Here is a 57,671-nt window from a genome sequence, read left to right as displayed (position 1 = left end):
CTTCGGCGACCACGCCGACGTCATCAGGCGCAGATTCTCGTATTTCATCAGCAAGCGAATCGCGGTGTCCCACCAGGGATCAGCGCCGTGGATCATGCACAGCCGCAACTCCGGAAACCGGTAGCACACCCGGTCCAGATAGATCGGATTCTGTACCTCACCGGGAATCGGCGGGCCCGGCAGACCGGTATTCATGCACAGCGGCAGGCCCAGCTCGGCGCATTTGTAGTAGAGCGGGTAGTACACCGCGTCGGTAGGCGGATACCGGCCGTCGCCCCAGAAGCTCGGACCCACCGTCGTGTACACCACCGGAAGGTCGTTCACCAGCGCGTCGAGTTCGCGCAGGGACGACACCGGATGCAACAGGTCGACCCCGTTGAGCGCCAACGAGAATCGGTCCGGCCGGGCCTCGACGAATTTCAATGCGGTATTCGACGGCTTGGCCATCGAATACATCAGCACCGCCTTCTCGACGCCGTTCTCGTCCATCTCGCCGAGCAATTCGGCGAGATCGACCTGCTCGTACAGCGAGGCCGGGCCCTTGAAGTAGTCGTCGCGGACCTTCAGCATCCACGACGGCTGCTCGCGTTCACCGAAATGAACGTTCGCCAGGCAGTCGATTACTTTGCGCACGGTCATGCCCCCACCTCCTCCGAGCCGACCTCTTCGGCGACGCTCGGCGCCACCCGTTTCGCGGCCCACCGGTAGTCGGGCTTCCCGTTTCCGAGCCGTCGGATCTCCGCCACGAAAATGAATTCCTTCGGCACCTTGAACCCGGCCAGTTCGGCCTTGCACGCCCGCCGTAGCACCGCGTCGGTAACGGTCTCGCCCGGCCTGCGGCACACCAGCGCCACCACCTCCTGACCCCACCGCGGGCTCGGCCGGCCGATCACCAGCGCGTCGACGATCTCGGGATGTGCCCGCAGCACCTGTTCGACCTCTTCGACGAACACCTTCTCGCCACCGGTGTTCACGACCAGTGCGTCGCGGCCGAGCAGCCGGAGGGTGCCGTCGCCGTCGACGGTCGCCCGGTCGCCGGGTATCGCCATCCGCTTGCCGTCGATCACCGGGAAGGTGCGTTCGGTCGCCTCCCGGTCGTGGAAATACCCGAGCGGGACGCGGCCCGCCCGGGCCGCCCACCCGACCTCCGTATCACCGGGTTCGAGGAATCGGGTGCGGTCGTGCGACACGGCCGTGGCGCCCGGACCCGGAGCGAACGTCTCGACCTCGGCGCCCTGGCGGCTCCGCCCGAAGGCCATGCCACCGGTCTCGGACGCACCGTAACCCTCCACGACCATCACGTGCGGAAGCAGTTCGAGCAGTTGTCGCTTGTACACCGGGTTGGTCGCCGCACCACCGCTTCCGATGGCGAGCAACGAGGGCAACTCGTAACGGCCCGTGTGCAATTCGCGCACCAGCGGCCCGGCGTAGGCGTCGCCGACGATCGTCATGAGCGCGGCGTTCTCGCGCTGGGCGATCTCCAGCGCGTGCCGCGGATCGAAGGGTTTCCGGTCGTCGTACAGCACGATCGTCTGCCCGGCCAGCAGCCCCGCGAACGCGGTCCAGATGCCCGCGGCATGCGACAGCGGCGACACCGCGAACCAGACCTGCCCGGTCATTCGAACGAGTTCGCGCAGGGGCTGCGCGGAGTCGTGGTCGGCGCCGTTCATCGACGACACGTACATATCGCTCTGCCGCCACAGCACGCCTTTCGGCCGTCCGGTGGTTCCGCCGGTGCACATCATCACCAGATCGTCCGGCGAGGTCGGGATCGCCCGCTCGGCATCGCCGCGGCGCACCGCCTCGTCGAACGAGATCGTGCCCGCCGGCTCGGCCGCGACACTGCCGTCCTCGATCGAGATCAGCAGTTCGGCGTCCTGTGGTGCCGCCGCCGCGACGATCGGGCCGAAGGACCGATGGAAGACGATGCCGCGCGGCTTCACATACGCCAGCAGATCCCGGATCTCCCCGGGCGTGTACTGGGTGTTGATATTGACCGGGACAGTGCGCGCCCCGAGGCAGCCGAGCATGACATCGGGGTACAGGTCGTTGCGCATGAGCAGCGCGACGCGGTCCTGACCGCACTCCCACCGCCGCAACCGACGCCGGGGCGTCCGCTCACCGAAACCGCTGTCCGCCAAGAAGTTCGCGAATCGCCGCGCCCGCGCCGCCGATTCCCCGAAGGTACTCCGCCGGTCGCCGCAGACGGTCATCGTCCGGTCCGGGACGGCCTGCGCGACCGCGTCGAAGACCGCGCCGATACTCCACTCGCTCAACGCGATCCTCCGCTCCCGGCGCTCACCGTGCTCTCGCCCGCCTCACGCGACCGCGGCGACGGGCAGGCCCAGGAATTCGCGGGCGTTGTCGCGCATGATCTTTCGTACGTCGGCCGCGTCGAAGGACGTCAGTTCCTCGGTGAAGGCCACCGGCTCCTCCAGGCCCTCGCCGTGCGGCCAGTCCGAACCGAACAGGATGCGGTCGGTGCCGAGCGTCTGCGCCAGTCGCGGCAGATCGTCCTCGTAGTACGGCGCCACCCACACGTGCTCGCGCAGGGTGTCGACCGGATCATGGGGGAACGCCTTCGGAGACTGATTGGCCAGCTTCTTCATTCGCTTGCTCAGCCGGTGCACGAAGTCCGAGCCGTTCTCGATACTCGCCACGCGCAGCGCCGGATGACGATCGAAGACGCCGTGGATGATCAGCGAGGCCATCGTGTCGTGGATCGCGCGATCGTCCACCAGGATCTTGTCCAGCGCGTCCCCGGGACCGAACGGCTCGAAGGTGTCCTTGCCGCCCCACATGGCGGCGATCCTCAGATATCCGCTGTCGCCCAGGTGGAATGCGACCGGGACATTCGCCTCGGCCAGCCGCGCCCACACCGGATCGTGCGCTCGATCACCGAGGGAGCGCGGCTTACCGACGCCGGGCACCGGCGCCGGCCGGATGTGCACCACGCGCGCGCCGCGTTCCAGCACGAAGTCGACCTCCGCGACGGCCGCCGCGGGGTCGGCCAGCGAGATCATCGGCGCCGCAACGATCTTGCCGTCCGGCCGGTCGAAGCCCCAGTCCTCGTCCAGCCACAGATTGAAGGCGTGCAGCGATGCCATCGTGGCCTCGATATCGCCGCGCAGGGCCTCTTCCACTCCGCAACCGAAAGTCGGGAACAGGAAGATCGTCTCGATCCCCTGCTTGTCGACCACCGCCGCCCGGGCGTCCCGCTCACGGTATTCCGGCCGCAGTTCCAGGCTCTCGACCCGCATCAGCGTGGCCGGGTCCACGCCCTCGGGAACCTGACCGCGGAAGATCAGATCCAGGCAACCCGGCACGATGATCGGGTCGAAGGTCGGATTGGGGATGAACCGATTCACCCGGTTGCCGATGATGGCCGTGTGGTACTTGCCGTCTCGGACGATCTGCACGCCACGCCGCCGAAACCTCTTGTCCAGGTGGCGGGTGAACGCGTCCAGCGGCTCGTAGTAATGGTTGTCGACGTCGATCGCCTTGTAGTCGAGCGCGGTCATCAGCGTCCTTTCGTCTCGCCGGATGGTCGTTCCGACATATCCGGCGGTCGGCCTGTGCGTCTGTGTCGTCGGCAGACCTGCCGAAGGTCGAATAGATATGTCTACTGTATACCTATCTATAGTGCGGCGCACAGGGATTCCCGGCGCCTCCCGGCACGATCGGGTCAGGGCATGATCACCGTGCGGGTCACGGGCTCCGCCGCGGCCTGCCGGGCATAGATACCCCTCTGCACCGATCCCAGCAGGGCGTTTCGTGTCTCCTCGGGACTGATGAGTTCGTCGAAACCCATGTGCTCCGCGGAGAAGTACGACGCCTGCAGTTCCATCTCCCGCAGCTGAGCCGCGAGATCCTCCTCGGCCTGCGACGCGTTGCTCAACGCGGCCGCCCCCATCGCGCCCATGGTCGCCCCCGGATACGCGAAAGTCGACTGCTGGCCGTCGAATCCGATCAGCGACATCACCATGGAGCCGAACCCGTAGGCTTTGCGCAGGGTCAGGTGCACCTTCAGCGTCGTCGCCGCGGTCTGTGCGACGAACATCCTTGCGCCGCTGCGCAATACACCCTCGCGCTCGGACTCGCTGCCCGGCAGCATGCCGGGGTTGTCGGCCAGGAAGACGATCGGCAGATGGAAGGCGTCGGCGACCGAGATGAAGTGGGCGGCCTTGTCGGCGGCATCGGAGTCGATCGAACCCGCCAGCACCTGGGGCTGATTGGCGACCACCGCGACCGGATGACCGCCGAGATGCGCGAGCGCGCAGATGATGGCCCGGCCGAAACCGGGCTGCACCTCGAACCAATCGGTGCCGTCGAACACCACGTCCAGCACCGCGCGCATGTCATAGCCGTGCTGGTTGTCCCGGGAGATGATGTCCAGCAGTTCCGGGGTGGCCCGCGGTCCGGTGGTGTCGTCGGGCAGGTATACCGGCGGATAGGACCACGCGCTCGGCGGAAAATACGACAGATAGCGCCGGATCTCGTCCAGCACGGCGTCATCGGTGTCGGCCACGTTGTGGATGACGCCGCTCGGCAGCGCGACAGCGGGCCCGCCGAGATCCTCCTTCGACACGTCTTCGCCCGTGGACACCTTCACCACCGGCGGCCCCGCGGTGAAGATCGCGCCTTGGCGGCTCATGATCGCGAAATCGGACACCGGCGCGACGAGGGCCCCGTGCCCCGCGGACGCCCCGAGCACACCGGTCACCATCGGAACCCGGCCGGAGCATTTCGCCTGCGCCAGCAGATCGGTCGGGGTGCGCCCGTAATGGCTGCCGCTGGCCCGGAACCCCGCGCCCTCCAACAGCATCACCAGCGGCACCTTGTTGCGCACCGCCAGTTCGGCCACTCGATACCGCTTCGAATTGCTGCCCGGCGCAATGGTTCCGGCCAGACTCGTGAAATCCTCCGCACCCACCATCACCGGGAAGCCGTTGACGAGACCCGAGCCGGTCACGATCGCGTCGGCCGCCACCTCACCGCCGACGAGCGTGCCGAACTCCTGGAACGTCCCCGGGTCGAGCAGCCGTTCGATGCGCGCTCGCGCGTCCAGCTTGCCCTTGCCGCGGTGCTTGGCGACCCGCTCGGGGCCGCCCATCGCGCGCACGCGGTCCCGGCGCTGCTCGAGGTCCGCGAGCGTTTCCTTCCAGGTCTGGGCATTCGTCATCGGTTGTCCTGTCGGCATCGGTTCGCTCGCGGGCTCGCTCATACCAGCGAGTAGCGGATCGGAAGATGTTTGAGCCCGCCGACGAAGGTGGTCGCGCTGAGTTCGGGCTCGCCGTTCAGCTCGATCGACCGCAGGCGCGGCAGCAGTTCGGTGAGGAAGGTGCTGGTCTCCATTCGCGCCAGTCCGGCGCCGAGGCAGAAGTGCACGCCGAATCCGAACGCGACATGTTTGTTGGGCTCGCGCTCGATGTCGAAGCGGAACGGGTCGTCGAAGACGTCCTCGTCGCGGTTCGCCGAAACATACGACAGCAGCACCGATTCCCCCGCCGCGATCGGGACATCACGCACCGACGTGTCCTCGGCGGCCGTGCGCATGAACGCCTTGACAGGCGTGACCCAGCGGAAGATCTCCTCGGTCGCCCGGGGCATCAGGTCCAGGTCCGCGCGCAAGCGCGCGAGCTGATCGGGATGGTCGATCAGCGCGTGCAGCCCCCCGGAGATGCTGCTGCTGGTGGTGTCGTGCCCGGCCGTGGCGATGATGGCGTAGTAGGACATGGTGTCGATATCCGACAGCGGCTCGCCGTCGATCCGGGCGTTGGCGATCGTGGATCCCAGGTCGCCCGTGGGGTTTTCGCGCCAGGATGCCGTCAGATGCTGGAAGTACTGGAACATTTCGAGCAGCGAGTTCATCGTGTCGTCGGACGGCGCGCTGCGCTTGAGTTCGTCGTCGTCGCTGCCGACGAGTTCCTGGGTGAGTTTCAGCATCCGGGGAAAGTCGGCCTCCGGGACGCCGAGCAGCGACATGATCACGTACAGCGGGAAGTTCACCGCGACCTCCTGCACGAAATCGCACTCCCCGCCCGCATCCCGCATCCGGTCGACGTAGCGCACGGCGAGCTGCGCGATCCGTTCCCCCATCGTCTTCATGGCCTTCGGGCTGAACCAGTCCGCGGCGATGGCCCGCATGACACGGTGCTGCGGGTCGTCCATGTGGACCAGGGTCCGAATTCCCACCGCGGCCTGCATCTCGTCCGAGACGGTGGTCATCAGCACCGGCCGCGGCCAGTTCGTGAACACCCGGTTGGCCCGCTCGACGGCCATGACGTCGGCGTGTTTGGTGATCGCCCAGAACGGCGTGTAGGAGGGCACGTCGACCAGCGATACGGGAGCATGCGCCCGCAACCTCGTCAACGCGTCGTGCAACCTCGCCTCATCCGCGTACGCGGCCGGCTCCGCAAGGACCTTCGCGGCTTCATCGATGGTCGGCATACTCATCGGCTGCTCTTTCGTCTCATAACACTCGACCCGGCGCGCGCAGCGCCCCGAAGCCGTTGTAGCGGTCACTAGAGTGTTTTATAGTTGACGTTACTGTCAAGCATTCTATAACCACCCTCGGCGACCGAACGGCGGTATTCATGACATCCGGGCAGCGCACAGTGGTCGTGATCGGCGCCGGGTCGGGGATCGGCGCGGCGACCGCGGCGCACTTCCACGGCCAGGGCGATTACGTCCTCGCAGTCGACCTGCGCCACAACGACACTCCAGCCTCGCGGCACGAGCGGTGCGACCTGCGCGACGGCCGCGACATCGCGGCACTGCTGGACCGGATCGGGCCCGGCTGGGATCTACTGGTGCACGTCGCCGGCGTGCCGGGCACCGCGCCCGCGGCGGACGTGCTGACGGTGAACTACCTCGGCATGCGGCTGACCGTCGAGGGCATGCTGCCACTGCTGCGCCGCGGCGGCGCGATCGTCACCGTCGCCTCGGTGGCGGCACTCGGCTGGCAACAGCGCGTGGACGATCTGGCGGGCCTGCTCGCGGCGACCGACGCGGAGGCGGTCGCGCGGTGGCAGAGCGGCCAGGATCCCGCGTATCCGGTCTACAGCACCTCGAAGCAGGCCGCGATCATCTTCGCGAAGCGATTGGCGCCGATGGCATGGCAGAAGTTCGGCGTCCGGGTGAATACGGTGAGCCCCGGGCCCACCGAGACCCCGATCCTCGCCGACTTCGAGGCGTCGATGGGCAAGGACGTCCTGGACACGGTGAAGGCCACCGTGGGCAGGCACGCCACGGTGGACGACATCGTGCCCGTGATCGCGTTTCTCGCCTCGCCGGCGGCGCGCTGGGTCAACGGCCAGGACATCCATGTCGACGGCGGATTCGTCGCGCCACTCGCGGCCGGAACGCCGCTACAGCTGTAGCGGCACCCGCCGCCCCCGCGGAGCACGGCACGCCCCGAGCGCGATAGTCATCTATACTGTATAGATTACAGTATATTGCACCGCCGAAACCGCGCGCTGTGACGACGTAGAGGTGAGCTGTGGAAATCCCTGTTCAAGACGAATCGGCAACGGCCGGGAGCACCCTCGATCTCCGTGACCCCTACCCGTTCTTCGCCGCGAAACGACGGGAGGGCGGCGTCTTCCACGGGACGGTGTTCGACTACTCCAGGACCCCGGAATCGCTGCGCCCGCCGGACTCCTACGCCGCCGTATCGTATGCGGCGGTCAGCGCGGCGCTGCGCAACAGCAGGGTATTCAGTTCTCGGCTGTACGACTCCACCATCGGCGTGTTCATGGGCCCGACAATTCTCGCGATGGACGGCAAAAGCCATCGGGCGCACCGGAATCTGGTGGCCACGGCGTTCAAGCCACAGTCGCTGCAGCGCTGGGAACCGGAGATCGTCGAGCCGATCTGCAATGCGCTCATCGACGAGTTCGCGGAGCGTGGAAGTGCCGACCTGGTCAAGGAATTCACCTTCGAATTCCCGACCCGGGTCATCGCGCGCCTGCTCGGCCTGCCCGAAGTCGACCTGCCCTTCTTCCGCGCGGCGGCCGTGGCGATCATCAGCTACGCCAACAAGGTTCCGCAGGCGCTGGAGGCGTCGAAGGAGCTGAAGGAGTATTTCCTCGGCCACATCGAACAGCGCCGGTCGAATCCGACCGACGACATCATCAGCGATCTGGCGACCGCGGAGATCGACGGGGAGAAACTGACCGACAAGGCCATCTACTCGTTCCTGCGGCTGCTGCTTCCCGCCGGGCTGGAGACCACCTATCGCTCCTCGGGAAATCTGCTGTACCAGCTGCTGCGGCATCCCGAACAGTTCGCGGCGGTGCAGCGCGAACACCAGTTGATCCCGCAGGCCGTCGAGGAGGGACTGCGCTACGAGACCCCGCTCACGCTGGTGCAACGGCACGTGACCGAGGACGCGGAATTGGAAGGCGTCGCCATCCCCGCGGGCTCGGTGCTCGACCTGTGCCTGGGTTCGGCGAACCGCGACGAGACCCGCTGGGAGCGGCCGGAGGAGTTCGACATCTTCCGAAAGCATGTGCCGCACATCAGCTTCACCGCCGGCGCGCACACCTGCCTCGGCCTGCACCTGGCCCGGATGGAGACCCGGGTCGCGGTGGAATGCCTCCTGCGCCGGCTGACCGGATTCACCCTCCTGGACGAGGGCGATCCGCACATCTTCGGCCAGCCGTTCCGTTCCCCCAACGTCTTGCCGGTGACTTTCGATGTCATCGCCTGAGCCGCACCGGAACACGAAAGGACCTGAAGTCGTGACTGCCGAACCCGTACTGCTCACCGAACAGGTGGACGGTGTACTGACCCTGACGCTGAACCGCCCGCACCGCAAGAACGCGGTCACCCGTGAGCTGTGGGCGGCGCTGCGGGATACGTTCCACCAGGTCGCGCACGGCCGCGAGGTGCGTGCCCTGATACTGACCGGCGCCGGTGGCGCATTCTGTTCCGGCGCCGACATTTCCGACGCCGCGGGGGTCGACGAGTTCCCCGACCCGAGCCGGGAGATGCTGGCCATCAACGAGGCCGTACAGCTGCTGCACGACCTGCCGGTGCCCACCGTCGCCAAGGTGCGCGGGGTGGCGGCGGGCGCGGGCTGGAATCTCGCGCTGGGCTGCGACCTGGTGGTGGCCACGCCGGACGCGCGGTTCTGCCAGATATTCACCCGGCGCGCGCTGTCGCTGGATTGCGGCGGATCCTGGCTGCTGCCCAAACTCGTCGGATTGCAGCAGGCCAAACGCCTCGCTCTGCTGGCCGACATGATCGGCGCCGACGAGGCGCACTCCCTCGGGCTGGTGACCTGGGTGCAGTCCGAGGAGGCCATCGACAAGTTCGTCGGCGACCTGGCGACGCGGCTGGCCGCCGGGCCACCGCGGGCGCTCGCCCAGACCAAGGGGCTGCTGAACGACGGCACGGATCGCACGATGCGCGAGGCGCTCGCCAACGAGGCTCGCGCCCAAGCGCTCAACCTGTCCGGCGCCGATGTCATCGAGGCATTCGCGGCATTCGCCGAGAAACGCGAACCGGTCTTCACCGGGGCGTGGGGCGCGGGAGGATGACCGTGGCGAAACGAGGCGCCGCCGTGAAGCGGCAGCGACGCGAACGCGGCTCGCTGAATCCGGAGGACATCATCGATGGCGCGTTCGAACTCGCGGAACAGGTTTCGATCGACGGCCTGAGCATGCCCCTGCTGGGCCGCCACCTCAATGTCGGCGTCACCAGCATCTACTGGTACTTCCGCAAGAAGGACGACCTGCTCAACGCGATGACCGATCGCGCACTGCGGCTGTACATCTACGCGATCCCCTTCCCGTTCGTCGAGTCCGCGGACTGGCGCGAGACGCTGACCAACCACGCCCGCATCATGCGGCAGACCTTCCTGACGAATCCGATCCTCTGCGACCTGATCCTGGTGCGGTCGGCGCTGAGCCAGCATGCCGGGCGGGTCGGAGCCGAGCAGGTGGAGCGGACGGTCGCCAGTCTGGTGCAGGCGGGCCTGTCGGTCGAAGAGGCCTTCGACACCTACTCGGCGATCAATCTCCATATTCGCGGATCGGTTGTGCTGCAACGGCTCTACGACAAGAACATCGAACTGGACGCGGAGGCGCGGGCCTACTACGACAGCATTCTGATCGACCCGGAGACGACGCCGCTGCTCGCCCGGGCCATGGCCAAGGGGCTGCGTTCGGGCGCACCGGACGAGCGGAACTTCGAGCACGGCCTGCGCTGCATCCTCGACAACGCCGACCGGCTGATCGAATCGCACGCGGCGGCTCGCGCGAATTCCGCTGCGCCGCAGGATCCGGACGGCGCAGCGGCGGCCTGGTAGGTCCGCGCTACGGCGCGTCCGGCTCCGGTACGTGAAAGTGCTCGTCGCGCAACCGGAATGCTTCCTTGGTGCCGTGTTCCGCGCGTGTCTTCACGAAATTGAATTCGCCCGGCGCGAATTGCAGGTTCGTCCCGTAGGCGTGGAACAGGTAGCCGGCCACCTCCTCGCCCTGGTACGCCTGGCTCTGTTCGACGAGCCGGAAGGCCTCCTTGGCGATGACGACACCGTCGGCGGGCATCTTCGCGGCCTTCTCCGCCCAGTACCGCGCGCGGGCGGTCACCGACGCGCCGTCGCAGGTCTCGGTGAATACGCCCAGCTGCTCGACCGCGCCCGCCTCGATGATGTCGCCGGTCAGCAGCAGCCGCCGCGCGAGCACCGGACCGAGCCGGTGGAAGAACATGTGCAGGCTGCCGAGCGCGGGACCGAGAAATCGCGTGGCGGGCATCCCGATCCGGGTGTTCCGGGCGATCACGGAGATGTCGGTCATCAGGGCCATCTCGAAACCGCCGCCGAGCGCGTAGCCGCTGATCTCGCCCACCGTGACTTTCGGGAAGCCCAGCAGATTGTGATAGAAGCCGAAGGACTTGCGGTCGACGGTCAGCCGGCGGCGCTGACTGGGGCGGCTCTTGGCGGGCCGCTCCCCGTACCAGCCGTACGCGTTGTTCATATCGGCGCCGGTGCTGAACACACCCTCCGCCCCGCGCAGCAGCACGACGGTGATGTCGTCGTCTTCGGCGGCCTGATCGAGAAAGCGGGCCAGGCCGTCGCGCATGGCCGCGTCGTAGGAGTTGCGCTGCCGGGGGTTGTTCAGTGTGACGGTGGCGATTCTGCGGTCCGGGTCCACGTCGTAAAGAACCCGGCCGTCCTCGGTACTCGAACTGGTCATCTGGGTGTCTTCCTTTCGGGAGACTAACGGTATTCTATACTGTATATATATCAGTATGGTCCGCTCCGCAGCATCTACGCCGTTCGATTCCATCAAGTACCGCGTCGACGGGCATACGGCCACGATCACCCTCGACCGCCCGGACGCGCTCAACGCGCTCAGCCCGCACATGATCACCGAGTTGCGCACCGCCTACGACGAGGCCGAGAACGACGACGACGTCTGGACGATCGTCGTCACCGGCACCGGTCGCGCGTTCTGCACCGGCGCGGACGTCAAGGCCATCCCCGGCGACGGCAAGGTGATCAACGAGCGGCCGTATCTGTCCACCTACGAGCAGTGGGAGGCGCCCCAGGAGGGCACGCCGCCGTTCCGCTCCATGACCAAGCCGATCCTCGCGGCGATCAACGGATTGTGTTGCGGCGCCGGGCTGGACTGGGTGACCACCGGCGATATCGTCATCGCCTCCGAGCGCGCGACCTTCTTCGACCCGCACGTCAGCATCGGGCTCGTGGCCGGCCGCGAGGTGGTGCGCCTGGCCCGGGTGCTGCCGCGGACCGTCGCGCTGCGCATGGCGCTGCTGGGCAAGCACGAGCGAATGACCGCGCAGCGCGCCTACGACCTCGGCATGGTCACCGAGGTGGTCGAACACGATCGGCTGCTGGAGCGCGCGCACGAACTCGCCGACATCGTCAATTCGAATGCGCCCCTGGCGGTTCGGGGCACCCGGCTCGCCATCGTCAAGGGCCTCGACGTGCCGCTGCACGAGGCCGAGTTGCTCGCGGAGGCATTCCGCGAACGGGTGACCCGGACCGAGGACGCGCTGGAGGGCCCGCGGGCCTTCGTCGAGAAGAGGAAGCCGCAATGGCATTGCCGATGAGTTACTCCCACCATGCGCTCAGCCGCCGGATTGCCGATACCCTGGCGCTGCAACCGGATTCGCCCGCGATCGAATACGACGACCGGTGGCACACGTGGCGGGAGCTGACCGACGTGGCGCTGCGCGTCCGCTCGTTCACCACCGCGCATCCGGTCGGCCGGCGACAGGTCGGAGTCCTGCTGCGCAACCGGCCCGAGCATGTGGCGGCGTTTCTCGGGGTCCTGCTGGGCAACGGCACCGTCGTGGTGATCAATCCCGCCCGCGGCGACGAACGCACCCGGGCCGATATCGCCGACCTGCGGCTGCCGCTGATCATCGGCGCCCCCGAGGATCTGTCGACGCTGGACGCCCTGCCGCCCGGCACCGCCGCGGTGTCGATCTCCGGTCTCGACGGCGAGTTGCGGCTGAGCGCCTCCGCCGGGCGCCGCGCGCACACCGGCACGACCCGGTCCGGGGTCGCGGTGCGGATGCTGACCAGCGGCACCACCGGGCCGCCAAAACGCATCGACATCACCTACGACATGCTGGCCCGCAGCGTGATCGGCCCGGATCCGGACGCGGTGCCGGCACCGGCGCAACCACGACGCGGCGTCGCGATCGTCAACGCGCCGCTGGTGCACATCGGTGGCGTGTTCCGGGTCCTGCAATGCGTCGCCGAGGCACGCCCCTTCGTGCTGCTCCCGCGATTCGAACTCGAGCGCTGGGCGCGGGCCGTGCGCACCCACCGGCCCAAGGCCGTCTCGCTGGTGCCCGCGGCCTTGCGCATGGTGCTGCATTCCGACCTGACCGCGGCGGACCTGGCCGGTATCCGGGTCGTCACCTCGGGTACCGCGCCGCTGTCGGCCGCCGACGCCGACGCGTTCCGCGAGAAATTCGGCATTCCCGTCCTCACCTCGTATGCCGCAACGGAATTCGGCGGCGGCGTCGCGGGCTGGACACTGGCCGACCATCAAAAATACTGGGATGCCAAGCGCGGCAGCGTCGGCCGCGCGACCGGCGGGGCGCGACTGCGGGTGGTCGACGAGGACGGTACCGTCCTGGGGCCGGACCGGCCCGGCCTGCTCGAGGTCGTGCCGGGTCAGCTCGGACCGTCCGCCGACTGGATCCGGACCACCGATATGGCCCGCATCGATGCCGACGGATTCCTGTGGATTCTGGGCCGGGCGGACCAGGCGATCATCCGGGGCGGGTTCAAGATCATGCCGGACGACGTGCGCGCCGCGCTGGAAAGCCATCCCGCGGTGTCGGGCGCGGTGGTCGTCGCACGGCCCGACGAGCGCCTCGGCGAAACCCCGGTGGCGATGGTGGAACTGCGCCACGCGCGGTCGGCCCGGCCCGGCGCTCTGATCGAGTACCTCCGAACCCGGTTGGCGCCCTATGAGATTCCCGCCGAGATCGCGATCGTGGCCGCGATCCCGCGGACACCGTCGGGCAAGGCGGATCTGACCGCGGTCCGGAGCCACTTCGACGCTCCCGCCGGAGCGGTCCGACACGGCGCCGAGCACCGCGCCCGCTGATGGCCCCGCACGTGGTCGACGACTCGGGCGGGCTGATAGCGACACCCGGCGATCCGCACGACGAGGACCCGCGGCGGCTCCGATCGCGGGCCCGATTGCTCGACGCCGCGACGGATTTGCTGAAAACCGGTGGCGCGGAGGCGGTCACGGTCGAGGCGGTCACGCGCGTGTCGAAGGTCGCGCGAGCCACCCTGTACCGCCACTTCGGCAGCGTCCGCCGGCTGCGGGCCGCCGCGCTGGAGCGACTGCTGCCTCCGCGGGCCGAGCCACTCGCCGAGGGATCGTTCCGCGATCGGCTCATCGATCTGGTCTACCGGCAGGCGGCATTCATCGACACCGCTCCCCTATATGCGGCAATGCTCGCCTGGTTCGCGAACGGCGACGCCGCCGACTCGGAGGCCGGCGCGCTGCGCGGACGTCTGGTCGAGCTGTATCGCCGCCCCCTGGACCAACTTCTCGCCGGAGCCGACGACGGCGCCGCGCGCCGTGACCTCGACAGTTCCGTGGCCCCGGCACAGCTGTTCGGCCCCATCCTCTTCACGCGGCTCATCGGTCCCGGCCGCACCACCCGCGCGGATTGCGTCCGCATCGTCGACGATTTCCTTGCCGCCCGAGCCGCCGCATCGCCCCGCTATGATGGCCCGTCGCCGTAACCCGCGAGCCGACGGGCGCACCACACCCGCACCGCGCCGGACGCGCGTCCGGTGCCGCAGACGAGGAGGCCTGCCATGCCGAGCATGTCCACCGGAGCCGACGCCCTCACCGACGAGGACTTTCGCGAAATCCTGGTGCAGACACGGACTTTCGTCCGCTCCGTCGTTATGCCGCAGGAGCAGCGGATCGCCGCGGAGAACCGCATGCCGGACGAGATCACCGCGCAGGCCAAGTCGATGGGTCTCTACGGCTACGCCATCCCCGCCGAGTGGGGCGGTCTCGGCCTGGATCTCGCGCAGGATGTGGAACTGGCGATGGAACTGGGCTACACCACTCTCGCGCTGCGCTCCATGTTCGGCACCAACAACGGGATCGCGGGCCAGGTGCTGGTGGGCTTCGGCACGACCGAGCAGAAGTCCCGGTGGCTCGACCGCATCGCCTCGGGCGAGGTGGTGGCCTCGTTCGCGCTGACCGAATCCGGGGCGGGATCCAACCCCGCGTCGCTGCGGACCTCGGCCGCCCGATCCGGCGAGGACTGGATCGTCAACGGCGAGAAGCGATTCATCACCAATGCCCCGCTGGCCGATCTGTTCGTCGTCTTCGCCCGCACCCGGCCCGCCGACGCGGACGGACCCGGGATCTCGGTCTTCCTCGTCCCGGCGGATACCCCGGGCGTCGAGGTCGGGCCCAAGGATCTCAAGATGGGGCAGGAGGGCGCCTGGACCGCGGAGGTGCGCTTCCAGGACGTGCGAGTCGGGCCGGACGCGCTGGTCGGCGGTAACGAGGACATCGGTTACCGCGCGGCGATGACCTCGCTGGCCCGCGGTCGCATCCATATCGCCGCGCTGGCGGTGGGCACCGCCCAGCGGGCCCTCGACGAGTCCGTCGCCTACGCCGCCACGGCCACCCAGGGCGGCACTCCCATCGGAGAGTTCCAGCTGGTGCAGGCCATGCTCGCGGATATGCAGACCGGTGTCATGGCGGGACGCGCCCTGGTCCGCGACGCGGCACGGGCCTGGGTCGCCGGGGAGGACCGGCGCATCGCGCCCTCGGCGGCGAAGCTGTTCTGCACCGAAATGGCGGGCACAGTCGCCGATCTGGCGGTGCAGGTGCACGGCGGCACCGGCTACATGCGCGGCGTCGCCGTCGAACGCATTTACCGCGACGTCCGTTTGCTGCGTCTCTACGAGGGCACCAGCGAGATCCAGCGCCTGATCATCGGTGGCGGTCTGGTCAAGAGCGCGACGCGCCGCTGAGTCCGGTGCGCTCGGCCCGCAGGTATCAGGTCGCGGCGATCGCCTGCTCGCGGGCCCAGCGGTAGTCGGCCTTGCCCACCGGACTGCGCACGATTTCCGGCACGAAGACGACCGCCCGCGGAAGCTTGTACCGCGCAATCAATTCCGCGGCGTGCGCGATCAGCTCCGCCGCGCTCACCGCCGCGGACACCGCGACGATCGCCACGACCTCGCTGCCCCACCGCTCACTCGGGCGGCCCGCCACCACGACGTCGGCGACGGCCGGATGGGACGAGATCGCCAGCTCGACCTCCTCGGCGAAGATCTTCTCGCCGCCCGAGTTGATCGTGACCGCGTCGCGGCCCAGCAGTTCGATGGCGCCGTCGGCCAGATGTCGTGCCCGGTCCCCCGGCAACACGAAACGCGCGCCGCCGACCACCGGGAATGTGGCGGCGGTCTTGGCGGCGTCGCCCTTGTACCCGAGCGGGGTGAAGCGGCCCTGCGCGAGCCACCCGATCCCCTTGTGGCCCGGTTCGAGTACCGCGCTGAAATCCTCGGCCACCACGCAGGTATCCGCACCGGCCGCGAACGTACCGGTCGATACGAATCCCGCGGCCGACACGTGATGCAGCTGCGCGCCGGTCTCCGACGCACCGACGGCATCGAGTACGACCAGCCCGGGCACCGCATCGATCCAGCGCTGCTTCAGCCGCGGGTTCAGCACGGCCCCGCCGCTGGCCAGCACCGCCAGCGACGACATATCCGCCACGCCCGCCTCGACCGCCGCGAGTAGCGGCCGGGCCACCGCGTCGCCGACCACGATCACGATGGACACGCGCTCCCGCTCGATGGTGCGCGCGACCGACTCGGCGTCGAGACGGTCGACCACCGGTGCGAGCACGATCGTCTGCCCCGTGGTCATCGCCGTGAGCACTGCCCACTGTGCCGCGCCGTGCATCAGCGGCGGCAGGATGAGCAGTCCGACACCGGGATTCGACATCGCTCGCGCCGCGATCTCGTCGTAGGAGCTCACCACCGCGCCGGTGTTGTTGTCGCGGCCGCCGCAAGCGGCCATGAAGATGTCGTGCTGACGCCACAGCACGCCCTTCGGCATGCCGGTGGTGCCGCCGGTGTACAAGACATAGAGATCGTCGGGGGAAGCCTGCGGGAGCGTGGCATCCTGCGGGGCGGACGCGATGGCTGTCTCGTAATCGACTGCGCCGTCGAGTAATTCATTGCCGGAATCGTCGGCGATCTGGATGAGCACCCGCAGGTTCGGCAGCTCCGGCAGCACCTCGGCGAGCGTGGGCGCGAAGGCGGAGTGATAGATGAGCGCCGTCGCACCGGAATCCGCCAGCAGATACCGCAATTCGTCCTCGACGTACCGATAGTTGACGTTGAACGGCGCCACGCGGGCGCGGAAGGAACCGACCAGCCCCTCGATGTACTCGGGACCGTTGTAGGCGTAGATGCCCAGCAGATCCTGCCCGACCTCATGCCCCGCGAGCACCTCGCGCTCGGTGTGGCAACCCAGTCCACGGGAACGCAGGTAGGCGGCCAAGCGCTTCGATCGCTCGGCGATCTGCGCATAGGTGAATCGCCGGTCACCCTGCACGACCAACTCCCGGTCGGGCAGGGCGGACGCGGCGGCGTCGATCGCGGATACGAGGGTGAATGGCGACGTCGACGATTCGGATTCGGCCACGGAACGAGACAACGGTGCCTCCTCGGTCTCGGGGGTGGACAACCCTAGTCAGAATATCCCGACTGTAAGCATTACGGGAAAGATTACGAGAATAGCCGGAGAATCGTCTCGCTATCGCCGGGCACCCCGGGTCGGTACCGATCCCCCGACCCGCCGGCGCGTCCGGCGGCGGGTGAAGCGCAGGACGACATCGATGACCCCGCGCAGCGGCCGGGTGAACGGCGGCGCGGCCAGAGCGGTGACGACGAACGGCAGGTCCGCCCCCGCGATGGTGCGATAGTGGGTGAAGGTGTCGAAACCGGCCTTGCCGCGATAGGCGCCCATACCGCTCTGCCCGATGCCGCCGAACGGCGCGTTCTCCGGAAACATGGTGAGCGCGAAGTCGTTTCGGGAGACGCCGCCGCTGCGGGTATGTCGCACGAAGGTACGGAAATCCGGTCCGTCGGGCCCGTACCAATAGGCGACGAGCGGCGCGGGCCGCTCGTTCAGATGGTCGACGACATCGGCGATCGACGAGTAGGGCCGCAACACGAGCACCGGACCGAAGATCTCCTCGGTCGCGATCGGCATCTCGTCGGTGACGTCGCGGACGATGGTCGGCGCGATCTTGCGCGAAACACGTTCGGGCAGCGCTTCGCCGGGCGGCGCGATCGCGTCGACACGGGCGCCCCGGGCGCGGGCGTCATCGATGAGGCCGAGAACTCGCTCGTAGTTGGCCGCGTCGACGCACGCCGTGTAGTCGGGGTCGGCGGTGATCGTCGCGAACATGTCCCGGAACGCCGCTCGCAGCGCGTCGGCGAAGGCGTCGATGCGGGCTTCGGGGACGAAGACGTAGTCCGGGCTCACGCAGACCTGCCCGCCGTTGACCATTCGCGCGCGGGCGATGCGGGCGGCGGCCTGGGAAATATCGGCGTCCGGCGCCACGACGACCGGATTCTTCCCGCCGAGCTCCAAGGTCACCGGGACGAGATGGGTGGCCGCGGCGCGCTGCACCAACCGGCCGACCCGGGTCGATCCGGTGAAAAACAGGTGATCGAAAGGCAATTCGGCGAATCCGGCGGCCACCTCGGGCCCACCGGTAACCACCGCCAGCTCGGCCTGGTCGAAGTAGCCGGGCGCCAGCGCACGGGTCAGTTCCGCGGTGTGCGCGGTGACCTCCGACATCTTGATCATGACCCGATTACCCGCCGCGAACGCCGCCGCGGCCGGCACCACAACCAGCTGGAGCGGGAAATTCCACGGCCCGATAATGCCGACCACGCCCAGCGGCGTCGGTTGCACCTGAGCACGAATCCCGTAGAGGCGAGCCATCGGCTTCGGATTGCTCGGGCGCATCCATTTACCGATGTGCGAGCGGGTGTGCTCGATGGTCGAGAGCATGCCCATGATCTCCGCGAACAGGATTCCGGTGCGCGAACGCGTCCCGAAGTCGCGGACCATGGCGTCGACATACGCGTCGAGGTTGTCGAGGACCATGGCGAGCAACCGGTCGATCCGGTGCCGGCGGACCGCGATCGTGGGCGGCCCCTCGCGAAGGTAGGCGCGGCGCTGCACCGCCAGGATTTCGGCCGGTGTCGCGAAATCCGCTACAGCGTCTCGCTTTTCGGCGTCGCCGATCGGCTGCTCGGTGATTCCGGTATTCATCGTGGCGCCTTTCGCCTCGGGGCTCCGCCTACAAGTGGACGACGACGTCGAACAGTGAATGATCCAGTAAGCCAAACTGTAGCATCGAGAACAGGGCCGGAGACGTGGGTTTTCGAAGAAGCCCAGGCGTTTTGCCGGTAGCCTTGCACGGAAGACGCAGCGACCATACAGTTCCTTCCGAACCAATACTGTTGCGCTTACGATAAAGACAACGACAACGCTCGACAATAGGAGGGCACGTGACCGGACGACCCGAGGAGGTCGCGAACGTGGCGCTGTTCCTGGCGGCCTGTACAACGGGCACGACCCTGGAAGTGACGGGCGGGCGGTTCCTGTGAGCGGCTGGACACCGCACACCGTCGTCACCGAAGAACTCGTCGATCCCGGTCCCGTCGAGGCCCTGCGGACACTGCTCGACACCGGTGCGGAAGCCGCCCGGACGGGCGATCTCCTACCGCCGCTGTGGCATTGGGTGGCGCTGCCCCGCTGGCCGGTGTCGTCGTCGCTCGGGCCCGACGGCCATCCCGCGCGCGGCGCGTTCCTGCCCCCGGTGGACCTGCCGCGCCGAATGTTCGCGGGCGGCGAAGTGTGGTTGTCCGGCGATATCACCGTCGGCTCGACGGTGCGCCGCGAGGCGCGGGTGGTGTCGGTGACACCGAAGTCCGGGCGCAGCGGGCGGCTCGTGGTCGTGGTGGTCGAGATCGCGCTGTTCGCCGGAGGCCCCGAGCCCGCGCTGGTGGAACGGCAGAATCTGATCTATCGCGAGGCGGCGGTGCCCGATCCGGCCACCGCCGCGGCGCCGGTCGCGATCGAACCCGTCGGGGCGCCGCTGCGGCGGCTGCGGGAATGGGACTGGGAGTTGCGCACCGATCCGACGGTCCTCATGCGCTTCAGCGCCGCCACGGCGAATCCGCATCGCATCCATTACGACTGGCCCTACGCCACCGCCGTGGAGGGCTATCCGGGGCTCGTGGTGCACGGCCCGCTGATGGCGCTGGCACTCGCCGAAACGGTGCGGCGCGAAGCTCCGGACCCGGCGCCCGTGCGACTGCGCCACCGCAACCTCGCACCGCTGTTCTGCCCCGGCCCCGCTCGTCTCCGACGGCAGGACGACGCGGACGGCCACCTCACGGTCGCCGTTGTCGGCGAATCCGGCACCCATGCCACCCTGACCGCCGAATTCCCTTCTCCCGGAGACCGATTCCATGCGTGAGGCAGTGATCTGCGAACCCGTCCGCACACCGATAGGACGCTACGGTGGCGTATTCCGGTCGCTGACCGCGGTCGACCTGGGCGTCACCGCGCTGCGCGGTCTGCTCGAGCGCACCGGCATCGACCCCGCGCTGGTCGAGGACGTCATCCTCGGCCACTGCTACCCGAACAGCGAGGCTCCGGCGCTCGGTCGGGTGATCGCGCTGGACGCCGGATTGCCGACCACCGTGGGCGGCATGCAGATCGACCGCCGCTGCGGTTCCGGCCTCCAGGCCGTGATCCAGGCTGTCCTCCAAATACGCAGCGGCGCAAACGACGTGGTGATCGCGGGCGGCGTGGAGAGCATGAGCAATGTCGCGTTCTACTCGCTCGACATGCGCTGGGGCGGCGCCCGAGAGGGTGTGCGCGTCCACGACGGCCTCACCCGCGGCCGCGAGACGGCGGGCGGGCGGCGGCATCCGGTGCCCGGCGGCATGCTGGAGACCGCCGAGAACCTGCGCCGGATCTACGACATTCCGCGCGAGGAGCAGGATCGGCTCGCCGTACGGTCGCACCAGCGGGCCGTCGAGGCCGCGCGCGGCGGCGCGAGTGCCGAGCAGATCATCCCGGTCACCGTCTCCGCACACGGTCGGGAGACGGTGATCGACACCGATGAACATCCGCGCGCCGACACCACGCTCGAGACCCTGGGGCGGCTGAAACCTGTTCGCGCACGGGAGGATCCGGAATCCACCGTGACGGCGGGCAATTCCAGCGGGCAGAACGACGCCGCATCGATGTGCCTGGTCACCACGCCCGACAAGGCCGAGCAACTCGGACTGACGCCCTTGGTCCGCCTCGAGTCGTGGGCGGTGGCGGGCGTGCGCCCCGACATCATGGGCATCGGCCCGGTACCGGCCACCGAAGCGGCACTGCGCGCGGCCGGGCTCGGCCTCGCCGATATCGATCTGATCGAACTGAACGAGGCGTTCGCGGCGCAGGCATTGGCCGTGCTGCGCGAGTGGAAGTTCGGCGAGCGGGATCTCGAACGCACCAACGTGCACGGCTCCGGCATCTCGCTGGGCCACCCCGTCGGCGCGACGGGAGGACGCATGCTCGCCACCCTCGCCCGCGAAATGCACCGCCGCGACCTGCGTTACGGGCTGGAGACCATGTGCATCGGCGGCGGCCAGGGCCTCGCCGCCATCTTCGAGCGAGCGGACGCACGATGACCGGCGTTGCGTTCGCCGCCCCACAGGAACGGACATCCGCGTGAAACTGGCACAGACCCACGGCCTGACCGAGACTCAAACCGAAATACTCTCCGCCGTACGCGCTTTCGTGGAGAAACAGATCATTCCCCACGCCCAGGACCTCGAACGCACCGACACCTATCCGCAGGCCATCGTCGACCGGATGGCCGAGATGGGCCTGTTCGGCCTCACCATTCCCGAGGAATACGGCGGTCTCGGCGAATCGTTGCTGACCTACGCGCTGTGCGTGGAGGAACTCGCCCGCGGCTGGATGAGCGTTTCGGGCGTGCTCAATACCCATTTCATCGTGGCGTATCTGCTCACTCGGCACGGCACCGACGCCCAGCGACAGAAGTTCCTCCCGCGCATGGCCACGGGTGAGGTGCGCGGCGCGTTCTCGATGTCCGAACCCGAACTCGGCTCCGACGTCGCGGCCATCCGCACCAAGGCCGTCCGCGACACCCTCGGCGACTACACCATCGACGGCCGAAAGATGTGGCTCACCAACGGATCCACGGCGAACCTGGTCGCGGTCCTCGTCCGCACCGACGAGGGCCACGAACGCCCCCACGACAACCTCACCGCCTTCCTGATCGAGAAACCCACCGGGTTCGGCAGCGTCGCACCGGGTCTGACGATTCCCGGCAAGATCCACAAGATGGGCTACAAGGGCATCGACACCACCGAACTCCTGCTCGACGGCTATGCCGCCGCCGCGGACACGGTGCTCGGCGGCAGCCCCGGCAGCGGATTCCGGCAGATGATGGACGGCATCGAGGTCGGCCGCGTCAACGTCGCGGCTCGGGCGTGCGGAATCGCGTTGCGCGCCTTCGAACTCGGCGCCCGCTATGCCCAGCAACGCTCGGCGTTCGGCAAACCCATCGCCGAGCACCAGGCCATCGCGTTCTCGCTCGCCGAGATGGCCACCAAGGTCGAGGCGGCGCACCTCATGATGGTCAACGCGGCCCGCCTCAAGGACTCCGGCGAGCGCAACGACATCGCGGCCGGGATGGCCAAATACCTTGCCAGCGAATACTGCAACGAGGTCACCCAGGCCGCGTTCCGCATCCACGGCGGCTACGGCTACTCCACCGAGTACGAGATCGAGCGCCTCATGCGCGAGGCGCCGTTTCTCCTCATCGGCGAGGGCACCAGTGAAATACAGAAGCGCATCATCGGAAAGGGCGTCATGCGGGACTACCGCCTCTGACGCGGCCTCGTTGGCGGCCGTCAGACGAAATCGGAGCCGCCGTCGACATTGATGTTCGCGCCCGTCATGTAGGAATTGCGGCGGGAGGCGAGGAAGGCGACGACCGGGCCGATCTCCTCCGGGCGGCCCGCGCGCGGCAGTTGCGCCGGGTGCCCGTAGTGCCCGGCGATCGCCGCCACCAACTCGTACGGGTCGTCGCTCGCGACGCCGACCGAACGCGCCCACGCGACCAGCGACGGTGTCACGAAGGTACCCGGCGAGACCACATTGACGAGGATCTCCTCCTCGGCCAGCAGCAGCGACAGGTTCTTCGACGCGCTCGTCACCATGGCCTTCGCGGCGGTGTAGGCGACCAGCGGAACGCTCTGACGCTGCGTCGAATGCGCGGAGAAGTTGACGATCCTGGCCCATTCGGCCGTGCGGAGCAGCGGCAGGGCCGCGCGCACGCAGCGCACCATGGACAGCACCCCGTCGTCGACCGCCTCGCGCCACTGGTCGTCGCGCAGAATGTCGAAGCGCCCCTGCACATTCGGGCCCACCGTATTCACCAGCACATTGAGTTCGCCGCCCCAGCGCTCCCCCAGTTCGGCGAATACGGCATCGACCTGATCGACGTCCCGCACGTCCGCGCGCAGCCCCGCGGCGTCCGGGCTGCCGTGCCGGGACAGCTCCGCCACCGCGCGATCCAGGTCCGCGCGCGACCGGCCGACCACGGCCACCCGGGCCCCTTCCTCCGCCAGGCAGCGAGCGGTGGCCAGGCCCATCCCCCGGCTCCCGCCGACCACCACCGCGGCCGCCCCCGTCAACCCCAAATCCATCGCGCCACCGCCTCCCGATGTTCTACAGAGATCATTACTGTATCAGTTCCAGTATCTACCGTCGGAGTAGTGCGGCGACGCGCCGATAGAATGCCTCGCGGTATGATTTACGGTTATAGGTACTATCGAGGTTGCTGCCGATTTCCGCACCGGGAAGCGGTTGCGCTCGAATGAACTTCACGGAGGTGGTCGCACACATGGCGAAGCGGGCAGCCGCGGAGAAACGACCGCGGCGCGAACGCGGTTCTCTCAACCCGGAGGACATCCTCGACGGCGCGTTCGAACTGGCCGAGCAGGTGTCGCTGGACAACCTGAGCATGCCCATGCTGGGCAAGCATCTCGATGTCGGCGTCACGAGCATCTACTGGTACTTCCGCAAGAAGGACGACCTGCTCAACGCGATGACCGATCGTGCGCTGCACCAGTACGCCACCTTCGTCACGCCGTTCGTCGAGGCCGCCGACTGGCAGGAGTCGCTGCGCACACACGCCCGCACGATGCGGGAGACGTTCCTGGGCAACCCGATCCTCTGCGACCTGATCCTGATTCGCTCGGCACTGAGCCCGGAAGCCGCACAACTGGGCGCCCGGATGACCGAGCAGGTGATCGCCAGCCTGGTCGAGGCCGGCCTGTCGCTGGAGGAGGCCGTCGACACGTATTCGGCGGTCGAGTTGCACGTGCACGGAACGGTTGTGCTGCAACGCCTCTACGACAAGAACAACGAGTCGGAAGCCGGCGCGAGCGCCTACTACGAGCACCTCACCATCTCGGCCGACACGACACCGCTACTGGCCGAGGCGCAGTCGAAGGGCCTGCGCAGCGGCGCGCCGGACGACCACAATTTCGAGTACGGGCTCGATTGCATTCTCGAACGCGCACACCGTTTGATCGAATCCGGGCCGGGCACGAAGGCGAAGGCCTCCGCCAGGAAGACCCCGGCGAAGGCGGCCGCGAAGAAGACGGCCGCGAAGAAGGCACCGGCGGCGTCCTCGCGGCGTCCCGCCAAGGCCGCCGCATCGAAATAGTCGTCACTCCGTGCGGCGCCGGCCGTACCGCGTGCCCGCCAACGCGCTCGGCGGCGCGGCGACCGCAGTGACCACACCCGTGCAGAGCACGGTGTCGTCGAGCATCAGCCGCGCCGTGGAGTCGATTCCGCGATCGCCGACCGAACGCTGTATGTCGAATCGCAATTCGGTGAGCAGCGGCGTCGGCCGGCGATAGGTCACCGTCAGCGACCGGGTCTTGCCCGCCAGGCCCGCCGCGCAGTTCTGCTGCTGCGTGACGCAATCGAAGAACACCCCCAGAAAGCCGCCGTGCACCAGCCCGGGCGGTCCTTCGTACGGCAGGGGGAAAGTCACACGGCCACTTGCCGTCTCGGCATCCACGCGATCGAATCGGTACTCCGGGAAGCACGGATTGAACGATCCGATGTGGTAGGCGTGATCCAGATAGATCCGCTGAGTCTCGGCGGCCGCCGCGCCGACCCGGGGCGAATCGTCCGCCGGCGCCGCGGCCGCCAGTGCGGCCTCCCACTCGGGCAGCCGCGCGAGCAGGTCGTCCACCGCCGCGTGCGGCCGTTCCAACGACAGCAGTAGCCCCGTGAGCCGCCGGATGGCCGCCGCCGCTGCCACGGTCTGGGCGAGCGGCTGCGCGCCGAATCCGGATCCCCCCTCCGGACCCGGCCGGCTGGACTGCCCGTTCTGCGGCATGCGTCCTCTTTCTTCGACGTCCCATGCTTGCTACATTGTGCAATGCACAACGGTATCACATACGGTATGTAAAACAGTATGCTTGTTGGATGCGGAGTGGGACAGTGAGCGAGCCAGCGAATACCGGATCCGACGCCGAGGGTTCGGTGACGATCGACCGTGACGGCGCGGTCCTGCACCTCGTCATCGATCGCACCCGGCAGCGGAATTCGCTGACCCGGCCGATGGTCGAGACCCTCGTGCACACACTGACGGAGGCAGCGGCCGACGACTCGTTGCGCGCGATCCATCTTCGCGGCGCCGGCGCCGACTTCTGTTCGGGCGTGGACTGGGTGACCGGGAACGCCGCGGACGGGCCGCGACCGCGCACCGGCGACCTGGTCCGGCGCATCCCCCACGCGGCGCACCGCGCGATCGAACTCCTGCACACCATTCACCTCCCCGTGGTCTGCAGCGTGCGCGGGTGGGCGACCGGCATGGGCTGCAACCTCGCACTCGCCGCGGACTTCACCGTGGCCGCCGACGACGCGGTGTTCTGGGAACCGTTCCTGACCCGTGGTTTCAGCCCCGACTCGGGCTCGACCTGGCTGCTGCCGCGCCTGATCGGCCTCGCCCGCGCGAGGCGCATGCTGCTGCTCGGCGACAAGGTGAGCGCCGCCGAGGCCGCCGGGTGGGGGTTGATCGACCGTTGCGTACCGGCGGGCGATCTCGAGACCGCCGCCGGCGAGTTGCTGGCGCGCCTGGCCGCGGGCCCCACCGTCGCGATCGGCCTGGCCAAGCAGGCGCTCGCCTACGGTCAGCACGCCACCCTCACCCAGTCGCTGAACCATGAGCTTTTCGACCTCGAATTATCGTGCAGAACAAGCGATTTCAAGGAGGGTCTGGCCGCGTTCCGGCAACGGCGCGCACCGGAGTTCCAGGGCCGATAACCGACGAGGGAGCACCATGTCGCCCGCCACCGCATTCGACACCATCCGGCTCGATATCGACTCGAACGACCGCGTCGCCACCATCACCTTGAACCGGCCCGAACGTCTCAACGCCTTCGACCGCACCATGTGCCAGGAGATGACCCGGGCCTGGCGCCTGATCCGAGCGGACGACTCGGTCAACGCGGTAGTGCTGCGAGCCGCCGGGACCAGGGCATTCAGCGCCGGGCTGGATATCAAGAAGCCCTACGGCCAGCCGTCGAGCGTGTGGCATCACGAGGATCCCGGCGAAGCGCTCAGCCCGAAATGGCAGAAGATGTGGAAGCCGGTGATCTGCGCGGTGCAGGGAATGTGCACCGCGGGCGGCTTCTACTTCGTCAACGAGGCCGATGTGGTGATCTGCTCGACGAACGCGACATTCTTCGACTCGCACGTCTCGGCCGGTCTGGTGTCGGCACTGGAGCCGATCGGGCTGCGGCGGCGCATCGGTCTGGGCGAAACACTGCGAATCGCGTTGATGGGCAACGACGAACGCGTCTGCGCGGAGACCGCGCTACGCATCGGACTGGTCTCCGAGGTGCTCTCCCCCGACCGGCTGTGGCCCCGCGCCCACGAGATCGCGGCCACCATCGCCGCCAAGCCCGCGGCCGCCACGCAGGGCACCGTGAAGGCGATCTGGGAGTCGCTGGACAAGCCCTACCGCGCCGCTCTCGACCAGGGGCTCATCTACACACGGCTCGGAAATCCCTTGGGCACGGCCGAATTGGCGGACCGATCCGACAACGGCGACCGGCCCGGACCGAGGATTCGCTGATGACCGACCACGACACCACGGAGGCGATCGCATCCATCGAGTCCTCGACCCTCGCGGCGGTGCTGCGGGAACGCACGTGGGCACGGCCGACCCATCCGCTGGTCGTCTGCGGTGTGGATCGGCTGAGTTATGGTGAGGCACAGACCCTTTCGTCCCGGATGGCGCGCGGGCTGGCCGCGCTGGGCGCGGGCAAGGGAACCCATGTCGGGCTGCTGCAGCCCACCGGAACGGCGTTCGCCGTCGCGGCACTCGCCGTCGCGCGGATCGGCGCCGTCGTCGTCCCCCTCCCCACCTTCGCCACGCCGCGCGAACTCCGAGAGATGTTGGTGCACAGTGATGTTCGCATTCTGCTTACCACCACGCACGACTACGTCCAGCGACTGACCGAGGTCCTCGACGGCGCCGAACTCGACTCGATGGATCGGTTGTTCTGTGCGGCGGTCCCGCAGTTGCGGCATGTCGCGATCAGTGACGGCCCCGCGACCGTGCTGTGTATGCGCGGCGGCACCGACATTCGGCGGCTCGCCCACACGGTCGACGAGGCACTGATCGAAGCGATGGAACACGATGTCGACGGCTCCGATCCGCTGGCCGTCGTGTACACCCCGGGTGCCACGAGCGCGCCGAAGGGCGTGGTGCACACCCACGCCGCGCTGCTCGGTCATCAGCGCGACCTCAACGAGATCCGCGGTCTCACCGAGCACCACGTCCTGTTCTGCGACTCGCCGTTCTTCTCGATCTGCGGATTCGCATCAGGTCTACTCGCCACCATCGTCGCCGGGTCGACGCTGCTGTGCTCGGACGCCACCGATCCCGCCGTGCCGATCAATATGCCGGAATCCGATAAGTGGACCTTGCGCTCGATGCGGCACGGCCTGCTGGAGCTGGCCGAGACCGGCGGCATCGCCCTGATCAGCGAGGACGAATCCGGTCAGCGCCGCCGGAGATCGTGCGGCAAGCCCGCCCCCGGCTTCGAGACCAGGATCGTCGACCCGGCCACCGGTGTGCCCGTCGGCGCCGGGGACATCGGCGAACTCTGTTTTCGCGGACCGTATCTCATGCAGGGGTACCACAAGCGCGGCCGCGAGGAGTGCTTCGACCCGGACGGCTGGTTCCGCGTCGGCGATATGGCGCGCATCGACAGCGACGGATTCGTGCACCTCATCGGCCGCCGCGACGCGACCAACGGGACCAGCGCCGAGGCGCCTGGGATGACCGGCGAGAAGGCCACCGCGCTGACGATCGACCACCTGGTGCGGGACCGTGCGGCCGACGCGGCCGACACCCCCGTGGTGATCGATCCGCGGCACCGGCTCGGTTACGGCGAACTCGCGGTGGCGACCGAGGAATCGGCCGCCGCGTTGATCGACGCCGGAGTCGGCAAGGGCACCCGGGTGGCCCTGCTCATGCCCAACGGCACCGAGTGGGTGCGAATCGCGCTGGCGATCGGCCGAATCGGGGCCGTTCTCGTGCCGCTCAGCACGCTGTTGCGGCCGCCCGAGCTCCGTACCCAACTGCGCGTCGCCGCCGTGGAGTTCCTGATCACCGTCGAGGAGTTCCGGGGGCGGCGCTATCTCGACGATCTCGGTCCGACCGCCGGGCGCGACCCGCTGTGGGATCCGCGGCTCCCCGCGCTCCGGCACGTCCGAACCGCCGAGCAGATCGCCTCCGCCGGTGCGAGCCCGCGGGCCGCGGCGATCGTCGCGGCCCTGTCCGACACGGTCACCGCCGCGGATCCGCTCGTCATCATGTTCACCTCCGGCAGCCGCGGACTTCCCAAGGCCGTCGTGCATTCGCACGGCAGCGCGTGCGGCGCCGTCAATTCGGGGTTGGCGAGCCGGTGTATCGGCGTCGGCACCCGCCTCTACCTGCCCATGCCGTTCTTCTGGGTCGGCGGCTTCGGCGGCGGCGTCCTCTCGGCCCTGCTGGCGGGGGCCACCCTGGTCACCGAGTCGATCCCGCGCCCGGAGACGACGCTGGAGCTGTTGCGACGCGAGGGTGTCACGCTGTTCCGGGGCTGGCCAGATCAAGCGGAAAGCCTTGCCCGCCAAGCCGAAACGCTCGGTACCGCGGTGCCGACGCTGCGGCCTGGGAGCTTGGAGGCGCTGCTGCCGGCCCATCTGCGCGCCCGGCCCGGGGCCCGCGCCAATCTGTTCGGGATGACGGAATCGTTCGGCCCCTACTGCGGGTATCCCGCCGATACGGATATGCCGCGTTCGGCCTGGGGCAGTTGCGGGCGGCCGTTTCCGGGAATGGAGGTCCGCGTTACCGATCCGGAGAACGGACGTCCGGTACGCTCCGGCATCGTGGGAGTCATCCAGATCCGGGGCCCGCATATCCTGCGGGGGATGTGCCGGCGCAGCCGGGAGGACGTCTACACCGCGGACGGCTACTACGAGACCGGCGACCTCGGGTGTCTGGACGACGACGGATTCCTGTTCTACCACGGCAGGTCCGACGACATGTTCAAGGTCAGCGGCGCCACCGTCTACCCCAGCGAGGTGGAGGCCGCCCTGCGGGGTCTCGACGGCGTCACCCAGGCCTTCGTCACCAATGTTCCGGGGCCACAAGGTGATCGGGTCGCCGCGGCGGTGGTGTGCGACACCGCCGACACCTCTCCCGACCGGCTCCGCGCCGCTGCCCGGGCGGTGCTCAGCTCCTTCAAGGTGCCCACGGTGTGGTTGCTGCTCGATTCCGATGCCGATATCCCGCGCGGGGCGACCGGCAAGGTCGATATCGCCGGTTTGCGCGAGCTGTTGTCGGCGCGATGACGCCGCCGTAGTCGAAAGGATCGTGGTGTGACCACTGCCCCCTCGCCCACACAGCCCCTGGCCGGTGTGCGCATCGTGGAGATATCCAGTTTCGTCGCCGCGCCGCTGGCCGGGATGACGCTGGCGCAGCTGGGCGCGGATGTCGTTCGCGTCGATCCGATCGGCGGAGCGGCCGACTGTCACCGGTGGCCGCTCACCGACGCGGGCGAAAGCATCTACTGGGCCGGTCTGAACAAGGGAAAGCGTTCTGTCACAGCAGATCTGCGCTCACCGGACGGGCGGCAGCTCGTCGCCCGCCTGATCACAGAAAGCGGACCCGCCGGAGGCATTCTGCTCACCAACACGGCCGGACGGGAGGAGCTCGACTGGGATGCGCTGACCGCCCGGCGGCCCGACCTCATCCGGTTGGAAATACTGGGCCGCGCCGACGGCACGGCGGCCGTCGACTACACCGTCAACGCGGCCACCGGGTTCCCGCTCGTCACCGGGCCCGCCGACCACGACGGTCCGGTCAACCACGTGCTTCCGGCGTGGGATCTGCTCTGCGGTATCTATGCGGCACTGGCGATCACCGCGGCCGTGCGGCACCGGGACGCGACCGGGGAGGGCAGCCGGATCGCCCTGCCGCTGGACGATGTCGCGCTGGCCACGGCGGGCAACCTCGGCTTCCTCGCCGAGGCCGCGCTGACCGGACGTGAGCGCCCGCGCCTCGGCAACGCTATCTACGGTCAATACGGGCAGCACTTCACCAGCGCCGACAACGTGTCGTTCATGGTGGTCGCACTGACCCCCAGGCACTTTCGCGATCTCACCGAACTCACCGGCACCGCGGCGCCGGTCGCCGCGCTGGCGACGGCGCTGGGGGTGGACTTCACCGACGAAGGCACCCGCTACCGCTATCGCGACGTGCTGACCGGCCTGTTCGCACCCTGGTTCCAGGACCGCACCGGCACGGAGGTCGCCACCGCCCTCGCCGGTACCTCGGTGCTGTGGGAGCGCTACCGTAGCTTCGCCGATCTCGTCACCGAGCCGCGCGTGACCGAGAATCCGCTGTTCACCCCGCTGCGCCAGCCCGGGATCGGCGACTACCTCGCGCCCGGTGCGCCCATGTCGGTGAACGGTGTCCATGTCCCGGCCCGGCCCGCGCCACGGCTCGGCGAACACACAGAATCGGTACTGCGAGAATGACTTCGGCTGTCCGCTGGACAATTCGACAGGGCCGCGCGGCAGCAGTCCGGAAGGTGAAGTGGTTGTAGGGCGTGTGCGTGGGTCAGGGGATCAATACGGTCTTGCCGGAAAGCTGCCCGGCGAAGGCCCGGTCGTGGACGGCGGCCAGATCGGTCAACGAACAGCGTTCGGCCACATCGACTGTCAGGTCCCCAGCGTCGACCCGGCTGACCAGCTCGGCGAGCTGTGCGGCATCGCGGCGGACGAGGACCTGCCGCACTCGCACTCCGCGCCCGGCATGGTCCGGGCCGGGAGTGGCGGTGCTGACGAAGATTCCACCGTCGGCGACCAGTTCCGCCAGTTGTGCGGTGTCCTCGGGACTGTTGCGTACGAGTTGCAACACGACGTCGAAGCGCTGTCCGTCGGTCGCGTGCGGGACAGGCGTGGTGGTGTAGTCGACGATCCGTTCCGCGCCATAGGAACGAATGCGCTCGCGACTGCGCGGGCTCGAGGTGGCGGTCACGACGGCACCGGCCCGCACGGCGAGCTGGACGGCGTATCCGCCCACCCCGCCACCCGCACCGTTGATCAGGATATGTTGCCCCGCTTGCAGTTCGGCGTACTCGAACAGCGCTTGCCAGGCCGTCGACCCGACGAGAGGCAGTGCCGAGGCGTCGGCCGCCGGGACAGTGCGCGGAGCGGCCGCCAGTGCTTCGGCGGGCGCGGCGACGTACTCCGCGGCCGCGCCGGGTACATCGGGCGGAAGCAATGCGATTACGGCGTCGCCGACGTTCCAGCCCCGCACACCCGCGCCGACCTCGATGACCACGCCCGCTACGTCGCAGTTCGGAATGTGCGGGAACGCGACCGGGATCATCTCCCGCAGAATGCCCGCGCGGATCGCGACGTCCAGCATGTTGAACGAGGTGCCGGACACCTTCAGCACGACCTGGCCCGGACCCGCGACCGGCCGCCGCACCTGTTCGCAGACCAGGACTTCACTGCCACCGTAGGAGTGGTATCGCACTGCCTTCATCTCTTCTCTCCCTCTCTCAAAGGTTGCGCCCATCAAGAAAGTAAGGTGACCTGATCATAATTGTCAAGCAGCCTGATAAGCTGACCTGACGAAAGTGAGGTGGGAGTGGACCAGGCAGAACCTCGGCAGTGGGAACGACCGCTGCCCGCGCTACTGGATCAGGTGAAGGCCCTGACGTTGACCGAGCTGCATCGCAGGCTGGCCGAGGAAGGCTTTCCCGGCATACAGCCACGCCACGGCGTCGTCTTCCGGTTCATCGACGACACCGGAGCCCGACTGACCGACCTGGCCGACCGATCGGGCATCACCAAACAATCCGTCGGAGAAGCCGTCGCCGAACTCGAGCAGCTCGGCTTCGTCGAACGCGCGGCCGACGCCATCGATCGGCGCGTCAAGATCATTCGCCTCACCCCGCAGGGCCGCAAAGCCCAGGCGGCCGCCGCCCGAATTCTCGCCGACATCGACACCCGGCGCGCGCGAGTCGTCGGATCCCACAACCTCGCCGCACTCCGCCGGACCTTGGAACGAATCATCACGGCAGAACACGCGTGACCTCGACTACGGTGTCGGCGCGCTGAACTCCCGCAGGCAGGCGAGGAAGAGTTCGTCCATGCGAGGGCTCAGTTCGGCCAGCGTCCCGGCGCCTGCGTAGGCGCCGGGTCCGAAGACGCGATCGAGGGATTCGGTGTCGGTGCCGAGCGACAGACATAGGCAGCCGATGCCCTCGCCACGGAGTTCCTCGAGTGCCTTGCGGGTGTCAGCTTCGGCGTAATGGCCTGCGTAGCCGTCCTCGTAGGGCAATCCGTCGGATAATAAGAGCAGCAATCGATTTCGTGTTCCCGCTCGAGTTTCGAGAATTCGGCCCGCGCCGCGAATCCCGGCGCCGAGGCGGGTGTAGCCGGTGGGTTGGAGCTGGTTGATTCGTGCTCGTTCCACGGCGCCGAAGCGCTGTCCGAATGTCTTGATCGACGGGAGATGGACCGCGCGGCGGCCGTGTGACCGGAAGCCGTATACGGCGACGCGGTCGCCGAGTTCTTCGAGGGTGGCGGCCAGCGTGGCGGCCGCGCGGCGCTGATGGTCGTGCACGGTGAGGCCGTCGGTATCGGTCTCGGTGGCGGATCCCGAGGCATCGAGCAGGATGAGAACACCGAGATCGCGTGCCAGCCTGCGATGTTCGCGGTAGACGTGTTCGGGTGGCGAGTAGCCCGAGCGCAGGTCGACGAACAGGTCGACGAGCGCCTCGAGGTCGAGTTCGTCGCCGTCGGGACGGCCGCGAAGGGTCTCGAGGCCCAGACCGACCCGGGCCAGGCGCCGGCGCAGCACGTCGTCGGGCGCGACCGCGGCGGCGGCGATGTCGACCTCGTCCGTCAAGGGGAAGTCGATCACTCGGCACCATTCGGGCCGGTATCTCTGTTGGTGGACATCCCATTCCGGGTAGAGGGCGCCACCCGAGGTGAGAATGGCGTCCGGCTTGCCGTCATCATCGAACCGAATGCGCGTGGACAGCGGCCGCGCGTGTATTCCGGCCGTAGCCGTTCGGCGCACAGCACGGATTTTCATATCGGCGGCTGGTCCGTCTCCACCCTGGCCGGCGGCACCGAATCCATTGCGGAAGAGATCCAGCAGTGTGCGTGAACTGAGAAACGGATTCCCGAAGAACTTCCCGGCATTGCTTCCGCCGGACTGATCATCGGCCTCCGGAATGTCGAGCGGAACAAGACTCGAGTGCGGCGCATTCTCCGTGGTCCGTGTATCCGCAGCGGCGAGCAGGCGGGCGGGTTCGATGACACCGAACCATGGCGGTGGATCCGCGACCGGTCCACGCCGTCGCGCCACCGCCAGTGAGTGCTCGGCGGTCGTGGTGCTGGCTTCCCCCTCGACGGGCAGATCGGCGGCAGCACGGAGAGGGGCCGCGAGTGCGGTGAGAACCCGGCGGCCTTCGACTGCGAGATAGCGGCGTGCCAGGGAAGGACGCCGTCGCAGCGCCTTCACCAGAGGCGGATCCAGGCTTCCCGCACCGAGCAGCGCGGCCTGCACCAGCAGCTCGCGCCGCTGCTCGGCCGCGGGCCGCCCGGCCGTGACGAAAATGGTCCGGCCGGTGGTGTGCGGGGCCGTCCCGGCCGGTGCGTACGCGACCTCGACCGAACGCCCGGCGACGTGAGCGGCAAGCAACCGGAACCGGCCCAGCCCTGTCGCGTCGGCGGAGATCATGCTCAGGGCAGCACGGCGTCGGCGAGTTCGCCGAGCGCGCGGACCACCTCATGATCGTCGGACAGCACTTGCACGACGGCCGACCGCACGGCCGCGCGCAGGCTCAATCCTTCCGCTACCAGGCTGCCCGCGAGGATCAGCATCCGGGTGGACGCCACCTCGCGCAGCGGCGATCCGTCCAGATCGCGAATCGTGTTGCCCAACACCACAAGTGCGTGTGCGGTGCCGCTGTCGATCCCGGCTTCGTGCGCGACCACCTCGGTCTCGATTTCCGCGGGCGGAAAACCGAGTTCGATGGCGATGAACCGCTGGCGCGTCGACTCCTTGAGATTCTTCAACACGCTCTGATAGCCGGGATTGTAGGAGATCACCAGCTGAAAACCCGGCGCCGCCGGCACCGTCGTCCCCAGTCGATCGATCGGCAGCGCACGACGGTGATCGGCCAGCGGATGAATGACCACGGTGGTGTCCTGGCGCGCCTCCACCACCTCGTCCAGATAGAAGATGGCGCCCTCGCGCACGGCCCGCGTCAAAGGCCCGTCCACCCAAGCCGTTTCGCCGCCCCGCAGCAGGAAACGGCCTACCAGATCCGCGGAGGTCAGGTCCTCGTGCCCGGCCACCGTAATCAGCCGCCGATCGTTCTCGGCGGCCATAGCCTCCACGAACCGGGTCTTTCCGCACCCGGTGGGACCCTTCAGCAACAACGGCAGACCGCGGCCGGCCGCCGCCCGGAAGATCTCGACCTCGTCGCCGACCGGCCGGTAGAACGGTGTCTCCCGGAAGCTTTGCGGCGCGGCGCTGTTCGTCAGAGTCATCGGTCTCCCGTTCGATCAATCATGGCGGCCGCAGCGGTCGGATTCCTGGTCGATGTGGGCGGGTCGGCCGCCGGGCTGCCCGATCTGCCACGTGTCGGCGGTCCCGGGCGTGAAAGGACCTGGGGCGCCCTGGGATTCGTAGTATCCGCGCGGATCCCACGTCTTCGCGGTCGGGTACGGCCACGGGCAAGCGATCGTGGACGCCGCGCCGGTCGCGCGCACCGCCCAGAACGACGTGCTGAAGCCGAACATCGCGACACTGAGCGCAACCGCCATCACCAAAAACGTTGCGAGCCTGGGATGGCGGGCGTGGAAGCCGAACCGCCGGGCGATCTTCTCCGCCTGTGTTCGCCCCGTATCGTCGCGATAGAGCAGCACTGACGCCGGGATCATCACGATTGTGATCAGCACACTCGCCATCAACATCGGGAACTGACTGTTCTTGCCCGCATCGATCGTGCCGAAGTCGATGATATGCGAGTAGGTCAGAAACTGGGTGCGGACCAGGAAGATCTCCTGGGCGGCGTCCCAGAGGAGACCGACGACGAAAGTCAGCACCGCCAGGCAGATCAACGGGCGCCGCCACACGAGCGCGTCCGGCTCGCGGCGGCGTTGCACGGCTCGCAGGATCGGCATCGCCACAAAGTACGGAAGCAGGATGTAGGGCGCGTAGACGAACGACGTCAGCGGCTCGATGATCGGCGATATGTTCAGCCACGGCCACTCTCGGGGAAAGTGCCACAGTCGCGGGTTGTAGACGAGGCCGATCGCCCAATTGTTGTACGGGTCGAGCCAGAACAGCGTGCTGGACGCGATGACCATCAATATCACCGGATGCCCCGGATAGCGCCGCCAGCCCCAGACCGAGGCGATGACGGTCGCGATGAATAGGGCGATCGCCGCGACCTGCCCGACGGTGATCCAGTCGATCCCGGAAAGCAGCGGTTCGACGGGCAATGGCGTATTCGCTCCGTCGGGATTGCGGTTGTCCGGTGCCGCCGGCCCGTGCTTTTCGGAGGTCACGAGGATGGCCCCGGCCGCGACAACCGCGACAACCCAGCAGGTGAGGGCCCGCCATGACGGTGTGGATGTTGATTCGGACGACTTCATGGCACTCCGTGCGGATCCCCCGCGACCTCAGGGCGCAGGAGGCGACTCTCGCCTCGAAGTAGAGCGTAACCCATATAGTTCAGAAAATGAATATTTGGGAAGATGGAGTAGAGTCTGACTCCGTGACCGACACCATTGGCGCTGCTGAGGACAGCGATATCGTCGATTTCCTCGGTGCCGTGACCGACGTGCGGCGGATGATCGCGAACCTGACGCTGCCGGTCGCGCGGCGACGCGGAATCTCCGAACGCGCCTTGGGCATCGTCTTTCTCGTCCACGCCGGTCTCGACCGCCCGGGACTGCTGGTCGATTTCCTCAGCGTGCTGCCGAGCACGATCACATCGGACATCGAGAAGCTCGTCGCGGCGGGCCTGCTGCGGCGGACGTTGTCGCCCACCGACCGCCGGGTCACGAGGCTCGAAGTGACCCGGAAAGGCGTTGCGATGCAAGAGGAATCGCTACGTCGGCTGCACGAGTTCTTCCGCGCCAAGGCCGCCGGGGTGTCGCTCGACGAACTTCATGCCTGTATCGCCACACTGCGCAAGCTCAGCGGCGAACCGCAACCGTCCGTTCCTAATCCGCTGCGTGCGGGCGAGGCGACCGACCGCAGTCGATGATCAGCTCGGCGGCCCGCTCGCCGATCATCATCGCCGCGGCATTCGTGTTACCGCCGACGATATTCGGCATGATCGACGCGTCGGCCACGCGAAGTCCCGCGATGCCGTGCACCCGCAGTCGGGGATCGACCACCGCACGCTCGTCGGTGCCCATCCGGCAGGTTCCGACCGGGTGGTACACACCCGACGCATTGCGCCGCACGAACTCCGCCAAGTCCACACCGGTTGCCCCTGCTCCCGGGAGCACCTCGCGCCCCACCTCCGAGGCGACCGCGCCATGCCCGATAGTCTCGCGCACCAGCTCCACCCCGGCGACCAGGGTCGCCGAATCCTGCGGTTCGGCAAGGTAATTCGGGTCGATGAGAGGGGCGGCGAACGGATCGGTCGACGCCAGCCGCACCGTCCCCCGGCTCTGCGGGTAGAGCATCGTAGGGAGCAGGGTCAGCGACGGCGACGGGTCGGCGGCCAGATGCAGTCCCGGCTCGTCCTGGTTTTCCGGATAGCTCATGGGCAGGATGAACATCTGCAGGTCGGGCACGTCCGTCCGAGTCCGGACTCCGCTGTGCACGAAGCCGACGGCCTCGAACAGCGTGTTCGACAGATATGTCGATCGCGGGCGCACGCATTCCCGTGCCATCGCCCCGGCAAAGCTCAACGGGGATGCGCGCCGACCGCTGGGCGCGAGATAGGACATCGGGACGAACAGATGATCGTGCAGGTTGTCGCCCACCGGAAGGTCGGCGATGACATCGATCCCGTGCTCACGCAGATGCGCGGCATGGCCGATGCCGGACAGCATCAGCAGACGCGGCGTGCCCAGCGATCCGGCACAGACTATGACCTCACGGCCGGCCCGCGCGGGCTCGATCCGACGATTCCCGCCCGCTACCAACTCGACTCCGACCGCGCGGCCGTTCTCCACGACGACCCGGGTCGCTGTCACACCGGTCACTATCCGGAGAGTGGGCGGGGCATCCCACAGATACCCGCGATCGGTGCCCACCCGCCGGCCCGCACCGATGCTCTGCTGTAGTGCGGCGACGCCTGCCTGCTGTGCCCCGTTGTAGTCGTCGTTCGGCCCGATGCCGGTCGTCGCCGACAACGCGGCCATGAAGCTTTCGGTGACCGGAGCCAGACCCGTGGACCGTCCGACCGCGATCGGACCGGTGCCGCCGCGAAGCTCGCTCGGCCCGTCCTCGAAACTCTCCAGCCGCCGAAAAGGCGGCAGCACATCGGAGAATCCCCAGCCCGCGGCGCCGTCGGCCGCCCAGTCGTCGTAGTTGCGGCGGTTCCCACGCACGAACGCCATGCCGTTGATGACGCTGCCGCCGCCGAGCGCCCGGCCATGGGACTGGGGAAGTCTGCGATTGTTCATGTGCCGCTGCGCAACCGAGTAGGCGGGCCAGGTGACGCGACGTTGCAGCGACGTCATCGCGTGGATGGCCCCGCACATGCCGGGGACCGTGACGAGCGGTCCGCGAAGCTGCCGCCCCGACTCGATCAGCGTCACCGTCGCGCCGGTGTCGGCCAGGCGTCGCGCGACGACCGCGCCCGCGCTGCCCGATCCCACCACGACATAGTCGGCCGATCCCGGGCCGCCGGAAGCCTTGGTTGTCCGTACCCACTTCATCCAGACCTCCGCTGTCCCAACCGATCAGCCCGGAATAGTTCAGAATCCGAACTTATTGCGCGACGCTAGCACCTATCGGGGTCGAGCGCCATATACTGGCCGATGCCCTTCACCCCCGCTGTCACCATCCGACAGACCGACGACCGCGACATACCAGCCCTGGCCCAGCTGCGCAGGCAATGGGCGGAGGAACAAGCCGGCCGCCCACTCGAGGACAACGGATTCGACGAACAATTCGCCCAGTGGTACGCCGCCGAGTCATCCCGCCGGACGACATTCCTGGCCGAGATCGACAGCGACGCGGTCGGCATGGTCAACCTCGCCCTCTTCGAACGAATGCCCCGCCCCGGCCTACCCGCCTCACGCTGGGGCTATCTCAGCAACGCATTCGTACTCCCCGAGTACAGAAGCCGAGGCGTAGGCACCGCACTGCTCAACGCCCTCATCGAACACGCCCGAGCCCGAGCCTGCGCCCGAATAGTGCTCTCCCCCACCACCCGCTCAGTCCCCTTCTACCAACGAGCAGACTTCACCCCCGCCACAATGCTCCTCGCCCGCATCCTCGAGAATTGAGGCCGGGACTCCCCTGCCCGCAAGGCGCAGTCCATTGTTGCTCATTCGCTTACTCCTGTCGCCTTCCTCCGCGGTGACGAAGGCTCCTGAAGCTCGAATACGAAGATGATCGCCTGCCGCGCAGGGCTAGCTGAGCAATGGTTCGAAGCCGAACCTGTATAACCATCAAGCGTTCATCAATGATTCGCATTCCGAGACAACCTTTGCTGCCTTACCGCCAGTGTCGCAGATACCGCAATTGCACCGATGGATACAAGAAGTGCCACCGCGCTCAACGCAATTGTCATTACATCCTCGAGTCTTGAGAAGAATCGCCGAACCCGCGATGGTTGTCACCATGAGCATCTTCATCACTATCGTCCCAGCATTAGCGCTTCTGGTAGCCGTTCTGGGCCTCGCTCGACTGGTCCATGAGACCCGGCGTGAGAACCGGCGTCAGCAACAACGTGCAACCGTGACCTACATTACGTCTACGCTGCAGCGTCAGCATGAGCTCTACGCCGAGATCCACCAGCGCTCGGACTTCGCGGCTGCGGCCGCAGTGACAGACAGCACCGAGTTCCACCAGCTGACCTCCTACTTTGCCAATCTGGAGTACCTTGCCGCGGGAGTGAACATGGGTATCTTCGACGAAGAGGTGGTCACCCGGACGATGGGCGGCCGAATCATCAGGGCCTACAGCATGTTTCGGCATTGGATGGCGGCTGAGCGTAGTCGACTCGACAACCCTGCGGTCTATGATGAGCTGGATCAGCTTGTCGAACGGCTGACGAAACAACGTGCGCATCGCAATGTCGTCGGTTCCGCGCCGACTGCGGAACACACGGCCAGGACGGATGTGCCCGAGGTCGGGCAGCCGATGGTGTGACGCAGCTCAGTGTGCGCCGAGGGTGTCGAGGATCATTGGGCGGGCTGTTGCCAGGGCCTGCTGCCAGTACGCCCAGGTGTGGGTGCCGTTGCCGATGTCGACGCGCGCGGGAATGCCCAAGGCCGATAGTCGATCTCGGAACATCTGTGCCGCTACCATCGTCATTGCGTCCAGGCCCATGGCATTTACCGTGTTGCCGACGCCGTTGGGCAGGTCGGGCGGGCCCGGCACGCCGTTTCCGGCCCAGATGTACATCGGGAGGCCGCGTAGCAATTCGGCCTGTTCGGTGGCGTCGTTGCGGCGCCAGGCGGGATCGCTTGCGGGGCCCCACATGTCGTCTACGTTGAAGTTGCCCTCGTCCCACATGGCCGCGCGCATCGCTTCGTTCCACATCGGGAAGGTCGGGTGCACGAATCCGGAGAAGGATCCGGCGAACTTGAACTGGTCGCGGTGGTGGGCGGCCAGCGTCAGGGCGGCGTTACCGCCCATGGAGGCGCCGACGATGGCATTGTTGGTGCGCGAGACGCCGAAACGCGCCAGGAAAGCGGGCAATTCGGCGGTGAGGAAGGTCTCCCACCGGTATGTCGTCGCTTGGCGATTGGTGCTGCTCGGCCGGTGCCAGTCGGTATAGAAACTCGAGCGGCCGCCGACCGGGAACACCAAAGTGACGTTGTCGCCCGCGAATTGGCGTAGCGCGTCGGTGTCGGTCGTCCACTGGCTGTGATCGCCCGGCGCCCGCAGGCCGTCGAGTACGTACAGAGCCGCACTCCCGCCGCGCGCCGCCCACTGCACCTGAATCTTGATCGGCCCCATGCTGGAAGGCACCGACAATTCCTGGAATCCGCCCGCCGGCGCCTGCCGCACCGGCGCGTACACCGGCGCCGACGTCGCCACCGCCGCACCGACCCACGACATCAGCAGGACCACTACCGCGACGACTCCAGCCTTCCCCAACCATGGCCGCCGGCTCACAGATCGCGCCACCCGTATACCTCCTCGCTGCTGTCCCGACAAGATGCCGAAGACCCGAACTCGGCGGATGCCCAGCATAAATTTTCCGGGCGGGACCAGCCAGGACAGGGAAGACATCAGGACAGGGTTCAGCCGACACAGATGACGCCGTTCCACCTGACAGCGCAGACAGTTCTGGGAACATCTCCTTGTGACGACGGCTATGGAGAACGCCGAGCGCGGAACGGTATTCGTGGACTACATCGGTCTATTCGTACCGGCCGGGGTGGTCACCGGTGCGCTCATCGCGGCAGCGATCGCCTGGTGGAACGAGCGCAAATCCCCGTTGGACCACTTGAAGACCCTCATCGAGATCCGCAAAGACTGGCCCCCTGACCTGACTGGCGTAGAGGCGATCGACTACGAGGTCGGCAGGCAAGTGGCCAAACTGCGCCTCGCGGCCGGGGCAACCGGGGAGCTGGACGCCGCCGGAGGTATGGCCGCGGTGAAGCGGGCACATAAACGACGACGCGACACGACGAATCGGCTGGTGTTCTGGCTGGTGCTGGCCGCGCTCGTCGTCGGCGTCACGGTCTATTGGACGCGGCGGTATCCCGAAGACGCTGCCGATGGTGACTGGGTGTGGGTCACGCTGATCGCCGCGATGTGGTTCGGCCTGCTGTTCGAGGTAATCAGGCTGATCGCGGACGCCAGCTGGAGGAAAGATGTTCGAAGGAACCTAGCCGACGCTCGGCAAGCACTGCGCGACGAGATGGAGGCACGTCAACGGCTACGAGAGTCGCAGGAGGCTGCCCCAATCGGGGACGATGACGCGGAAGACACACCGGGTCGGCTGCGTTATCCACCGAGCTGACGATTGTCGGTGGGGCTTTCCCGATCGCGGCCTGTGAGTGTGCTACTCGGATGCCATGATTCGGCTCTGTCGGCGGCGCGCCGATACCCTCACCGGCGCGCCGCCCTGACCTTTCGTCGTCACCGAACCGGCGACGACGGCGGTGCCCGACTTGCGGTATCAGCTGATATCGATCGTCCCGTCGAACACCATCGGGGTGGGGCCCGGCAGACAGTCGCGGAACGAATTGGTCGGCATCGGAATGCCGTATCCGATCATGTTCGGCGCGCCGTTCTGTCCCTTGGCCACCGTAATTTGGATGGCCATCGAGTCCGGCGCGAAGACCATCACGGGCTGCGCGCTGGTGATCGGATAGATCAGCGATACGGTATTACCTTGCGCGCGCAGGCAAGTCACCGGACCGGTCACCTTGACCGGTAATGCCGTATTGCCCAATTGCGCATTCGCGACATAGGTGCCGGTAGCCGGCCCGTCACCCCGGCCTTGCGCATCGACATGCAGGACGTTCATGCCCATCACCTGCATACTGCCGTCGATCGCCACGCTGGCCGGATCCGCCGCTGCCTGCCCCGCCGACGCCATCGCCGCCACTGTCGCCGCCGCCGCGGAGACGCCCACACGGGTAAGCCATTTACTCATCACGAGACCTCCGAATTCTGGGTTTTCTGTGCCGTGCGTACCCGGGCTTCCGCCTCCTACACACGGACCCGCGTCTCCGTGTACGCACCGATTTAGCTACCATCGGCAATCGCCGCCGACGCTGCCGACTGTCGCGCCGCGAGCCCTGTCACCCAATGGTTTTCGCACCGCGATCGTGGGGTAGCCAGGCGGTATCCCGAGTTTGCGGAGAGGGCGGGTGGACGTGATGAGGGCGCCACTGGGGCCGATCGGCGAGGGCGAGGAACACGACGCGGAATTCGATCTCGACGACACTGCGCTGTGGCAGGTCAGGGAGGCAGTGCGCACGCTGCTCGCTCCGCGGAGCGGTGTCGTGGTCGAAGACGCGGTGCTGGTCGCCGACGAACTGGTCACCAACGCCCTCGAACACGGGCGGCCGCCGCGGCGGGCCCGGTTTCGGGTGCAAGCACGCCCGGGACGGCTGCGAATCGAGGTCGATGACTGTGGGCCCGGCGGGCCGTACCTGCGCACACCCGACGACCGCGGTGGGCGTGGAATGACCGTCATCGACCGCTTGGCCACCGGGTGGGGCGTGATCGACTACGCCAGGTTCAAAACAGTGTGGGCCGAGCTGCCACTGGATCGCCCCCGCGTTCCCCCCATGACCGCCACGCCACCACTCGACGAACCCGACGGCAGCTAGCCGGGCGACCGAACCGCGGCGCGAGAGTCAGGCGGCGAGTGCGTCCTCGACGCTGTGATAAAGCGCCAGGACCTCCTCGAGTCCCGACAGCTCGAGGGGCCGAATGACCGGGCGGTTGGCGTCGACGACCACCCGCAGGGGTTCGCGACGGTTCTCGGCCTCCCTGCTGGTCGCGGCGAGAGTCTTCAAACCCGCCGCCCCGAAGTGCTCGACTCCGGTCAGGTCCACGACGCAGAACCCCGCCCTGGTGCGATCCAACCCTTCGCGCACCGCCGCCGCCATGCGCCCCGCGGTCCCGCTGTCGACCTCGCCCTCGACCGTCACCACCGCAACCGCGCCGGCCATCCGAACTCGGACCCGCAACAACGATGGGGCCGACTCCCGCTCACCTTCACTCACCCGAGGACCTTACCCAGCCCACCCGTCATGAGCCCGCGCATGGTGGTTCGACGCTTCTCGACCGGGTAGCACGACGGTGGGAGGAGGTCGATATGCCTCGGTACGGCGATGACGTCGCGGCACTGGCCACGCCGCTGACGGATGCGGGCGACTTGGATGTGTTGCTCGACCGGGTCGGTGATGCTTCGGTCGTATTGATCGGTGAGGCCAGCCACGGCACCGACGAGTTCTATAGCTGGCGGGCGTTGCTGAGTTGGCGATTGATCGTGGAGAAGGGCTTTTCGTTCGTGGCGGTGGAGGGCGACTGGCCCGACTGCGACCGGGTCGACCGTTCGGTGCGATGTCTGCCCGACGCACCCGAGGATCCGCGCGCGGCGTTGCTGGCATTTCGGCGGTGGCCGACGTGGATGTGGGCGAATGAGGAAGTCGTCGATTTCACGCGCTGGCTGCGCACCTACAACGCGGAAAGAGACGAACACGCCCGCGTCGGTTTCCATGGCCTGGATGTGTATTCGTTGTGGGAGTCGTTGCACGAGATCATGCTCCATGTGCGTGAGCACGACCCGGCCGGAATGTCGGCGGCGTTGTCGGCTTACCGGTGTTTCGAGCCTTACGACGATATTTCCGATTACGCCCGCGCCGCCCGGTTCGTTCCGGCCGGCTGCGAGAACGAGGTGGTGGATCTGCTGGTGCGGCTGCGGGCGCGGGCGGCCGCCGACGGCGGGGACGCGTTCCGGGCGTGGCAGAACGCCGAAGTCGTCGCCGGTGCCGAGCGGTACTACCGGACCATGATCGGCGGCGATCGCCACTCATGGAATATCCGCGACCGGCACATGGACGCCACGCTGGAGCGATTGCGGAGCCATTACGGGCCCGATTCGAAGGCGATCGTGTGGGCCCACAACACCCATGTCGGCGATGCGCGCGCGACAACGATGGCGGAGCGGGGCGAGGTGAATATCGGCCAGCTCGCACGGCAGCGCTACGGCCGTGATCAGGTGGTGCTGATCGGATTCGGCTGCCATCGCGGGACGGTGGTCGCGGGAGATTTCTGGGGTGCGCAACCACGCGCACTGGCGGTGCCCCCGGCACGCGCCGGATCGCTCGAGGATGTGCTGCACGCGCACGCGCCCGAGCGTGGAGTGTTCGTCTTCCCCAGCGGGGATCGCCCCGATCTGCTCGGCGACGAGTTGGGCCACCGGGCGATCGGCGTCGTCTATCACCCCGAACGCGAACAGTGGGGCAACTATGTGCCCACCGTCCTCGGCGACCGCTACGACGCGTTCTTCTGGTTCGATCGCACGCACGCATTACACGCTCTATCTGCTATGCGCCACAACGCTATCGGCGACGAACTCGTGGTGGAGGCCGATCCGCATCAAACGGCCGAAACCGGGTAACGCCGACGTAATGTTCCCCGTTCGAAGGAGGCAACACATGTTCACGCGGCACAGCAGGCGTTTGCGTTCGGCCGTTGTGGTCGGAGTGATGGCGGCGAGCGCGATGCTGGCGGCCTGCGGCGACGACGACACCGACACGTCGGCGCCCACCACCGCTCCGGTCACGATGCCGAGCACGACAGCCACCACCGGCACCGACGAGGACAAGGTCACCCCCGAGGCAGCCCGGCAGCTGTGCGACATGATCGCCCCGGAAATCGACAACTGGCGTGACCAGGGCACGGTCCTCGGCAAGGTCAGCTTCAACGGCACGGTGCAGAACTGGGCCGCCCGCAACCAAGGACTCAACGACGAAGTGATCCGCGACAAGTCGATCATCGACGACGTCACCACCCAGACCTGCCCCGACGTACGCGACCAGGCCACGAAGGTGCTCGAAGTGCCCGACTTGGCCTCCGCGCTGGCCGGTTTCGGCGGCTGACGACGCATGATGAAGGTGTGAACGCTCCCGTACCCGGACCTGTCTTCGACGTGATCGCTGTACTGAACGGTGTGGTGGATCTACGGTCCTATCCGCACCGGAACCTGGCTCTGAGTTCGCCTCCCCGGGTGGAGACCCGCGCATCGAGCAACAACAATTCCGTCATCTTCGAGCCGGTGGTGCACCTGCTCAACGGCATCGAATTGCTCGAATCCCAGGGGTGGGAGCTGGTGAGCGTGATCGAGCGGAGCCTCGACAGTCCGAGATTCAAGGAACGCTGCCTGGTGGCGTTCATGCGCCGTCGCTGACGCCGGGGACATGTGACCAGGGTGCACAGCCGATTTGATACCACCGTGCTACCCGAGCCCCTATCGCAGTGGGACGCCGATTCGCGTTCGGCATTTCTACCGTCGAGCCGTGAATTCGATGATCAGTTCCGACGCTCACGATCCGACGGCGAGCGCGAAAACGGTTACGGCGGTGCGGAAGTGGGGCACCTTGACGGTTGCGTGCCTGCTCGCGGTGATTCCGAACTGGGATCTCACCGCGCTGGGTATGGCGCTTCCGGGTATCGGCGCCGACCTCGACGCGAGCGGCACGCAATTGCTCTGGATCGCCGACATTTCGACATTCGTACTGGCCGGGCTGCTGATCACCATGGGTGGCATAGGCAATCGGATCGGTCACCGACGCCTGCTGCTGCTCGGCACGGCGGGCTACGGCGCGGTGTCGATACTGGCGGCGGTCGCGCCGACCCCGGAGACCTTGATCGCGGCGCGGGTACTGCTCGGTGTCACCACCGCCACAATGCTGCCGACCACGCTGAGTCTGCTTCGCAGCGTATTCACCGATGCCAGGCAACGCACCATGGCCCTCGGCGTATTCGGCTCCGCGGGTGGGCTGGCGGTCGGACTCGGACCGCTCGTGAGCGGGACCATTCTGGACGTATTCTCCTGGCGGGCAATATTTCTCGTCAACGTTCCGATCACCGTCACGATTGTCGCCATCGGGCTGAGCGTACTTCCCGAGGTCCGGGATACGCACCCCGCCCGGCTGGATCCGATCGGAGTGACACTGTCTGTCGCCGGGGTCCTCGGACTGGTATACGCGTTGAAGGAGGCCACCAACGGGCTAGGGCAAGCGCGCGTGATTGTCGCGGCAGCGCTGGGATGTGTGGGCATCACATTGTTCCTGCGCCGGCAGACCCGGGCGGTCGCACCACTCATCGATCCGCGCCTGTTCCGGTCGCGTGCCTTCACCAGCTCGATCACCGTCAATTTCGTGATGATGCTCGCGCTGGCAGCCCAATCGATGATCCTCGCCCAGTATTTCCAGATGGTTCTCGACTGGTCGCCGCTGCGAGCAGGATTGGCCACCATGCCCGCGGCCTTCGGCGCGATGATCGGTGGCGCGGTACTCACCCCGCCGCTCATCGCCCGTCTCGGCCGTGCCGGTACCGTGGCGCTCGGACTCGGTATCACCGCGGTATCGTCCGCACTGCTGGCCCTCGCCGGCGGAGTCGACACCGAATACCCCGTGCTCGCGGCGTCGATACTCCTGTCCGGAATCGGCATGTGCCTCGCCTTCACCACCACCGCCGACACCGTGCTCGCCGCGGTGCCCCGCCACCGCCCGGGCTCCGCGTTCGGAATCTCCGAGACCGCAACGCAATTGGGTGCGGCACTGGGAATCGCGGTCCTCGGCACCATCCTCACCGGGATCTACCGCTCCACTGTCGTTGTCCCGGAATCGATCTCAGCGGACGAAGCGAACGGTATCCGCGACAGCCTCGGCACCGCGCTGCGGACCGAACTCCCCGACGACCTGTACCGACAAGTCGCCGCCGGCGCACAGGCGGCATTCGTCGACGGCATGCAGGTCACGCTGTCGATAGGGACCGCACTGATCATCGGCGTCGCGGCATTCGCACTGGTATCACTCCGGGGCGTCCCGAAGGTTATTCCGAAACCATCAGTCGCGAGGGCTCCGGGTGAATGATTCCCAGTGCGCCCGCGTCCACTCACTCCAGGTCGACTGTTCGGACCGCATCGCCTGCCATCCCGCCGTATCGCACCACTTTCCCGAAGAGGTGCCATTTCCCGCCGTGTCTGCGCACCTTGGTGATTCGGATCCCCAGCCCTTGCCCGAACAGCACCTCGTTCTGCTCCGGGTACGGCCCGTTCGGCCCGATCCACAATGCCTCTACTCCTTTCGGCACCGAGATATGGAGTTCCACCGCCGGGTCGGTATCCGCAACGGCGACAGGACCGCTACCCAGCGATGCGGAGGTGAACCCGGGTTCGATCCACGTGGTACCTACCAGCTCATATGGACTGTTGCCGTCCAACATGAACGCCGCCTCCCGCAGGCCGCGATGGACCTCCAGTCCTTCCGGCAGGGGATGCCGCACCGCCCTGTTCACCGTGTTGATCCGCTTCCGCAGGTCGGCGAGGGTGGGCCACTTCCCGAAGGCCGCGGTCAGCGTCCCACGCATCCCCGCCGAGCTCGGCCTTCGAATCGTCTTCTGCAATTCGCGCCAAGGGTCCGCGGAACCGAGGATGCGCGTGACGATATCCCGTTGCACCGAGGTCAGATCCGGACGCCTCGCGGCTCGGCGAATATCGGACAGCGTCGGGACGCTGTCATACAACTCGAAGAGACTCCATCCGTCCTTTGTATCGCCGTGGAATTCACGCAGCTCCCGTTCCGCGACCGCGGGGTCGATAAAACCGGTCGGTCGCAGAAAATGCTGATATGCGTATGAATTGGCGACACATTCGAGAACGGCCATCCGTTGATCGTCGGTAAGGCTGTGGAACGGCGAGCTCAGATATTTGTCGCCGTACATCCGGGCGATGCGATGCGAGTCGAACCGTCGTATACCGTCGATGACGTAACCAGGTTTGTGGTCGCTCCGGAAGACTGCACCGGCGCGGATCTCCGCGCGTGCGACGACGGAACGGAAAGATTCGTCGTTCGACCACGGCGGGTTACGAGCAGCATCGAGATGTCGGCTATCGGCTGTGTCCGCAATAGGCAGCGGCGGCAGAAGGGCGGGGCCACTCGCCGGAATGACAACACCGTCGGTGCCGTACTCGATGACGACCAGGCGGTTCCCTGTGGGCGGGACCCCTGTATCGGTGGGACGCTTGCCGATCAGGTAGCCCCGGACACTGTCGGCTCCGGCTTCGTAGAACTCCAGCGCTTCCGGGGCGTGGCCGCGAGTCAACACGACGGTGTGAGCGGTCCGTGAATCGACGGAATCGACCGAGGGCGCGTCGAGGACGCCGGACGGCCAATGGACGACGAGGAATGTGGTGCCGGGCGCCCGGGTCGACAGCTTCTGCTCCAGCAGTCCCCAGGTGGCGACCTCGCGGAACACTCCGCCGGCTGCTCGCTGAGCCGGCAATGGCAGCACTCCACGCCCGGTCGCCTCTTCCGGGGTCCATACGCCCACCGCCGCGCCGGTCACGGCACGCACGCGATCCAGGCCGCGCCGAAAACATGTCCGATCATCCTGGAGCTCGTCGGCATCGGTTGCCGCGGTGAACCATTCGACTGTTATCGCATCGTCGGACCATGGCGTCGACGGTCGCGAACCGGACGCCTCGGCCTGCGGTTCGGACGTGCGTGGTGACCACGGGGTAGGCCGCGGGGCGACGGCTCGTGATTCGGCCGATGGTTGAGGCAGCGCACCGGAGAGGTCGCGGGCATACGGCATCGACTCGGCGCCGCCGGACCGGGCGACCGTCTGCGCAGCTACGGACAAACCGAGCTGGACCGCGCGGCGCACGGGTAGTCCGGCAGCCATTCCCATGGCGAGCGCGGCAGTGAACGCGTCGCTCGCACCGGTCGCGTCCACGACCCGCGTCGGGTGTGCCGGAAACACTTCGGTGCGCTCGTCATGGTGCACCGCGCATCCGGCAGCGCCGAGCGTGACCACGATGACCGGGATACCCAGCAGTTCGAACAGGCGCTCGGGCAATTGTTCCGCCGGGATCGTTTCGGCGTCACTCGCCGCGACGGACAAAAGCGCCCGCGCCTCCTTCTCGTTCGGCACCAGAATGTCCGCCATTCGTACCGCGTCGAGCGAAACCCGTTCGCGCGGAGCCGGTTGCAGGACGACCTTCGCGCCGTGCGCGCGGGCGACGGTGGCGATGTCCGAGACGATCGCCGGGGACAGCTCGGAGGCCAGCAGGACGACATCGGCGTTTTCGATAGTCTCGAGATTCGCTCGAATGTCGTCGCCGGTCAGTTCCAGCTCGCGGGCGGCGTGGCGCACGAATGACGACTCTCCGTCCGGACCGACGAGACACAGGACTTTCTCGGACGCCACACCGTTCTCGACCCGCACCCCGCCATGACCGACTCCTTCGCGGCGCAAGGTCTCTCGAATATCGTGGCCGTCGTGTCCGACGGCCGTCACGATGTCCGCCTTCGCACCCAGCCGCGCGGCGGCGACCGCCTGGTTGAGAGCCTTGCCGCCCGCCGTTTCGCGAATCGACGAGACTTCGCGGTATTCCCCGTCGGCCGGGAATTCCTGGTGATCCACGATGATATCGATCGTGGCGCCACCGAACGCGACCACCCGCGGACTACCCAGCGGTGCACGGACTTCCCCCGGAGCGTCCTCCGGCCGACGGCCCTGCCCGATGGCGAAATCCGGCACCGATACACCGATCGTCACCACCTCCGCGTCGGGCAGCAGCAACGATTCGCCGTGCCGATCGAAAGCCATAACCAGAATGCCGTGCACTTCACGGTCGGTCGTCATGTGAAAGTGATGATCGTCCGAGGGCGTTCCCCGATCCTGCAGTTCGAACCAGTCCCACTGCGTGCGCTCGTGGTAGCGGTACTCCCACCGCGAGGTGTCACCGACCAGTTCGTGCTCACCGAGCCGCGTCGTGTCGATGACGATCAACGACATCCCGTCGCGCTCTCGCGGATCCACATCGGCCACCAGTTCACGAAACGACTGCTCGACCCGCCGGTACGGCTGTTCCGGCTCGACCGGCGTCCGCTGCAGACGACCGCCCGACGCCTCGACGAGACTCGTCAGCGACCAGCCGTTCGGCCCGACAACGTCGGCCACGACGACCGAGGGAGTGCCCGTCCGATACCGATGCCTCGCGATAATTCGCGCACATTGACTCCGGTCGTCACCATCGGACCGCGCCGCGACGACCCGGCCGCGAGTAGTCGAGTCCGCTGCGCCATCGGTCGTCGGCACCTGCTTCCGCCGGCTGCGGGTCCATGCGAGACCCTTGAACAGTGCCGGATTGATTTCGGAGGGTGGCCGCCACACCCGCGCCTCCTGCTCATAGTCATGAGCGATACGCAGCAGATCGGCCTCCGCGCCCGGTTTGCCGACCACTGTCGCACCGAGCGGCTGACCGGTGCGCGGGTCGTATCCGATCCGGATCGTGACCGCCGGGTACTTCGCCCGGGCGTACACCTTGTGCGCGGTGGCGTGGAAGAACAACAACACGTCCGATCCGCTCGCGGCGAACGCCGCATCGAGCCGCTCCCGTGCCGTCTCCAACACGAGTTCGCGGTGAGCGTGATATTCCGCCTGTACTGCCGGATCGTTCAAGTCGACGGCGTTGGCTTTACGCAATGCCTCTTGTCCGTACGGGGCAGCTCCCTCCGTGAGGAGGTTGTCGTCGTTGAAGCGGATCAACTCGTCCAGTGTCCTGATCGGAGCGCCCGCGGGCAGTCGGGCCAGGTACCGTTCGAAATCTCGCTTGAGTTCCCAGGTGGCCAGCGCCGCGGGTAGACCGGCCTCATGCACCTCGACCGGGATCAGCGTCGCGCCCAGGACTCGGAAGACCGCCGGCGCGCCGCCGAAATTGTCCGGCGCGCCGACCACGCCGATCCGCCGGCCACGCAGAAGCTCCGCGGTACAGTCCCCCGGCGTAGTCCGTGCCCGCTCGGTCAGCAGCGCGCTCGGTCACCGGATCCTCCGGATCGGGACCCGCCATCACGGTCAGCAGAATCGCCGCGTCGCGCACGGTCCGGGCAAGCACGCCCGCCGTGTCCAAGGTGCCCGAGACCGGCAGGATCCCGGTCCGGCTCACCAGGTCGACCGGTTTCAGCCCGATCACCGAGGTGTTCACCGCCGGCGAGACGACGGAACCCGAGGTCTCGGTTCCGATAGCCGCCGCCGCCAGGCCGGCCGCGACGACATCTGCCCGGCTGGATCCGCTCAGCTCCGCGAACGGCCCGTAGGGGTTGCGCCCATGCCCGCCGAGCGCGCTCCAGCCGGAAGGCATTCCCTCGGCCATGAAGTTCGCGAGTTCGGTCATGTTGGTTTTGCCGAGGATGACGGCTCCCGCGGCCCGCAGCCGCTGCACGATGAACGCGTCTCGGGCGGGATACGAATTCCGCAGTGCCACGGACCCGGCGGTCGTGGGCATGCCGGCCACATCGATGTTGTCCTTGATCAGAATCGGAATACCGTGCAGCGGCCCCCGCACGTGTCCTTGCCGGCGTTCGGCGTCCAGTCGCTCGGCCTCGGCGATCGCGTTCGGATTCACCGCCAGAATCGCATTCGACGGCGGATACACGCTGTCCGATATCTCGATGCGACGCAGATATCCTTCGACCAGCCCCACGGAGGTGACCACGCCGTCGGTCATGGCACTTTGCAGCGTGACGATATCCGCTCGTTCCAGGTCGACGGTCGTCGTCCGGTCGGCGCCGACGGACACAGCGGCTTCGGGCCGGGCGAACGATTCGCCGACCGTCCCCACGGCATCCAGTACCGCATCCAGCCACTCATCCAGATCCGAATCGTATTGATCGATGTCCGCTGTTCGAGGCACTGTTGGATCGGTGCCGTCGACCACGCGGTCGCGCGCCTGATTCGCCATTTGTCTCCGGGGATCGGCGTCGTCCAGCGCCACCACCGCCGTGTCGATCCGGGTGAGCAGCGTGTTGGCACGGGCAATCGCGCGGAGGATACGTATGGCGGCGGCGAGCCGGTCGGACTTCGTCGCCTGCAGACTCAGCAACCGGTTCAGCTCGTGCCCGCCCCAGCCGCATTCGTCGAGCGCTGCGATATCGACCGCGAACTCGTCGCCCAGCCCGTCCAGCAGGACGGCGAACCTGTCTCGTCGCTGACGCGCGACATCGTCCCGCAAGACGGCCAGATACTCGCGTAACGGTGTGGGACCGGACAGTTCGCGCACGCGGTCCGGTGTCTCGTCCGCGGCGGCGGGGTCATCGGCGGGCGGCGCGGTCGCGTGTTCGATTACGGCGGCCATATCGGTATTCAGCAGCTGGATCGTGTCGTAGAGCTGGACAGCCATGGTGGCTCGCTGCACCAACCGGTGCAGATTCTCGGCGCGGTCCTCGTCCCCCGACGTGCGGGCGGCACCCGACAGGTGCCGAAGCCGAGCCAGCAGTAGTGCGAACCCGGATCGGGTGTCCCAGGCGGGCAAGCCGTATTGCCTTGCCGCAGCGAGGATCTGCCGATGCGACGACTCGCGCGACCCCAGTACCCGCTGGTAGTCCTCGATCGCGGTTCCCAGCGCATACAGCGCGTCAGCCTGGCGTTTCAGACGTTCGGCGGCCGTGAGCCCCTCGATCACGGTAGTGAGGAGGGAGTCGATCACCGGGACCAGCGCGCCCAACGGCCGAAAAACCGCGACCGCGCCGACAATCCCGCGCAGGCGGGCAAGCGGCGCAGCGAGCAGTCGGCGCGCTTGGTCGAGATGACGTGCCAGCGCCGCCTCCACCGCGTCGACCGTTCGAGCCCACCTGTCCAGGCCACGGATATCGTCGACAAGCTTGACGACCGCATACGAATCGGCGAAAGCCTTTGCCACGGTGTCGAATTCGGGCGTCGCGTGATCCGGTTCCCGCCACTCCGTCAGCATGTGACGAAGCCACGCGTCGTCCACCGCACGGCCGCGTTCGATGCCGACCATATCGATCACCTCGCCACGAAGCCGCCGATGCTCGGTGGACCAGCTGTCCCAGGCCGACGAGCCGGGACGCAACAGGTCACCGGCCTCGATGTCGTGCGGCCGGAGCAGCTCGACCAGTTCCCGCCGCAGTCGCGCGGCTCGTTCGTCGACGCGACGAGCGACCGCCGACCGGATATTCGCCTCGTCGGCCAGGCTGCCCGGCCCGGACGACGCGGAGTCACCAGGTTGCGATTCCGTGCCCGGTGACGGCTGGACGGGATCGCTCTCCTCGCTGCCGATCCGCAATTCCGCCGGCGGAGTGTCGTCTTCGGCGCCGGACAGGTGCAGCCGAACTCCCTTCCGGTCGAAGGCCATCACCCAGATACCGGTCAGCTCGGGTGAGCGCATCGCGTCGCGCCACACTCCGAACTGCCCTTTGCCGGGATCCTGCAATACGAACCAGCCGGTGTTCGTCTGCTCGTCGTACCGGTATTTCAGCCGATAGGTGTGGGCACCGACGCCGTGCTCGTCGACTTCGAGCGTTACATCGACCACCACGAGGGATACCCCGTCACGTTCTTCCGGGGGCAGCGCGGCAATGGCCGCACGCGCCGATTTCTCGACGTTGAAATGCGGAGTGAGCGCATCGATGGCGAACCGTTGCGGATCTCCGTGCAGCCCTTCGGCATAAGTTCGCAGAAATACCCCACCCAGGCCCTCGGTTACCGGCACGACGACATCACTCCTGCCGGTATCTTCCCGATGCGCCTCGGCCGTCCGCGTGGCACAGCGATTCGCGGCATGCGCGTCGGTCGGCACGTAGGGTGCGGTGCCGTCACTCCCGGTGGTCTCCGCGACCGGCGGGACCGTCGTCGTCACCGTGTCCGGGACAGCAGGGTCGGTGGGCTGCGACGACCACGGAGTCGGCTGAGACGCGGCGGTTTGCGGTTCGGCGAAATCCTTTTCGTCCAGCAAATGCCCGAAGACCAGTCTCTTGGTATCGAGGTATTCGGTCCGGTTCTCGCCGAGATACAGCTGTGGTACACGTCGCACCAATTCGATGCCGTGCTTTTCCAATCCCGCTATTTTTTCCGGATTGTTGGTCATCATGCGTACGGCTTCGACGCCGAGATAGCGCAGCAGATAGGCGGCATGACCATAGCGGCGGAGATCGTAGGGGAGGTGCAATTTGTCGAACGCCTGCGCCGTATTGAATCCCTTGTCTTCCTCCCGGTAGGCGGCCGCCTTGTTGAGCAAACCGACACCGCGCCCCTCGTGCCCGCTGCCATACCTGCCCTCGTCCATATAAATAACCACTCCGGCGCCCTCGTCGTACATTTGATCGAGCGCACCCAGTAGTTGCCTGTAGCAATCGCACTTCGTGGAATGCAGGACGTCACCATAGAGACAGCGAGAATGCAATCGCACCAACGGCGGCCGCGACAGTAGCTGTTCCGGCGCTCCGACCACCGCCGCTACGACCGCGCCTTCTCCCAGATTTCGCGACTCGTACACATGGAGTCGTAGAGTTCCCCAATCCTCGGTGGGCAGGGAATGGATGATCACCGGATCCCGGGGCACCGACTTGTCGCGCACCTCGTTCAGGAAGGTGATCGACGGCTCGGCATGATATGCGGCAGTCAGAGCTTCCACCAGAGGCCCGTTCAACGATCCCCGCAGCGTCGGCTGCCCGGGCCGGTGCAGTTCTATGTGATCGGAACGGTAGACCAGGTATGGATTGTGCTTCCCGAAACGAGCCAGTTGTACGGTCGCTTCCTCGCCGAAGCGCTGTCGGTGCACATCGACGTTCCGTAGAGCCGGTGACTCCGCGCCGAGAATCGCGGTGACCAACCTGGCGGCGGTAGGCGCCCACGTATCCACCCGGTCGCCACCGGCCCGGCGCAGCGCGTCGAGGAGTGCGGTCGCGGCCCCCGCACTCACATCGAAAGCGGTGAGAAGCACCGGATAGTGCTCAGCGGGCACGGAGCGGGCCAGTTCGGTGACACCCCGCGCGAGTGTGCGCAGTGAATCGGCGCGCAACCGATTCCGGAGCGTGTCCCACGGTCCGTGCAATGCCTTGTCCAACACCGTAATCGCGAACAAGGTGGCACGGTCGTGCGTGCGGAAGTACGTCAACACCGGCAGATCGAGCCGGTACTCGATCTCGTCGTCCGGCAGGTCGTCCTGCCGCCACAGCGCGAGTAATTCTTCTTCGCGTCCGGCTTCCGGTGTCCCACGCAGCTCCCGCCACGCGTGGAGCAACTGCGCTTCGGCGGCAGGGGTGAGCCGGAACGCCCGCACGACCGCGGGAACATGTTCAGACGGCACAGCGCGGACTATCGACCGGAACACCTGGCCGAGAGCGTCGGGCAGCGTCGCCTCGGAACCTGCCTTCGAACCGAACCGCGGCCACGGCGGATTCAATGCCTCGTCCAGCATCTGAGCCTTTTGCTCGGCTCCGGGGTATCGGTCGAATACATCGCGCGCATCCCGGCCGACGCGCTCGACGAACGGTGTGGCCGCTGGTTCGGAGCGGAGCCAATCAATGGTGACGCCCGGAACTTCGTCGTCGATATGCCGCGACGGATCGGCCGCGGACTTCGTTTCCGGAGGCGCCGTCCCGGGCGCCGCCACAGCGTGGTCCGAGGGCTCCGGGCCATCACGGAAATCGCGCAGTAATTCCTGCGGGCCGGCGCCGCGGATCACCGTGTCGGACAATCCGAGAGCACGGCCGAAGCGACGCAAATACTCGACGGTTATCGTCCTGCCCGACTCTGCCCGGATCACGGTGTTCCGGCTGAAGCCCATCGCGTCGGCGAGTCGACTCTGTGTGTACCCGTGCACCTGTCGGACTGCCCGCAGCCATTCCCCGAACATGCGGAATTTCGTAGCGCGGTCACGGACCGGCAGGGGCATGTCGAAATCGTCGAAGCGGGCGCGCGGCGGGTCGACCGGACGACTCTCCTCGCTGCCGATCCGCAATTCCCATGGCGGAATGTCGTCTCCGGCGCCGCCGGGCAGGCGTAGCGCAATGCCGTTCCGGTCGAAGGCCATCACCCAGATTCCGGTCAGTTCGGAGGAACGAATCACGTCGAGCCATTCCCCGAACTCGCCCTTGCCGGGGTCCTGCAGTTCGAACCACCCGATGCCGGTGTGCTCGTCGTGCCGGTACTCCAGGCGGTAGGTGTGGGCGCTCACGCCGTGCTCGTCGACCTCGTGCGTCCCGTCCACCACGATGATCGAGAACCCGTCACGCTCGTCCGGAGGCATCGACTCGATGAGCTCCCGGGCCGCACGTTCGAGTTCGCCATGCGGAATGATCGGGTCTACGGCGAACCGTTGCACGATTCCGTGTACCGCGGCGGTGTAGGTGCGCAGGGACGACCCGGGCAAGCCCTCCGGTTCCAGGACGACGACATCGGTTCTGCCGGTTTGTATCCGGTGCGTCTCGGCCGTCAATGAGGCGCACCGGTTAGCGGCGTGCGCGTCGGTCCGGCTGTACGGCACGGTGCCGTCGTGCGCGGTGGTCTCCGCGAAGGGTGGCGTCGGCTGCGTCTTCGCCGTGCGGATGCCGAATTCCGTTTCGGCGTCCCGCAACTCGTCGGGCCACTGCTGCAGCACATCCGCCTCAGCGGCCATCTCGGTGAGATCAGCGCAACGCGCCAGAAGTTCCGTCTGTTCGCTCGACACTCGATCCCCCAACTGGAGCAGTGCCCGTCGGACGGCAACGCCCACCTCGTAGGGATCCAACTCTCCGGCCGGTGCACCGGCCATCCCGTGCAGGTTTATCGACGCTTTGTCACCGAGCGCGGCCACGATCCGGCCCAGCTCCGCGCCGAGCAGGCTGCGCAGGGCGGCGGGCCACTCCTCGGGCGGACCCAGGCGGTCCAGCTCGACGCCGGTGCGATCGGCCAGCCGACCCAGTTCATCGAACGCGTCGACAATGCCGAATTCGGCGTCTTGCATCCGGCGGACCAGTTCGAGCAGTGGCTCCGCGTCGGCCCGCAGGCTATTCCGGTAAGCCACCCACCGGCCGCGGTGGTCGTTCAGTTCCGAGATGCGGCGCAGCGACCGAGAACGTTGCGCGACAGCGTGATTGCGGACCGACTCAGCGCCGTCCCGCGCTTCTTCCCGGTCCTGTGCACGCACCGAGGCTTCGGCCGAGTGCACAGCATCGTGCAGTGCCAGCCGGTTCTCGCCGAATTCGTCCGGAAAAAGCCTGCGGTCCAACGGAAAGCGCCGCAAGTAATCTGCCCGCAGCCCGTCGAGACGACCGTCAACAGCCAGAATCTGCTGGTCTGCTTCGTCCAAAGCCGCTGCGACCGTGTCGATTCGACTGATTCGCTCTGTCGTCCGGACCAGCAGGCGCGCGCGCCGGACTATTTGGTCCAGCCGGCCGATCTGTGCGGTGCCGCCGGGTTCCGCGGCCGTCCGTTCACGCAGTTCGCGCAATCGAGTCAGCTCGTTCGCGCCCGCCCTGCCCGAGTCCAGACGAGTCGGGTCGACACCGAACCGCGAGTCCGCCGCATGGAGCACGGCGAGCAGTTCGCGACGCCGGGCCACCAGCGCGTCCCGTGCGGGGACCAGTTCCGCCGCCAGCCGTCCGGAACTCGGTGCCTCCGCTATCGAGAGTCCGGGCGCGGCGTGCCCGGCCAGTTCCGAGTCCACTCGGGACAGCAGGAAATACAGATCTGAATTCAGCCGATGGCTGGTGTCGTCCACTACGGCGAGTGCGTCCGCGTTTCGAATCAGTTCGCGGAGCTGCTCTCCTTCCTCG

46 protein-coding genes and 2 pseudogenes (2 of these 48 cut by a window edge) are annotated in these 57,671 nt (G+C 67.4%); 28 read left to right on the top strand and 20 right to left on the bottom strand.

Features of this window, described 5'->3' with window-relative positions; translation table 11 throughout:
• The 5 genes from ACFMRZ_RS00740 to ACFMRZ_RS00720 all read right to left on the bottom strand — a co-directional run.
• On the bottom strand, positions 1-639 hold the 5' portion of the coding sequence (locus tag ACFMRZ_RS00740) for an amidohydrolase family protein (RefSeq protein WP_400177449.1). Its footprint begins 222 nt before the window's first position; only the first 639 of its 861 coding nucleotides appear in the window; it begins with the start codon at positions 637-639; its stop codon lies beyond the left edge, outside the window.
• Positions 636-2,276, bottom strand: coding sequence for an acyl-CoA synthetase (locus ACFMRZ_RS00735; RefSeq protein ID WP_400177448.1), 1,641 nt, complete (start codon positions 2,274-2,276; stop codon positions 636-638). Before ACFMRZ_RS00735 ends, ACFMRZ_RS00740 begins: the two co-directional genes overlap by 4 nt.
• A gap of 42 nt (positions 2,277-2,318) precedes the next feature.
• A complete protein-coding gene (locus ACFMRZ_RS00730) occupies positions 2,319-3,521 on the bottom strand; it encodes an amidohydrolase family protein (RefSeq protein WP_400177447.1) in 1,203 nt (400 codons plus the stop codon).
• Positions 3,522-3,685: 164 nt separating this feature from the next.
• A complete protein-coding gene (locus ACFMRZ_RS00725) occupies positions 3,686-5,182 on the bottom strand; it encodes an acyl-CoA carboxylase subunit beta (RefSeq protein WP_400177446.1) in 1,497 nt (498 codons plus the stop codon).
• Positions 5,183-5,220: 38 nt separating this feature from the next.
• The gene (locus ACFMRZ_RS00720; RefSeq protein WP_400177445.1) at positions 5,221-6,456 is read right to left on the bottom strand and encodes a cytochrome P450; all 1,236 of its coding nucleotides are present in this window, start codon (positions 6,454-6,456) and stop codon (positions 5,221-5,223) included.
• A 140-nt stretch (positions 6,457-6,596) separates the two neighbouring features.
• On the opposite strand from ACFMRZ_RS00720, the gene ACFMRZ_RS00715 reads away from it, so the two are divergent.
• From ACFMRZ_RS00715 to ACFMRZ_RS00700, 4 genes are all read left to right on the top strand, one after another.
• Positions 6,597-7,382 (top strand): SDR family oxidoreductase, encoded by a 786-nt coding sequence (locus ACFMRZ_RS00715; RefSeq protein ID WP_400177444.1) that lies wholly within the window; start codon positions 6,597-6,599, stop codon positions 7,380-7,382.
• A gap of 119 nt (positions 7,383-7,501) precedes the next feature.
• Positions 7,502-8,713 carry a cytochrome P450 gene (locus ACFMRZ_RS00710; RefSeq protein WP_400177443.1) on the top strand — a complete coding sequence of 404 codons (1,212 nt, stop codon included), beginning with the start codon at positions 7,502-7,504 and terminating at the stop codon, positions 8,711-8,713.
• 31 nt (positions 8,714-8,744) lie between these two features.
• Positions 8,745-9,545: an enoyl-CoA hydratase/isomerase family protein gene (locus ACFMRZ_RS00705; protein ID WP_400177442.1), complete on the top strand. Its 801-nt coding sequence runs from the start codon at positions 8,745-8,747 to the stop codon at positions 9,543-9,545.
• 2 nt (positions 9,546-9,547) lie between these two features.
• Positions 9,548-10,315: a TetR/AcrR family transcriptional regulator C-terminal domain-containing protein gene (locus ACFMRZ_RS00700; RefSeq protein ID WP_400177441.1), complete on the top strand. Its 768-nt coding sequence runs from the start codon at positions 9,548-9,550 to the stop codon at positions 10,313-10,315.
• A gap of 7 nt (positions 10,316-10,322) precedes the next feature.
• Here the strand turns inward: ACFMRZ_RS00700 and ACFMRZ_RS00695 are convergent, their stop codons facing one another.
• Positions 10,323-11,201: an enoyl-CoA hydratase/isomerase family protein gene (locus ACFMRZ_RS00695; protein WP_280270739.1), complete on the bottom strand. Its 879-nt coding sequence runs from the start codon at positions 11,199-11,201 to the stop codon at positions 10,323-10,325.
• A gap of 55 nt (positions 11,202-11,256) precedes the next feature.
• Here ACFMRZ_RS00695 and ACFMRZ_RS00690 point away from each other — a divergent pair, with 55 nt between their 5' ends.
• The 4 genes from ACFMRZ_RS00690 to ACFMRZ_RS00675 all read left to right on the top strand — a co-directional run bounded on the left by ACFMRZ_RS00690 (position 11,257) and on the right by ACFMRZ_RS00675 (position 15,508).
• Complete coding sequence (locus tag ACFMRZ_RS00690) at positions 11,257-12,081, top strand: enoyl-CoA hydratase/isomerase family protein (protein ID WP_400177440.1); 825 nt, start codon at positions 11,257-11,259, stop codon at positions 12,079-12,081.
• Positions 12,066-13,598, top strand: a complete 1,533-nt coding sequence (locus ACFMRZ_RS00685) for a class I adenylate-forming enzyme family protein (protein ID WP_400177439.1) — start codon at positions 12,066-12,068, stop codon at positions 13,596-13,598. The genes ACFMRZ_RS00690 and ACFMRZ_RS00685 overlap by 16 nt, the downstream gene beginning before the upstream one ends.
• Positions 13,598-14,251 carry a TetR/AcrR family transcriptional regulator gene (locus tag ACFMRZ_RS00680; RefSeq protein ID WP_400177438.1) on the top strand — a complete coding sequence of 218 codons (654 nt, stop codon included), beginning with the start codon at positions 13,598-13,600 and terminating at the stop codon, positions 14,249-14,251. Before ACFMRZ_RS00685 ends, ACFMRZ_RS00680 begins: the two co-directional genes overlap by 1 nt.
• 75 nt (positions 14,252-14,326) lie before the next feature.
• Positions 14,327-15,508: an acyl-CoA dehydrogenase family protein gene (locus ACFMRZ_RS00675; RefSeq protein WP_400177437.1), complete on the top strand. Its 1,182-nt coding sequence runs from the start codon at positions 14,327-14,329 to the stop codon at positions 15,506-15,508.
• 25 nt (positions 15,509-15,533) lie between these two features.
• Here the strand turns inward: ACFMRZ_RS00675 and ACFMRZ_RS00670 are convergent, their stop codons facing one another.
• On the bottom strand, positions 15,534-17,204 hold the full coding sequence (locus tag ACFMRZ_RS00670; RefSeq protein ID WP_400177436.1) for an acyl-CoA synthetase: 1,671 nt from the start codon (positions 17,202-17,204) through the stop codon (positions 15,534-15,536).
• A gap of 99 nt (positions 17,205-17,303) precedes the next feature.
• The gene (locus ACFMRZ_RS00665) at positions 17,304-18,755 is read right to left on the bottom strand and encodes an aldehyde dehydrogenase family protein (RefSeq protein WP_400182741.1); all 1,452 of its coding nucleotides are present in this window, start codon (positions 18,753-18,755) and stop codon (positions 17,304-17,306) included.
• 326 nt (positions 18,756-19,081) lie between these two features.
• Between ACFMRZ_RS00665 and ACFMRZ_RS00660 the strand changes: the two are divergent.
• The 4 genes and pseudogenes from ACFMRZ_RS00660 to ACFMRZ_RS00645 all read left to right on the top strand — a co-directional run.
• A pseudogene (locus tag ACFMRZ_RS00660) lies at positions 19,082-19,174 on the top strand (3-oxoacyl-ACP reductase); the annotation flags it as partial.
• Positions 19,171-20,049 carry a hypothetical protein gene (locus tag ACFMRZ_RS00655; RefSeq protein WP_400177435.1) on the top strand — a complete coding sequence of 293 codons (879 nt, stop codon included), beginning with the start codon at positions 19,171-19,173 and terminating at the stop codon, positions 20,047-20,049. The pseudogene ACFMRZ_RS00660 and the gene ACFMRZ_RS00655, both read left to right, overlap by 4 nt.
• Complete coding sequence (locus ACFMRZ_RS00650) at positions 20,042-21,259, top strand: acetyl-CoA C-acetyltransferase (RefSeq protein WP_400177434.1); 1,218 nt, start codon at positions 20,042-20,044, stop codon at positions 21,257-21,259. Before ACFMRZ_RS00655 ends, ACFMRZ_RS00650 begins: the two co-directional genes overlap by 8 nt.
• A 40-nt stretch (positions 21,260-21,299) precedes the next feature.
• Positions 21,300-22,490, top strand: coding sequence for an acyl-CoA dehydrogenase family protein (locus tag ACFMRZ_RS00645; RefSeq protein WP_400177433.1), 1,191 nt, complete (start codon positions 21,300-21,302; stop codon positions 22,488-22,490).
• 20 nt (positions 22,491-22,510) lie between these two features.
• Here ACFMRZ_RS00645 and ACFMRZ_RS00640 read toward each other — a convergent pair whose 3' ends face one another.
• On the bottom strand, positions 22,511-23,308 hold the full coding sequence (locus ACFMRZ_RS00640; protein ID WP_400177432.1) for an SDR family NAD(P)-dependent oxidoreductase: 798 nt from the start codon (positions 23,306-23,308) through the stop codon (positions 22,511-22,513).
• Between the two features lie 197 nt (positions 23,309-23,505).
• Between ACFMRZ_RS00640 and ACFMRZ_RS00635 the strand changes: the two genes are divergently transcribed.
• Entirely contained in the window at positions 23,506-24,333 is an 828-nt protein-coding gene (locus tag ACFMRZ_RS00635) for a TetR/AcrR family transcriptional regulator (protein WP_400177431.1), read from the top strand.
• Positions 24,334-24,336: 3 nt separating this feature from the next.
• Here the strand turns inward: ACFMRZ_RS00635 and ACFMRZ_RS00630 are convergent, their stop codons facing one another.
• Positions 24,337-25,017 carry a hypothetical protein gene (locus ACFMRZ_RS00630; RefSeq protein ID WP_400177430.1) on the bottom strand — a complete coding sequence of 227 codons (681 nt, stop codon included), beginning with the start codon at positions 25,015-25,017 and terminating at the stop codon, positions 24,337-24,339.
• 89 nt (positions 25,018-25,106) lie between these two features.
• Here ACFMRZ_RS00630 and ACFMRZ_RS00625 point away from each other — a divergent pair, with 89 nt between their 5' ends.
• From ACFMRZ_RS00625 to ACFMRZ_RS00605, 5 genes and pseudogenes are all read left to right on the top strand, one after another.
• Positions 25,107-25,946 (top strand): enoyl-CoA hydratase/isomerase family protein, encoded by an 840-nt coding sequence (locus ACFMRZ_RS00625; RefSeq protein WP_400177429.1) that lies wholly within the window; start codon positions 25,107-25,109, stop codon positions 25,944-25,946.
• A 16-nt stretch (positions 25,947-25,962) separates the two neighbouring features.
• Positions 25,963-26,760 carry an enoyl-CoA hydratase/isomerase family protein gene (locus tag ACFMRZ_RS00620; RefSeq protein WP_400177428.1) on the top strand — a complete coding sequence of 266 codons (798 nt, stop codon included), beginning with the start codon at positions 25,963-25,965 and terminating at the stop codon, positions 26,758-26,760.
• Positions 26,760-27,821: pseudogene (locus ACFMRZ_RS00615) on the top strand (AMP-binding protein); the annotation flags it as partial. The gene ACFMRZ_RS00620 and the pseudogene ACFMRZ_RS00615, both read left to right, overlap by 1 nt.
• Before the next feature lie 150 nt (positions 27,822-27,971).
• Positions 27,972-29,531, top strand: coding sequence for a class I adenylate-forming enzyme family protein (locus ACFMRZ_RS00610; protein ID WP_400182740.1), 1,560 nt, complete (start codon positions 27,972-27,974; stop codon positions 29,529-29,531).
• 27 nt (positions 29,532-29,558) lie between these two features.
• On the top strand, positions 29,559-30,719 hold the full coding sequence (locus tag ACFMRZ_RS00605; protein WP_400177427.1) for a CoA transferase: 1,161 nt from the start codon (positions 29,559-29,561) through the stop codon (positions 30,717-30,719).
• Between the two features lie 82 nt (positions 30,720-30,801).
• On the opposite strand, the gene ACFMRZ_RS00600 is transcribed toward ACFMRZ_RS00605, so the two are convergent.
• Positions 30,802-31,734, bottom strand: a complete 933-nt coding sequence (locus ACFMRZ_RS00600) for an NADP-dependent oxidoreductase (RefSeq protein ID WP_400177426.1) — start codon at positions 31,732-31,734, stop codon at positions 30,802-30,804.
• Positions 31,735-31,839: 105 nt separating this feature from the next.
• Between ACFMRZ_RS00600 and ACFMRZ_RS00595 the strand changes: the two genes are divergently transcribed.
• Positions 31,840-32,286, top strand: coding sequence for a MarR family winged helix-turn-helix transcriptional regulator (locus tag ACFMRZ_RS00595; RefSeq protein ID WP_400177425.1), 447 nt, complete (start codon positions 31,840-31,842; stop codon positions 32,284-32,286).
• 6 nt (positions 32,287-32,292) lie between these two features.
• Here the strand turns inward: ACFMRZ_RS00595 and ACFMRZ_RS00590 are convergent, their stop codons facing one another.
• The 3 genes from ACFMRZ_RS00590 to ACFMRZ_RS00580 are packed head-to-tail and all read right to left on the bottom strand — an operon-like array spanning position 32,293 to position 35,870.
• Positions 32,293-33,945, bottom strand: a complete 1,653-nt coding sequence (locus ACFMRZ_RS00590) for a nitric oxide reductase activation protein NorD (protein ID WP_400177424.1) — start codon at positions 33,943-33,945, stop codon at positions 32,293-32,295.
• 2 nt (positions 33,946-33,947) lie between these two features.
• Positions 33,948-34,760, bottom strand: a complete 813-nt coding sequence (locus ACFMRZ_RS00585) for a CbbQ/NirQ/NorQ/GpvN family protein (RefSeq protein WP_400177423.1) — start codon at positions 34,758-34,760, stop codon at positions 33,948-33,950.
• A 15-nt stretch (positions 34,761-34,775) separates the two neighbouring features.
• Positions 34,776-35,870, bottom strand: coding sequence for a spirocyclase AveC family protein (locus ACFMRZ_RS00580; protein ID WP_400177422.1), 1,095 nt, complete (start codon positions 35,868-35,870; stop codon positions 34,776-34,778).
• Positions 35,871-35,992: 122 nt separating this feature from the next.
• Here ACFMRZ_RS00580 and ACFMRZ_RS00575 point away from each other — a divergent pair, with 122 nt between their 5' ends.
• A complete protein-coding gene (locus tag ACFMRZ_RS00575; RefSeq protein WP_400177421.1) occupies positions 35,993-36,487 on the top strand; it encodes a MarR family winged helix-turn-helix transcriptional regulator in 495 nt (164 codons plus the stop codon).
• Here ACFMRZ_RS00575 and ACFMRZ_RS00570 read toward each other — a convergent pair.
• The gene (locus ACFMRZ_RS00570) at positions 36,444-38,117 is read right to left on the bottom strand and encodes a GMC family oxidoreductase (protein ID WP_400177420.1); all 1,674 of its coding nucleotides are present in this window, start codon (positions 38,115-38,117) and stop codon (positions 36,444-36,446) included. The two genes, ACFMRZ_RS00575 and ACFMRZ_RS00570, sit on opposite strands and share 44 nt — an antisense overlap.
• Positions 38,118-38,219: 102 nt before the next feature.
• On the opposite strand from ACFMRZ_RS00570, the gene ACFMRZ_RS00565 reads away from it, so the two are divergent.
• Positions 38,220-38,690, top strand: coding sequence for a GNAT family N-acetyltransferase (locus ACFMRZ_RS00565; protein ID WP_400177419.1), 471 nt, complete (start codon positions 38,220-38,222; stop codon positions 38,688-38,690).
• A gap of 337 nt (positions 38,691-39,027) precedes the next feature.
• Complete coding sequence (locus tag ACFMRZ_RS00560) at positions 39,028-39,558, top strand: DUF4760 domain-containing protein (RefSeq protein ID WP_400177418.1); 531 nt, start codon at positions 39,028-39,030, stop codon at positions 39,556-39,558.
• 6 nt (positions 39,559-39,564) lie between these two features.
• On the opposite strand, the gene ACFMRZ_RS00555 is transcribed toward ACFMRZ_RS00560, so the two are convergent.
• Positions 39,565-40,542, bottom strand: a complete 978-nt coding sequence (locus ACFMRZ_RS00555) for an alpha/beta hydrolase (protein WP_400177417.1) — start codon at positions 40,540-40,542, stop codon at positions 39,565-39,567.
• A 190-nt stretch (positions 40,543-40,732) separates the two neighbouring features.
• Between ACFMRZ_RS00555 and ACFMRZ_RS00550 the strand changes: the two genes are divergently transcribed.
• On the top strand, positions 40,733-41,383 hold the full coding sequence (locus ACFMRZ_RS00550; protein ID WP_400177416.1) for a hypothetical protein: 651 nt from the start codon (positions 40,733-40,735) through the stop codon (positions 41,381-41,383).
• 159 nt (positions 41,384-41,542) lie between these two features.
• Here ACFMRZ_RS00550 and ACFMRZ_RS00545 read toward each other — a convergent pair whose 3' ends face one another.
• Positions 41,543-42,022, bottom strand: coding sequence for a hypothetical protein (locus ACFMRZ_RS00545; protein WP_400177415.1), 480 nt, complete (start codon positions 42,020-42,022; stop codon positions 41,543-41,545).
• A gap of 226 nt (positions 42,023-42,248) precedes the next feature.
• Here ACFMRZ_RS00545 and ACFMRZ_RS00540 point away from each other — a divergent pair, with 226 nt between their 5' ends.
• Complete coding sequence (locus tag ACFMRZ_RS00540; RefSeq protein WP_400177414.1) at positions 42,249-42,704, top strand: ATP-binding protein; 456 nt, start codon at positions 42,249-42,251, stop codon at positions 42,702-42,704.
• Between the two features lie 27 nt (positions 42,705-42,731).
• Here the strand turns inward: ACFMRZ_RS00540 and ACFMRZ_RS00535 are convergent, their stop codons facing one another.
• Entirely contained in the window at positions 42,732-43,103 is a 372-nt protein-coding gene (locus ACFMRZ_RS00535; protein ID WP_400177413.1) for an STAS domain-containing protein, read from the bottom strand.
• Between the two features lie 92 nt (positions 43,104-43,195).
• Between ACFMRZ_RS00535 and ACFMRZ_RS00530 the strand changes: the two genes are divergently transcribed.
• From ACFMRZ_RS00530 to ACFMRZ_RS00515, 4 genes are all read left to right on the top strand, one after another.
• A complete protein-coding gene (locus ACFMRZ_RS00530) occupies positions 43,196-44,503 on the top strand; it encodes an erythromycin esterase family protein (protein ID WP_400177412.1) in 1,308 nt (435 codons plus the stop codon).
• Between the two features lie 37 nt (positions 44,504-44,540).
• A complete protein-coding gene (locus ACFMRZ_RS00525) occupies positions 44,541-44,984 on the top strand; it encodes a hypothetical protein (RefSeq protein WP_400177411.1) in 444 nt (147 codons plus the stop codon).
• 17 nt (positions 44,985-45,001) lie between these two features.
• Positions 45,002-45,292: a hypothetical protein gene (locus ACFMRZ_RS00520; RefSeq protein WP_280275203.1), complete on the top strand. Its 291-nt coding sequence runs from the start codon at positions 45,002-45,004 to the stop codon at positions 45,290-45,292.
• Positions 45,293-45,410: 118 nt separating this feature from the next.
• Complete coding sequence (locus ACFMRZ_RS00515; protein ID WP_400182739.1) at positions 45,411-46,982, top strand: MFS transporter; 1,572 nt, start codon at positions 45,411-45,413, stop codon at positions 46,980-46,982.
• A 22-nt stretch (positions 46,983-47,004) separates the two neighbouring features.
• Here the strand turns inward: ACFMRZ_RS00515 and ACFMRZ_RS00510 are convergent, their stop codons facing one another.
• Positions 47,005-50,853: a PfkB family carbohydrate kinase gene (locus tag ACFMRZ_RS00510; RefSeq protein ID WP_400177410.1), complete on the bottom strand. Its 3,849-nt coding sequence runs from the start codon at positions 50,851-50,853 to the stop codon at positions 47,005-47,007.
• A protein-coding gene (ribA, locus tag ACFMRZ_RS00505) for a GTP cyclohydrolase II RibA (protein WP_400177409.1) crosses the window boundary here: on the bottom strand, positions 50,768-57,671 show its 3' portion. Its footprint extends 2,681 nt past the window's final position; the window shows 6,904 of its 9,585 coding nt (coding positions 2,682-9,585); its start codon lies off the right edge, out of view — the gene reads right to left on this strand; its stop codon occupies positions 50,768-50,770. The genes ACFMRZ_RS00510 and ribA overlap by 86 nt, the downstream gene beginning before the upstream one ends.

This window comes from Nocardia sp. N2S4-5, from assembly GCF_044628355.1.
GTDB lineage: Bacteria > Actinomycetota > Actinomycetes > Mycobacteriales > Mycobacteriaceae > Nocardia > Nocardia wallacei_B.
The sequence above is the reverse complement of the archived record's forward strand: the minus strand, read 5'-3'. Positions and strand labels throughout refer to the sequence as shown.

Bases quoted from the DNA above. Each gene is read 5' to 3' on its own strand.
- ACFMRZ_RS00515 (WP_400182739.1), top strand. From the start codon at position 45,411: ATGATCAGTTCCGACGCTCACGATCCGACGGCGAGCGCGAAAACGGTT.
- ACFMRZ_RS00525 (WP_400177411.1), top strand. From the start codon at position 44,541: ATGTTCACGCGGCACAGCAGGCGTTTGCGTTCGGCCGTTGTGGTCGGA.
- ACFMRZ_RS00635 (WP_400177431.1), top strand. From the start codon at position 23,506: ATGGCGAAGCGGGCAGCCGCGGAGAAACGACCGCGGCGCGAACGCGGT.
- ACFMRZ_RS00725 (WP_400177446.1), bottom strand. From the start codon at position 5,182: ATGACGAATGCCCAGACCTGGAAGGAAACGCTCGCGGACCTCGAGCAG.
- ACFMRZ_RS00685 (WP_400177439.1), top strand. From the start codon at position 12,066: ATGGCATTGCCGATGAGTTACTCCCACCATGCGCTCAGCCGCCGGATT.
- ACFMRZ_RS00650 (WP_400177434.1), top strand. From the start codon at position 20,042: ATGCGTGAGGCAGTGATCTGCGAACCCGTCCGCACACCGATAGGACGC.
- ACFMRZ_RS00620 (WP_400177428.1), top strand. From the start codon at position 25,963: ATGTCGCCCGCCACCGCATTCGACACCATCCGGCTCGATATCGACTCG.
- ACFMRZ_RS00720 (WP_400177445.1), bottom strand. From the start codon at position 6,456: ATGAGTATGCCGACCATCGATGAAGCCGCGAAGGTCCTTGCGGAGCCG.
- ACFMRZ_RS00565 (WP_400177419.1), top strand. From the start codon at position 38,220: ATGCCCTTCACCCCCGCTGTCACCATCCGACAGACCGACGACCGCGAC.
- ACFMRZ_RS00550 (WP_400177416.1), top strand. From the start codon at position 40,733: ATGGAGAACGCCGAGCGCGGAACGGTATTCGTGGACTACATCGGTCTA.
- ACFMRZ_RS00715 (WP_400177444.1), top strand. From the start codon at position 6,597: ATGACATCCGGGCAGCGCACAGTGGTCGTGATCGGCGCCGGGTCGGGG.
- ACFMRZ_RS00730 (WP_400177447.1), bottom strand. From the start codon at position 3,521: ATGACCGCGCTCGACTACAAGGCGATCGACGTCGACAACCATTACTAC.
- ACFMRZ_RS00585 (WP_400177423.1), bottom strand. From the start codon at position 34,760: ATGACTCTGACGAACAGCGCCGCGCCGCAAAGCTTCCGGGAGACACCG.
- ACFMRZ_RS00680 (WP_400177438.1), top strand. From the start codon at position 13,598: ATGGCCCCGCACGTGGTCGACGACTCGGGCGGGCTGATAGCGACACCC.
- ACFMRZ_RS00545 (WP_400177415.1), bottom strand. From the start codon at position 42,022: ATGAGTAAATGGCTTACCCGTGTGGGCGTCTCCGCGGCGGCGGCGACA.
- ACFMRZ_RS00560 (WP_400177418.1), top strand. From the start codon at position 39,028: ATGAGCATCTTCATCACTATCGTCCCAGCATTAGCGCTTCTGGTAGCC.
- ACFMRZ_RS00695 (WP_280270739.1), bottom strand. From the start codon at position 11,201: ATGACCAGTTCGAGTACCGAGGACGGCCGGGTTCTTTACGACGTGGAC.
- ACFMRZ_RS00570 (WP_400177420.1), bottom strand. From the start codon at position 38,117: ATGAAGTGGGTACGGACAACCAAGGCTTCCGGCGGCCCGGGATCGGCC.
- ACFMRZ_RS00630 (WP_400177430.1), bottom strand. From the start codon at position 25,017: ATGCCGCAGAACGGGCAGTCCAGCCGGCCGGGTCCGGAGGGGGGATCC.
- ACFMRZ_RS00640 (WP_400177432.1), bottom strand. From the start codon at position 23,308: ATGGATTTGGGGTTGACGGGGGCGGCCGCGGTGGTGGTCGGCGGGAGC.
- ACFMRZ_RS00590 (WP_400177424.1), bottom strand. From the start codon at position 33,945: ATGATCTCCGCCGACGCGACAGGGCTGGGCCGGTTCCGGTTGCTTGCC.
- ACFMRZ_RS00675 (WP_400177437.1), top strand. From the start codon at position 14,327: ATGCCGAGCATGTCCACCGGAGCCGACGCCCTCACCGACGAGGACTTT.
- ACFMRZ_RS00690 (WP_400177440.1), top strand. From the start codon at position 11,257: ATGGTCCGCTCCGCAGCATCTACGCCGTTCGATTCCATCAAGTACCGC.
- ACFMRZ_RS00530 (WP_400177412.1), top strand. From the start codon at position 43,196: ATGCCTCGGTACGGCGATGACGTCGCGGCACTGGCCACGCCGCTGACG.
- ACFMRZ_RS00625 (WP_400177429.1), top strand. From the start codon at position 25,107: ATGCGGAGTGGGACAGTGAGCGAGCCAGCGAATACCGGATCCGACGCC.
- ACFMRZ_RS00540 (WP_400177414.1), top strand. From the start codon at position 42,249: ATGAGGGCGCCACTGGGGCCGATCGGCGAGGGCGAGGAACACGACGCG.
- ACFMRZ_RS00610 (WP_400182740.1), top strand. From the start codon at position 27,972: ATGACCGGCGAGAAGGCCACCGCGCTGACGATCGACCACCTGGTGCGG.
- ACFMRZ_RS00600 (WP_400177426.1), bottom strand. From the start codon at position 31,734: ATGAAGGCAGTGCGATACCACTCCTACGGTGGCAGTGAAGTCCTGGTC.
- ACFMRZ_RS00580 (WP_400177422.1), bottom strand. From the start codon at position 35,870: ATGAAGTCGTCCGAATCAACATCCACACCGTCATGGCGGGCCCTCACC.